Annotated in this window: 46 protein-coding genes (2 of these 46 only partly in view); 30 read left to right on the top strand and 16 right to left on the bottom strand. The window is 69.1% G+C overall.

Annotated elements, in window-relative coordinates; genetic code table 11:
- A protein-coding gene (locus ACG00X_RS09460) for a peptidylprolyl isomerase (protein WP_394487881.1) crosses the window boundary here: on the top strand, positions 1-528 show its 3' portion. Its footprint begins 396 nt before the window's first position; the window shows 528 of its 924 coding nt (coding positions 397-924); its start codon lies off the left edge, out of view; its stop codon occupies positions 526-528.
- A gap of 59 nt (positions 529-587) precedes the next feature.
- Here ACG00X_RS09460 and feoB read toward each other — a convergent pair whose 3' ends face one another.
- The 4 genes from feoB to ACG00X_RS09440 all read right to left on the bottom strand — a co-directional run bounded on the left by feoB (position 588) and on the right by ACG00X_RS09440 (position 7,616).
- Positions 588-2,462: a ferrous iron transporter B gene (gene feoB, locus ACG00X_RS09455; RefSeq protein WP_394487880.1), complete on the bottom strand. Its 1,875-nt coding sequence runs from the start codon at positions 2,460-2,462 to the stop codon at positions 588-590.
- Positions 2,459-2,713, bottom strand: a complete 255-nt coding sequence (locus tag ACG00X_RS09450) for a FeoA family protein (protein ID WP_394487879.1) — start codon at positions 2,711-2,713, stop codon at positions 2,459-2,461. The genes feoB and ACG00X_RS09450 overlap by 4 nt, the downstream gene beginning before the upstream one ends.
- An 80-nt stretch (positions 2,714-2,793) precedes the next feature.
- Positions 2,794-6,429 (bottom strand): hybrid sensor histidine kinase/response regulator, encoded by a 3,636-nt coding sequence (locus tag ACG00X_RS09445; protein WP_394487878.1) that lies wholly within the window; start codon positions 6,427-6,429, stop codon positions 2,794-2,796.
- Positions 6,363-7,616, bottom strand: coding sequence for a transporter substrate-binding protein (locus tag ACG00X_RS09440; RefSeq protein WP_394487877.1), 1,254 nt, complete (start codon positions 7,614-7,616; stop codon positions 6,363-6,365). The genes ACG00X_RS09445 and ACG00X_RS09440 overlap by 67 nt, the downstream gene beginning before the upstream one ends.
- 380 nt (positions 7,617-7,996) lie before the next feature.
- Between ACG00X_RS09440 and ACG00X_RS09435 the strand changes: the two genes are divergently transcribed.
- The 11 genes from ACG00X_RS09435 (at position 7,997) to ACG00X_RS09385 (ending at position 18,174) form a co-directional block, all read left to right on the top strand.
- Positions 7,997-10,018 (top strand): sensor histidine kinase, encoded by a 2,022-nt coding sequence (locus ACG00X_RS09435; RefSeq protein WP_394487876.1) that lies wholly within the window; start codon positions 7,997-7,999, stop codon positions 10,016-10,018.
- Positions 10,015-11,118, top strand: coding sequence for a response regulator (locus ACG00X_RS09430; RefSeq protein WP_394487875.1), 1,104 nt, complete (start codon positions 10,015-10,017; stop codon positions 11,116-11,118). Before ACG00X_RS09435 ends, ACG00X_RS09430 begins: the two co-directional genes overlap by 4 nt.
- Before the next feature lie 13 nt (positions 11,119-11,131).
- The gene (locus tag ACG00X_RS09425) at positions 11,132-11,872 is read left to right on the top strand and encodes a sulfurtransferase (protein ID WP_394487874.1); all 741 of its coding nucleotides are present in this window, start codon (positions 11,132-11,134) and stop codon (positions 11,870-11,872) included.
- Positions 11,869-12,867, top strand: coding sequence for an alpha/beta fold hydrolase (locus ACG00X_RS09420; protein WP_394487872.1), 999 nt, complete (start codon positions 11,869-11,871; stop codon positions 12,865-12,867). The genes ACG00X_RS09425 and ACG00X_RS09420 overlap by 4 nt, the downstream gene beginning before the upstream one ends.
- Positions 12,864-13,646 carry an ABC transporter substrate-binding protein gene (locus ACG00X_RS09415; protein WP_394487871.1) on the top strand — a complete coding sequence of 261 codons (783 nt, stop codon included), beginning with the start codon at positions 12,864-12,866 and terminating at the stop codon, positions 13,644-13,646. Before ACG00X_RS09420 ends, ACG00X_RS09415 begins: the two co-directional genes overlap by 4 nt.
- Complete coding sequence (locus ACG00X_RS09410; RefSeq protein WP_394487870.1) at positions 13,643-14,428, top strand: transporter substrate-binding domain-containing protein; 786 nt, start codon at positions 13,643-13,645, stop codon at positions 14,426-14,428. The genes ACG00X_RS09415 and ACG00X_RS09410 overlap by 4 nt, the downstream gene beginning before the upstream one ends.
- A gap of 2 nt (positions 14,429-14,430) precedes the next feature.
- Positions 14,431-15,123, top strand: a complete 693-nt coding sequence (locus tag ACG00X_RS09405) for an ABC transporter permease (protein ID WP_394487869.1) — start codon at positions 14,431-14,433, stop codon at positions 15,121-15,123.
- On the top strand, positions 15,120-15,806 hold the full coding sequence (locus ACG00X_RS09400; RefSeq protein WP_394487868.1) for an ABC transporter permease: 687 nt from the start codon (positions 15,120-15,122) through the stop codon (positions 15,804-15,806). Before ACG00X_RS09405 ends, ACG00X_RS09400 begins: the two co-directional genes overlap by 4 nt.
- Before the next feature lie 104 nt (positions 15,807-15,910).
- Positions 15,911-17,026, top strand: coding sequence for a succinylglutamate desuccinylase/aspartoacylase family protein (locus ACG00X_RS09395; protein WP_394487867.1), 1,116 nt, complete (start codon positions 15,911-15,913; stop codon positions 17,024-17,026).
- A 5-nt stretch (positions 17,027-17,031) separates the two neighbouring features.
- Entirely contained in the window at positions 17,032-17,802 is a 771-nt protein-coding gene (locus ACG00X_RS09390) for an ABC transporter ATP-binding protein (protein ID WP_394487866.1), read from the top strand.
- Positions 17,803-17,805: 3 nt separating this feature from the next.
- On the top strand, positions 17,806-18,174 hold the full coding sequence (locus tag ACG00X_RS09385; RefSeq protein WP_394487865.1) for a YbaN family protein: 369 nt from the start codon (positions 17,806-17,808) through the stop codon (positions 18,172-18,174).
- Here ACG00X_RS09385 and ACG00X_RS09380 read toward each other — a convergent pair.
- Positions 18,171-20,216, bottom strand: a complete 2,046-nt coding sequence (locus ACG00X_RS09380) for a M3 family metallopeptidase (RefSeq protein ID WP_394487863.1) — start codon at positions 20,214-20,216, stop codon at positions 18,171-18,173. The genes ACG00X_RS09385 and ACG00X_RS09380 overlap by 4 nt on opposite strands.
- 83 nt (positions 20,217-20,299) lie before the next feature.
- Positions 20,300-20,962, bottom strand: a complete 663-nt coding sequence (locus ACG00X_RS09375) for a hypothetical protein (RefSeq protein WP_394487862.1) — start codon at positions 20,960-20,962, stop codon at positions 20,300-20,302.
- Between the two features lie 108 nt (positions 20,963-21,070).
- On the opposite strand from ACG00X_RS09375, the gene ACG00X_RS09370 reads away from it, so the two are divergent.
- From ACG00X_RS09370 to ACG00X_RS09350, 5 genes are all read left to right on the top strand, one after another.
- Positions 21,071-21,631 carry a YaeQ family protein gene (locus ACG00X_RS09370; RefSeq protein WP_394487861.1) on the top strand — a complete coding sequence of 187 codons (561 nt, stop codon included), beginning with the start codon at positions 21,071-21,073 and terminating at the stop codon, positions 21,629-21,631.
- On the top strand, positions 21,628-21,894 hold the full coding sequence (locus tag ACG00X_RS09365; RefSeq protein WP_394487860.1) for a GNAT family N-acetyltransferase: 267 nt from the start codon (positions 21,628-21,630) through the stop codon (positions 21,892-21,894). Before ACG00X_RS09370 ends, ACG00X_RS09365 begins: the two co-directional genes overlap by 4 nt.
- Positions 21,895-21,912: 18 nt before the next feature.
- Positions 21,913-23,229, top strand: coding sequence for an argininosuccinate synthase (gene argG, locus ACG00X_RS09360; protein WP_394487859.1), 1,317 nt, complete (start codon positions 21,913-21,915; stop codon positions 23,227-23,229).
- Between the two features lie 90 nt (positions 23,230-23,319).
- Positions 23,320-23,790: a hypothetical protein gene (locus tag ACG00X_RS09355; RefSeq protein WP_394487858.1), complete on the top strand. Its 471-nt coding sequence runs from the start codon at positions 23,320-23,322 to the stop codon at positions 23,788-23,790.
- On the top strand, positions 23,787-25,421 hold the full coding sequence (locus ACG00X_RS09350) for a hypothetical protein (protein ID WP_394487857.1): 1,635 nt from the start codon (positions 23,787-23,789) through the stop codon (positions 25,419-25,421). Before ACG00X_RS09355 ends, ACG00X_RS09350 begins: the two co-directional genes overlap by 4 nt.
- Positions 25,422-25,433: 12 nt before the next feature.
- Here the strand turns inward: ACG00X_RS09350 and ACG00X_RS09345 are convergent, their stop codons facing one another.
- Both ACG00X_RS09345 and murB read right to left on the bottom strand, forming a co-directional pair.
- The gene (locus tag ACG00X_RS09345; protein WP_394487856.1) at positions 25,434-26,267 is read right to left on the bottom strand and encodes a DNA ligase; all 834 of its coding nucleotides are present in this window, start codon (positions 26,265-26,267) and stop codon (positions 25,434-25,436) included.
- Between the two features lie 75 nt (positions 26,268-26,342).
- On the bottom strand, positions 26,343-27,416 hold the full coding sequence (gene murB, locus ACG00X_RS09340) for a UDP-N-acetylmuramate dehydrogenase (protein WP_394487855.1): 1,074 nt from the start codon (positions 27,414-27,416) through the stop codon (positions 26,343-26,345).
- A 38-nt stretch (positions 27,417-27,454) separates the two neighbouring features.
- Here murB and ACG00X_RS09335 point away from each other — a divergent pair, with 38 nt between their 5' ends.
- The 12 genes from ACG00X_RS09335 to ACG00X_RS09280 all read left to right on the top strand — a co-directional run bounded on the left by ACG00X_RS09335 (position 27,455) and on the right by ACG00X_RS09280 (position 42,377).
- Positions 27,455-27,943 (top strand): YajQ family cyclic di-GMP-binding protein, encoded by a 489-nt coding sequence (locus ACG00X_RS09335; protein WP_394487854.1) that lies wholly within the window; start codon positions 27,455-27,457, stop codon positions 27,941-27,943.
- Between the two features lies 1 nt (position 27,944).
- On the top strand, positions 27,945-28,616 hold the full coding sequence (locus tag ACG00X_RS09330; protein ID WP_394487853.1) for a retropepsin-like aspartic protease family protein: 672 nt from the start codon (positions 27,945-27,947) through the stop codon (positions 28,614-28,616).
- Between the two features lie 65 nt (positions 28,617-28,681).
- Complete coding sequence (gene prsT / locus ACG00X_RS09325) at positions 28,682-31,486, top strand: XrtA/PEP-CTERM system TPR-repeat protein PrsT (protein WP_394487852.1); 2,805 nt, start codon at positions 28,682-28,684, stop codon at positions 31,484-31,486.
- 152 nt (positions 31,487-31,638) lie between these two features.
- A complete protein-coding gene (xdp1, locus tag ACG00X_RS09320; protein WP_394487851.1) occupies positions 31,639-32,463 on the top strand; it encodes an exosortase-dependent surface protein XDP1 in 825 nt (274 codons plus the stop codon).
- A 150-nt stretch (positions 32,464-32,613) separates the two neighbouring features.
- On the top strand, positions 32,614-33,813 hold the full coding sequence (locus ACG00X_RS09315; protein ID WP_394487850.1) for an acyl-CoA dehydrogenase family protein: 1,200 nt from the start codon (positions 32,614-32,616) through the stop codon (positions 33,811-33,813).
- 20 nt (positions 33,814-33,833) lie between these two features.
- Positions 33,834-34,961, top strand: a complete 1,128-nt coding sequence (locus ACG00X_RS09310; RefSeq protein WP_394487849.1) for an acyl-CoA dehydrogenase family protein — start codon at positions 33,834-33,836, stop codon at positions 34,959-34,961.
- Between the two features lie 91 nt (positions 34,962-35,052).
- Positions 35,053-35,589: a DUF3617 domain-containing protein gene (locus ACG00X_RS09305; protein WP_394487848.1), complete on the top strand. Its 537-nt coding sequence runs from the start codon at positions 35,053-35,055 to the stop codon at positions 35,587-35,589.
- Positions 35,586-36,323: a pseudouridine synthase gene (locus tag ACG00X_RS09300; protein WP_394487847.1), complete on the top strand. Its 738-nt coding sequence runs from the start codon at positions 35,586-35,588 to the stop codon at positions 36,321-36,323. The genes ACG00X_RS09305 and ACG00X_RS09300 overlap by 4 nt, the downstream gene beginning before the upstream one ends.
- Positions 36,324-36,345: 22 nt before the next feature.
- Entirely contained in the window at positions 36,346-37,371 is a 1,026-nt protein-coding gene (locus tag ACG00X_RS09295; RefSeq protein ID WP_394487846.1) for a bifunctional riboflavin kinase/FAD synthetase, read from the top strand.
- An 84-nt stretch (positions 37,372-37,455) separates the two neighbouring features.
- Entirely contained in the window at positions 37,456-40,287 is a 2,832-nt protein-coding gene (gene ileS, locus ACG00X_RS09290; protein WP_394487845.1) for an isoleucine--tRNA ligase, read from the top strand.
- A 13-nt stretch (positions 40,288-40,300) separates the two neighbouring features.
- Positions 40,301-40,792, top strand: coding sequence for a signal peptidase II (gene lspA, locus ACG00X_RS09285; RefSeq protein WP_394487844.1), 492 nt, complete (start codon positions 40,301-40,303; stop codon positions 40,790-40,792).
- Between the two features lie 76 nt (positions 40,793-40,868).
- Positions 40,869-42,377, top strand: a complete 1,509-nt coding sequence (locus tag ACG00X_RS09280; RefSeq protein WP_394487843.1) for a hybrid sensor histidine kinase/response regulator — start codon at positions 40,869-40,871, stop codon at positions 42,375-42,377.
- Here the strand turns inward: ACG00X_RS09280 and ACG00X_RS09275 are convergent.
- Genes ACG00X_RS09275 through ACG00X_RS09265 form a run of 3 tightly spaced genes read right to left on the bottom strand, consistent with a single transcriptional unit; the run spans position 42,323 to position 45,373 of the window.
- Positions 42,323-43,075, bottom strand: a complete 753-nt coding sequence (locus ACG00X_RS09275) for a phytanoyl-CoA dioxygenase family protein (RefSeq protein ID WP_394487842.1) — start codon at positions 43,073-43,075, stop codon at positions 42,323-42,325. The two genes, ACG00X_RS09280 and ACG00X_RS09275, sit on opposite strands and share 55 nt — an antisense overlap.
- Before the next feature lie 41 nt (positions 43,076-43,116).
- On the bottom strand, positions 43,117-43,317 hold the full coding sequence (locus ACG00X_RS09270; RefSeq protein ID WP_394487841.1) for a YbdD/YjiX family protein: 201 nt from the start codon (positions 43,315-43,317) through the stop codon (positions 43,117-43,119).
- Positions 43,310-45,373, bottom strand: coding sequence for a carbon starvation CstA family protein (locus ACG00X_RS09265; RefSeq protein ID WP_394487840.1), 2,064 nt, complete (start codon positions 45,371-45,373; stop codon positions 43,310-43,312). The genes ACG00X_RS09270 and ACG00X_RS09265 overlap by 8 nt, the downstream gene beginning before the upstream one ends.
- Positions 45,374-45,639: 266 nt before the next feature.
- Here ACG00X_RS09265 and ACG00X_RS09260 point away from each other — a divergent pair, with 266 nt between their 5' ends.
- Positions 45,640-46,008, top strand: coding sequence for a hypothetical protein (locus tag ACG00X_RS09260; protein ID WP_394487838.1), 369 nt, complete (start codon positions 45,640-45,642; stop codon positions 46,006-46,008).
- Between the two features lie 50 nt (positions 46,009-46,058).
- On the opposite strand, the gene ACG00X_RS09255 is transcribed toward ACG00X_RS09260, so the two are convergent.
- From ACG00X_RS09255 to ACG00X_RS09235, 5 genes are all read right to left on the bottom strand, one after another.
- Positions 46,059-48,485 carry a response regulator gene (locus ACG00X_RS09255; protein ID WP_394487837.1) on the bottom strand — a complete coding sequence of 809 codons (2,427 nt, stop codon included), beginning with the start codon at positions 48,483-48,485 and terminating at the stop codon, positions 46,059-46,061.
- 165 nt (positions 48,486-48,650) lie between these two features.
- Positions 48,651-55,127: a HAMP domain-containing protein gene (locus tag ACG00X_RS09250; RefSeq protein ID WP_394488060.1), complete on the bottom strand. Its 6,477-nt coding sequence runs from the start codon at positions 55,125-55,127 to the stop codon at positions 48,651-48,653.
- A 288-nt stretch (positions 55,128-55,415) separates the two neighbouring features.
- Entirely contained in the window at positions 55,416-56,051 is a 636-nt protein-coding gene (locus ACG00X_RS09245) for a response regulator transcription factor (protein ID WP_394487836.1), read from the bottom strand.
- The gene (locus tag ACG00X_RS09240; RefSeq protein WP_394487835.1) at positions 56,048-57,469 is read right to left on the bottom strand and encodes a cache domain-containing protein; all 1,422 of its coding nucleotides are present in this window, start codon (positions 57,467-57,469) and stop codon (positions 56,048-56,050) included. The genes ACG00X_RS09245 and ACG00X_RS09240 overlap by 4 nt, the downstream gene beginning before the upstream one ends.
- A protein-coding gene (locus ACG00X_RS09235) for a S41 family peptidase (protein ID WP_394487834.1) crosses the window boundary here: on the bottom strand, positions 57,415-57,671 show its 3' portion. It continues 3,124 nt past the right edge of the window; the window shows 257 of its 3,381 coding nt (coding positions 3,125-3,381); the start codon falls outside the window, past its right edge; it ends in the stop codon at positions 57,415-57,417. Before ACG00X_RS09235 ends, ACG00X_RS09240 begins: the two co-directional genes overlap by 55 nt.

Genomic DNA, 57,671 nt, shown 5'->3' with positions numbered 1-57,671 from the left:
AGCGCCGTCGGCAAGGCCGCCGGCTTCACCCGGCTGCCCGACGCGGACGGCTGGGCGCCGCGCACCGGCTTTGCCGAAGGCATGCCCGTGGCCGCCGACCCCAAGACCGGCCAGGCCTGGCTCACGCACTGCTACGGCATGGTCGGCGCGGGCCGCAGTGAGGCGGTGGACTCCAGCAACGGCGCCGAGCTCTATGTCGTCATCGGCCAGGCACCCCGCGGGCTGGACCTGAACATCACCGTCGTCGGCCGCGTGCTCAAGGGCATGGAGCTGCTGTCCGCGCTGCCGCGCGGCACCGCCGCGATGGGTTTCTACGACAAGCCGGAGCAGCGCACGGCCATCCAGCGCGTGAGCCTGCTGGCCGACCTGCCCGCCGCCGAGCGGCCGTCGCTGCAGGTGCTGAAAACCGAATCCGCCACATGGGCGCAGCTGCTGGACGCGCGCCGCTACCGCAGCGGCTGGTTCGTGCACAGCCCGGGCTATATCGACGTCTGCAGTGCGTCCGTGCCGACGCGCGCTGGCCCCTGAAGTCGCGCCCACTGGCTCGCCCTGCTGAACGCGGGCGAGCACCCCCCGCGAGGCGACGTTCAGCCCGCCCCGAGGTAAACGGCGACGCGGTAGGTGATGAACGACGCCAGGTAGGCCAGCGCGAAAAGGTAGCCGGCCGCGATCAGCGGCATCTTGTAGCCACCGGTCTCGCGCTTCATGGCCGCCAGGGTCGCGATGCACTGCGGCGCGAACACATACCAGGCCAGCAGCGACAGCGCCGTGGCCAGGCTCCAGCTCTGCTGGATCAGCGGCGCCAGGGCCTGGGCCGCCTCGTCGCCGGTGGCCGACAACGCATAGACCGTCCCCAGCGCGCTGATCGCGATCTCGCGCGCCGCCAGGCCAGGCACCAGCGCCAGGCTGATCTGCCAGTTGAAGCCGATGGGCTCGAAGATCTTGGCCAGGCCCGCGCCGAGGTAGCCGGCGATGCTGTACTGGATGGGCGCTCCCGTCGCGCCTTCCGGCGGGCCGGGGAAGCTGGACAGCAGCCACAGCGCCAAGGTCAGCAGCAGGATGATGCCGCCCACGCGCTTGACGAAGACCACGGCGCGTTGCCACAACCCGATGGCGATGGAGCGCGGATGCGGCCAGTGGTAGCTGGGCAACTCCATCATCAGCGGGCGCACGAGGCGCCCGGCGTTGGTGAAGCGCTTGAGCACCCAGGCCACCAGCATGGCGCCGACGATGCCCGCCACGTACAGCCCGAACAGCACCAGCCCCTGCAGCTCGAAGCCCGCGACTTCGCGGTTCGGCACGAAGGCGCCGATCAGCAGCGCATAGACCGGCAGCCGCGCCGAGCAGGTCATCAGCGGCGCGATCATGATCGTGACGATCCGGTCGCGCGGGTTGGCGATGGAGCGCGTGGCCATGATGCCGGGAATGGCGCAGGCGAAGCTGGACAGCAGCGGGATGAAGCTGCGCCCCGACAGCCCGACACTGCCCATCAACCGGTCCAGCAGCAAGGCGGCGCGCGGCAGATAACCTGACTCCTCCAGCACGAGGATGAAGAAGAACAGGATCAGGATCTGCGGCAGGAACACCAGCACGCCGCCCGCCCCGGCAATGACGCCGTCGACGATCAAGCTGTGGAACCAGCCGTCCGGAATGAAGTGGCCGACCTGCTCGCCCAGCCAGCCCATGCTGGCCTCGATCATCTGCATGGGCGCCTCCGCCCATGAGAACACCGCCTGGAACAGCAGGAACAGCAGCACAGCCAGGATGACCGAACCCGCCACCGGATGCAGCAGCACGCGGTCGACGCGGTCGCTGGGCAGCACGGGCAACTCGTGGTCGAGGTCCATGGCCTGCAGCCACGACTTGACAGTCACATGGTCATCGACCGGCGCGTCCGCGGCTGCCGCCGCATGAGCCGACTCCCACACCTCAGGCCGGTCGAGCAGGCCGCGCAGTTCGTCCAGCCCTTCCTTGTGGATGGCGACGGTGCGCACGACCGGCAGACCCAGCTGCGCGGACAGCGCCTGCGCATCCACCTTCAAGCCACGGCGCGCGGCGAGGTCGGCCATGTTGAGCGCCACGACGATGGGCAGCCCCATGCGACGCACGGCCAGCAACAGGCGCAGGTTGCGGCGCAGGTTGGTGGCGTCCAGCACGCAGACGACCAGGTCGGGCCGCTTCTCGCCCTTGGCGCGGCCGGCCAGCACATCGCAGGTCACCCGCTCGTCGGGCGAGCGCGGATGCAGGCTGTAGGTGCCGGGCAGGTCCAGCAGCCGCAGCGTCTTGCCGGCGCTGGTCGTCAGCCGGCCCTCCTTGCGCTCGACAGTAACGCCCGCGTAGTTGGCCACCTTCTGGTGGCTGCCGGTCAGGCCGTTGAACAGCGCGGTCTTGCCGCAATTCGGGTTGCCGACCAGCGCGACGAGCTTGCCGCCGCGGTGGACGTGGACGACGGCCTCGGTCATCGCGGCGTCACCGCGATGCACTCGGCCTCGGCATGTCGCAATGCAAACGTCGACTGACCCACGCGCACGACCAGGTTGCCGGTCTGCAGCGCGCCACGGCGCAGCACCCGCACCGCCTCACCCGGCAAGAAGCCCAGGTCGGACAGCCAGGACGCCCATTCCGGCGAATGCGCCGGCGCGCTGACTTGGCTGACGGTCAAGGCCTGCCCGGCGGGGGCGGCAGCGAGGCTGGAGGGCAGCGGCTCGGACATGGTGGCGGCTCGGCAGGCAAGCGTTGCGATGAGAATGATTCTCATTGTATGCGTCCCATCGCCCCCTGCAGAAAAAGGGCTCAGCGCGGGGAGAGGCTTGCCAGCGTGTCATCGAGCACGCGCTGCAGCCGCTCCACGTTCACGGCCAAGGCATCACCGCTGTCGCGCACCGCGAGCTCCTGTTCACCGGCGGCGGCGGCGAGCGCCACCGCGCCCACCGTGCCAGCCAGGCCGCGCAGCGTGTGCAGCGCGCGCGGCACGTCGGGCGCACCGGGCTGTTGCAAGGCCTCGCGCAAGGCCGCCAGCTGCGCGGGCCCGTCGTGCACGAAGGCGGCCATCAGCCGGTCGTACAGCGCCTGCCGCCCGCCCATGCGTTGCAACGCGCCGTCGCGGTCCAGCAGCATCGCCGGTGCTGGCGCGGCGGCGGCGTCCGGCGCCTGCGCAGCCAGCGCGGGCGGCAGGCCCGGCTGCGGCCCGACATGCCGCCGCAGGCAGGCCACGAGTTGATCCAGGTCCACCGGCTTGGCCACATGGTCCAGCATGCCTGCGGCCAGGCAGGCCTGCCGGTCGGTCACCATCGCATTGGCGGTCATCGCGATGATGCGGCTGCGGGGGCGCCGCTTCAAAATGCGCTGCGTGGCCTCGAAGCCGTCGATGTCCGGCATCTGCAAGTCCATCAGAATCGCATCGAACGGTGGCTGCGTGGTCGTGGCCAGATGGGCGCCCTCCATACCACCTCCCGCCAGCGTGACGACCGCGCCCTCCGCCTCCAGCAGCTCCTGCGCCACCTGCTGGTTGAAGCCGTTGTCCTCCACCACCAGCAGCCGCATGCCCGGCAGGCGCTCGCCGCCGCCTTCGACCCGCGGTGGGCGCGACACGGGGCTGATGACTTCACCCACCGCATCCACCAGGGCCGACGCCGTCACCGGCTTGACGAGGTAGCCGCCCAGGCTGGCGATGTCCTGCTCGCTGCGCTCGGCCAGCAGCTCGCGCCCATACGCCGTCACCATGATGATGAGCGGCGCGTCGGACTCATGGCTGGCCCGGATGCGGCGCGACGTTTCCCAACCGTCCAGCCCGGGCATGCGCCAATCCATCAGGATGAGCTCATAGCGCGGCTGCGCCGCCTGCGCCGCGCGATGCACGAAGTCCAGCGCCTGCTCGCCGTTGGCGGCGAGATCGCAGTCCCAACCGAGACTCTCGCCAATGCCTTGCAGCACCTCCCGCGCCATCGGGTTGTCATCCACGATCAGCACCTTGAGACCCGGCCGCGACGCACGCGCATCGCGAACCTCACGCGGCTCGACCGGCGCCTCGGGCAGCCACAGCTCGAAGTGGAAGCGACTGCCCTGGCCCAGCACGCTGTCCACCGCCAGCTCGCCGCCCATCAGCGTCACGAGCCTGCGGCTGATGGCCAGCCCCAGGCCCGTGCCGCCATAGCGACGCGACGTGCTCTGCTCGGCCTGGCTGAAGCCGGTGAAGATGTGCTCCAGCTTGTCCGCCGGGATGCCGATGCCGCTGTCCGTCACTTCAAAGCGGATGCGCAGGCGCCGCGCGCCCCCCGCCTCACCCGCCGCATCCTGCGCAGTCAACGTCACGGCCAGCACCACCTCGCCCTGCTCCGTGAACTTCAGCGCGTTACCCGCCAGGTTCAGCAGCACCTGCCGCAGCCGCGTCGCGTCTCCCACCAGCGCCGGTGGCAGGCGCGGGTCCACGCGGAACAGCACCTCGACCTCCTTGCTGCCCACGTTGGCAGACAGGATGACCGCAAGCTCACGCATGAACTCGCTGAGCTCGAAGCGCTGCGGGTCGAGCTCCAGCTTGCCGGCTTCCACCTTGGAAAAGTCCAGCACGTCGTTGATGACGGCCAACAGCGCCTGCGCCGCCGTGCGCGCCTTCGTCGCGTAGTCGTGCTGGCGCGGCGTCAGTTCGGTACGCAGCAACAGGTTCAGCATGCCTAAAGCGCCGCTCATGGGCGTGCGAATCTCGTGGCTCATGTTCGCCAGGAAGTCGCTCTTGGCCTGGCTGGCCGCCTCGGCGGCCACACGCGCGCGCACCAGCTCGATCTCCGCGCGGTGGCGCTCGGTGACGTCGATGAGCATCTGCACGATGTTGACGAGCCGGCCGCGCGGGTCGCGAATGGCACTAGCGCTGCCGTCCACGAACAGCTCGCCGCCGCCCGGCAGCGCGAAGCCGCGCTCGAATCGCACATGCGCCATGCGCCCGGCCGTCAGCCGCTCCAGCTCGCTGCCCGGGCGGCGACCGGGGCGAAAGTCCGGCAGATCAGAAAGCCGGGCGCCGCGCAGTTCGTCGCCGGTGCGGCACAGCATGGCCGTCAGCGCCTGGTTGACCTCGACGATGAGGCCTTGCGCGTCGCACAGCGCAATGCCCACCTGCGCGCGCTCGAAGACACCACGAAAACGCTGCTCGCTGTCGTTGAGCGCCCGCGTGCGCTGCTCCACCCGCGCCTCCAGCAACTGCCGCTCGGCCACCAGTTGCTCCGTCATGTGGTTGAAGTCGCGCGCCAGCTCGCGGAACTCGGCAAAGCCATGCACCGCCGCCCGCTCGTCCAGATTGCCGCCCGCGATACGCGCCACGGCGCGGTTGAGTGCCGCCACCGGCTGCAGCATGCGCCGCGCCAGCAGCAGCGCGAGCGCCAGCGACGCCAGCAGCGCCAGCGCCAACCCGGCCAGCAAGCGATTGCGCAACGCCCGCACCGCCGCAAAGGCTTCGTCGGCATCGACATTGACGGCAATGCCCCAGTCCAGCGCCGGCAGATGCCGCCACGACGCAATCACCTCGATGCCGGCGTAGTTGCGGGCCAGCCCGCTGCCGCTCTCCCCGCGCAGGCCGCGGACGGCCGGAGCCGCATCGACGGCGAGCGGGTCCAGCGCGCGCACGGCCATCTCCGGCGACATGCGCAAGCCGTTGCTGACGAAGTAAGCCTGCCCGCCGTGGCGCCGCACCAGCACGGTTTCGCCGCTCAACGACAGGCCGGCTCGGTCGCGGGCAACGCGCATCAGACGCGGCAGATCCAGTTCCAGCACGATGGTGCCCAGCACACGATCGGCGTCCACGACGGGGTGGACCAGGAACAAGGTGTCCTGCGGCTCCCCCGCCAGGCGCACCAGCGGCGTCAGCTGCACGTCGAGCTGGTTGAGCGCGCGTCGATGCGCAGCCATCAGCTCGCCGTCGGCCAACCCCGGCACATCCAGCCGATCGACGCCGGGCGCCGGGCCCGGCAACGGCTTCAGCGCAAAGCTGATGCGGCCATCCGGTTGCACCAGCAGCAGGTTGCCGTATTTGCCCAGGTCCTGCAGGCGCTCGAAGAACACGCGGCTGGCGGCCGGCACGCGCGTGCCGGACATGTCGCGCCGCTGCGCCAGCACCTCGCGCGCATCCGCCGCCTGGGCGACGACCTGCGCATCGGTCTGCACGTCGTCGAGGTAGGCGTTGATTTCGGCCACCTTCTTGCGCGCGATGCCCACCAGGTTTTCCGTCGCCGAGTTGCGCAGGCTGCGCTCGAAGTTGCCCAGCTGCCAGAGCCCCGTCACGCCGAGCGGCAGCGTGGACAGCAGCAGCAGCCCCAGCAGCAGCGCCGGGCCAACACGCCAGGCCGGCCGCGCGGCGCCGTCGGGCGACGCCACCATCACCGCGCCCCCCCGGAAGCCGCCGCCAGCGCCGCCCAGTGCTGGGTGGACCGGAACGTCGGCCACGGCGCCGGCCGGATGTAGCGCGACGCCTGCCAGACCTCCTCCAGCTGCCCACCCGGCTGCACGCGCGCCACCCGCAGTGGCCGCCACACATGGCGCGTCTGCGCGTCCACCGCCGTGAAGCCGTGGGGCGCGCTCACGCTCTGCTGCAACACGGCCTGATTGACCAACTCCGTTTGCGCGGTGCCCACCTCGCGCACCGCGGCCGCCCACAGCTTGACCGCCACATAGGCCGACACGGCCGGGTCGCTCGCCTGCACATCCGCACCGCCGTTCGCGCGCAGCCGGGCCAGGAACGCCGCGTTCTCCGCCCCCGGGAGTGACTGCAGATAACCCCAGGCCACGAAATGCCGGGCCAGCCGGCCGCCGCCGTAGGCGCGCATCTCCGGCTCTGCCGCCGTGAGCGACAGCAGTGGCTGCTGCGTCAGGTCGGCCGCCACCAACGCGTCAAAGAAGGCGCGGCTGACGTCCCCCCCCACCGTGCTCAGCACCAGGTCCGGCTTCAACGCACGCAGATCGGCCACGATGCCGGCGACGTCCACCGACGCCCGCGGCACATAGCGTTCGCCCAGCACCTGCCCGCCACTGAGCTGCACGAAGTCGCGCAGCATCGCGTTCACGCGGCGCGGGAACACGCCTTCGGTGCCCACCAGGTACACCCGGCGCCCGAACTGCGCCATCGCCCAGCCCGCCGCCGGCAGCGCCTGCTGGTTGGGCGTGGCCCCGGTGTAGATGATGTGGGCCGACTTCTCCATCCCCTCGTGCGCCATCGGGTAGAAGAACAGGTGCCGGCGCGGCTCCACCACCGAGCGCACGGCCTGCCGGCAGCCCGACGACCAGCAGCCGAACAATGCGGCGGCCTGCTGCTCGTCGATCAGGCGGGCGGCGGCCGACGGCGCCGTGTCGGCTGCCGCGGAGCGGGTGTCCTCGATGCGAAGCTCCACCCGGCGCCCCAGCAGCCCGCCCTCGTCGTTGATCTCCTTGACAGCCAGCTCCACCGCCGCCACCAGCGGACGCTCGCTGGTGGCCAGCGAACCCGTCAGCGCCTGCAACAGGCCGATGACGATGGGCGCGCCGGCCGGCGCTTCACCCGGCTTGGGGCCGGCCTTGCGCCAGAGCCAGCCGCCCAGCACCAGCGCCAGCGCCACCAGCAGCATCGACACCCCGAGCAGCATCCGCCTGACGCGCATCGCCATCTCCCGGTCAAGCCACCGCACGCCCGCCCGGGGGCGACATCAGAGGCCCCCTCCGGCCAGACGCTTGCGCATCGCCCCTGGCGCGGGACAACGTTCCGGCATCCACGCGCCGCAGGCGAAGCGCGTGGACGTGGCTCGGCGGTTCATCGACAACGCACAGGCGCAACATGGCGAGCCAGGATAACCGCGGCGCGCAGCGCCCGGCGGCTGCCACGCCCTAGGCTTTCCCCGGAGCGGCGAATGGCTGCCTGCGCCCATCCGCACGCGCAGCGGGCCACCATAATCAGGCGACAGGTCCACCCCATGCCTCACCACCCGACGATCACGCCCGGCCCGCGCCGGCCTGCATTGGCACGGCTGGTGCGGTGCCACTGATGGCCGCCAGCACGCTCGTCATCATCGGCCCGGCCGGCACGCGCTGGCTGTTCGGCCTCATCGTCGCCTCGGCGCTGGGCGCCTGGGCCAGCGAGTCGGCGCTCGGCGTCATCGACCCCAACGACCGCATCGCCTACCCCTGCCTGTCCATCGCGTTCACGCTGCTGGCCGGGCTGACCTGGTGGCGGCCGCAGCAGCTGCGGCTCTGGCACCGCTGGGGCGTCACGCTGCTGGCTGCCTATTTCAGCGTGGGCATGCTGGCCTTCACGCTGCGCCCCGACCCCGGCCCCAGCATCTACACGCTGGCCAGCCTCACGCCCTGGACGCTGGGCGGCTGCCTGCTGCTGTTCATCACATGGCGGGCGCGTCATGCGCTGCAGCTCTCGCTGGCGCTGCTCACGCTGATGATGGCGCCGCCGACGCTGCGGCGGTTTTCCGGCACGCCACCGGCCTGGCTCGAAACCGCCTGGCCGCTGCTGGCCAACCTCGCGCTGTGCCAGGTCATGTTCTGCATTGCGCTGTGGGCCCTGTCGCGGCAATTCGCGCGGCTGACGCTGCTGGTGCCGGCCAGCGACGGCCCGGCCACACCCGATGCGCTGGTCAAGGCCCGGCTGCAGGAACTGGAGCGCTCGCGCGCCGCGGCCGAGGCCGCCTCGCGCGCCAAGTCCGACTTCCTGGCCAACATCGGCCACGAGATCCGCACCCCGATGAACACGGTGCTGGGCCAGACGCACCTGCTGCTGGCCGGCCGGCTGCAGGCGAGCCAGCGCACCCAGCTGCAAGAGGTGGCGAACGCAGGCGAATCGCTGGTGCGACTCATCGACGGGCTGCTGGACTACGCCGACCTCGGCGCCGGGCGCCTGCAGCTTGCGACCGCGCCGCTGAGGCTGGAACTGCTGCTGGAGAACGCCTTCGACGCCGTCCGCTCCGGCGCGCAGGCCAAGCAGCTGGATCTGCTGTGCGACATCGCCTCGCCCGAACTGCTGGGCGCGGCCGGTGCGCGGCGCGGGGACGCCGCGCGGCTGACCCAGCTCATCACGGAGTTGCTGGTCAACGCGGTGAAGTTCACGCCGGCCGGACAGGTCAAGCTGACCGCGCATCTGGAGCCGGACGGGGCGTGGCGGCTGCGCGTGCGGGACAGCGGCGTCGGCATGTCGGCGGAGCAGCTGGCCCGCTGCTTCATGCCCTTCGCCCAGGCCGAGGCCGGTGCGGCGCGGCGCTTTGGCGGCACCGGCCTGGGCCTGGCCACCTGCCGCGCGCTGGCCGAACTCATGGGCGGCACGCTGACGGCACGCAGCACGCCCGGGCGCGGCAGCAGCTTCGAGCTGCGACTGCCCTTGCCGGCTTGCCCGGAACTGCCGGTGCTGGCGCCGGCGCGCACGACCAGCATCGTGCTCGTCAAGGCGCCCCACAGCCCGGGCCATGACGAGCTGGTCAGCCAGCTGCGTGCACTGGCCCCAACCGCGCAGCTCGAGCTGATGCCGCAGGGCCATGCCGCGCTGGCCTGGCTCACGGCGAACGCGGCCGTCGCGCCGGTCGACCTGCTGCTGCTCGACTGGGTGCTGCCCGACCTGGAGGGCGTCGAGCTGCTGCGGCGAATGACGGCCGCCGGCGTCGCCGGTGCACATCGCATCGTGCTGATGAGCCCCTTCGACACGCCCGTGCTGCGGGCCCGGGCGCTGCGCCACGGCGCCCATGCGCTCTACCCCAAGCCGCTGCTGCCGCACACGCTGCGGCGCCTGCTGGACCTGGATCAGCCCCTGCCGTCGGACGCCGAAGCCGCGGCCGCAGCGCCTGCGGACGAACCGCTGGCCGCTGCCACCGATGCCGCCTCGCTGATCAGCGAGCTCGACACCCTGCTGGGCGAGGCGGACAGCCAGGCGCTGACGGTGTGGGAGCAATATGGCTCCGACCTCATGGAGCTGCTACCGGCGCAGCAGGCTCAGGCCTTGTCCGGCGCCATGCAACGCTTCGACTTTGACGAGGCCCAGGCCGCACTGCGGGGAGACCGTCGCTCATGAGTTCTCAAGAGATCGCCGCCGGAACGCTGCCCACCGTGCTGGTGGTCGACGACACGCCGGCCAACCTGACGCTGCTGGCCCAGGTGCTCAAGCCCGACTACCGCGTGCAGCTCGCCGTCAGCGGCCTGAAGGCGCTGGAGATCTGCCGGCGGCAGCCACCCGACCTCGTCGTGCTGGACGTCATGATGCCGGGCATGGACGGCTACGAGGTGTGCCGCCAGCTCAAGGCCGATCCGGCCACGCGCCGGGTTCCCGTGATCTTCCTGACGGCGCTGACGCGGCCGGAAGACGAGGGCAACGGCTTCGCCGCCGGCGGGGCCGACTTCATCCACAAGCCCTTCAACCCGGCCACCGTGCGGGCGCGGGTGCGCACGCACATCCAGCTCAAGCAGGCGGAAGACCTGCTGCTCGACCACAACGCGCAGCTCAGCGGCGAGCTCGACGTCCGCCGGCGCGAGGTCGAGCGGCTGCGCGACACGACGCTGTTCGTCATGGTGAGCCTCGCCGAATTTCGCGATGCCGACACCGGCAACCACATCCAGCGCACGCAGGAGTACGTGCGCACGCTGGCTCGCTGGATCGCCGACCAGCCCGGCGGGCCCGCGGACCTGACCGACGTCGCCATCGATGAGCTGGCCAAGGCGGCGCCGCTGCACGACATCGGCAAGGTCGCCATCCCGGACGGCATCCTGCTCAAGCCCGGCAAGCTGTCGGCCGAGGAATGGCGCGTCATGAAGACCCACGCCGAACATGGCGCCGACCTGCTGCAGCGCGCCATCGACCGCCTGGGCGAGGATGCCGGGCTGATGCTGACCTTCGGCAAGCAGATCGCCCGCCACCACCACGAGAAGTGGGACGGCAGCGGCTACCCCGACGGGCTGGCCGGCGAGGCCATCCCGCTGGCGGCGCGGCTGATGGCGGTGGCCGACGTCTACGACGCCCTCATCAGCGAGCGCCCCTACAAGCACGCCATGACGCACGCGCAGGCGCTGGACTTCATCCGCGACGGCAGCGGCACGCACTTCGACCCCGGCGTCGTCGCTGCGCTGGAGGCCTGCGTGGAGCAGGTCCAGCAGATCGCCGCGCGCTGGGCGGACTGATAATCCTGGCCCCATGCAGTCCGGCCCCATCCTCAACATCTCCTGTTACCTCTTCGTCTCGCTGACCGACACGGCGGCGCTGCGTGACCGCCTGCACGCGCACGCCGAGTCGCTGGGCCTCAAAGGCACGGTGCTGATCGCCGAGGAAGGCATCAACCTGTTCCTCGCCGGCCCGGCCGATGCCGTGAACGCCTGGGTGGCCGATCTGCGCGCCGACCCGCGCTTCGCCGCGCTGACGCCCAAGGAGAGCTGGAGCGAGACCCAGCCCTTCCAGCGCCTGAAGGTCAAGGTCAAGCACGAGATCATCCGCATGAACCGCCCCACGGTGCGGCCCGACCGGGCGCCCCGCGCGGCCGCCCTGCCCGCCGTGACGCTGGCCCGCTGGCTGGACCAGGGCCACGACGACGACGGCCGCCCGGTCGTCATGCTGGACACGCGCAACGGCTTCGAGGTCGACCACGGCGCCTTCGACGGCGCCATCGACTGGCGGCTGCACAAGTTCAGCGACTTCCCCGACGCGCTGGCCGCCCACCGCGAGGAACTGCTCGGCAAGACGGTCGTCAGCTACTGCACCGGCGGCATCCGCTGCGAGAAGGCCGCCATGGTGCTGGAGGCCGAAGGCCTGACGGCCTGGCAGCTCGACGGCGGCATCCTGAAGTACTTCGAGGAGACCGGCGGCAAGCACTACCACGGCGGCTGCTTCGTCTTCGACGAGCGGGAGTCGCTGGCCCCCGACCTGCGCCCCGTCGCGTGAGCAGCCGGCTGGGCGATCTCGCGCTGAAGGCCGCCGGCATCCTGCTGATGCTGGCTGCGGCCGGCTTTGCGGTCAGCAAGGCGCCGGATCGTTCGCTGGAAAGCCTGGTGCCCCGCTGGGCGCCGCCGCCGTCGGATTTCATCGAGCTGGACGGCCAGCTCGTGCACTACCGCGACCAGGGCCCCGCCAGCGATCCGCTGCCGCTGGTGCTGCTGCACGGCACCGGCGCCAGCCTGCACACCTGGGAGGCCTGGGCCACGGCGCTGTCACAGACTCGCCGTGTGCTGAGCTTCGACCTGCCCGGCTTCGGCCTCACCGGCCCGGCCCCCGACGGCGACTACCGGGACGCGCGCTACGTCGCCTTCACCCGCCGCCTGCTCACGCAGCTGCGCATCGAGCGGGCGGTGCTGGTCGGCAATTCGCTGGGCGGCGAGATCGCCTGGCAGCTGGCACTGGCCGACCCGGCCCGCGTGGCCGGCCTCGTGCTCGTGGACGCGGCCGGCCATGCCGCCACGCCCGAGGCCACACCGCTGGGGTTCCGGCTCGCCCAGTTGCCGGTGCTGCGCCAGACCTTGCGCTGGGTGCTGCCGCGCCGCGTCGTCGAGGACAGCGTCATGAGCGTCTACGGCGACCCCGCCCGTGTGAGCGCCGCGCTGGTGGACCGCTACTACGAGCTGACGCTGCGCGAAGGCAACCGCCAGGCGCTGATGCAGCGCATGGATCAGCTCGCTGCCGCCCCGGTCGAGCGGCTGGCCGACCTGCGCGTGCCCACGCTCATCCTGTGGGGCGGCCGCGACCGGCTCATCCCGCCGCGCTGGGGTGAGGCCTTTCACCAAGCCATCCCGGGCAGCCGCCTGGTGTTGTTTTCCGACCTGGGCCATGTGCCGCAGGAGGAGGACCCGGCTGCTACCCTTGCGGCCCTGCGCGACTGGCTACCTGAAGTCGCCCACCAGGGATTTCCCGAACCCACGTCCCACCCAAAAGGTCAGACATGAAGAAAACCGTCTTGTTCGCGCTGGCTCTGGCCGCGTCCGTCGCCCAGGCCCAGGCTCCCGAGTGGAAGAAGCTGCGCATCGGCGTCGAAGGCGCCTACCCGCCCTTCTCCGAAATCGGCCCCGACGGCAAGCTCAAGGGCTTCGAGATCGAGCTGGTGCAGGCCTATTGCGCTCAGATGCAGGCCCAGTGCACGCTGGTGCAACAGGAGTTCGACGGCCTGATCCCGGCGCTGCAGTCGCGCAAGGTGGATGCGATCTTCGCGAGCGTGGCCATCACCGACGAGCGGCTCAAGGTCATCGCCTTCACCAAGCCCTACTACAACACGCCCGCGCGCCTGGTGGCCAAGGCCGGCGTGACGCTGGAGCCCACGGCGGCCGGGCTCAAGGGCAAGAAGATCGGCGTGCAGCGCGGCACGACGCACGAGGCCTACGCGGCCAAGACCTACACGCAGAGCGAGATCGTGCGCTACAGCAGCCAGGATCAGGTCTTCCTCGACCTCAAGAGCGGCCGCATCGACGCCACCGTGATGGACTCGCCCGCTGCCGATTTCGGCTTTCTGAAGAAGCCCGAAGGCAAGGGCTTCGCCTTCGTCGGCGGCCCGATCAACGACGACAAGATCTTCGGCGTCGGCTCCGGTGTCGGCATGCGCAAGGCCGACGAGGCCACGCTGGGCAAGAAGTTCAACGCCGCCATCGACGCGGTGCTGGCCAACGGCACCTTCAAGAAGCTGGCCGACAAGTATTTCGACTACGACATCGCGCCGCGCGCGAAGCAGTGAAACGCCGCCGCCTCGCCCTGGCCGCTCCGCTGGCCCTCGCCGGCACGGCGTGGGGCCAGGCGTCGCCGCTGCGCCTGAAGGTGGGCGTCGCCGTCGGCTACGCACCGTTCAGTGAGGTCGGCAGCGACGGGCAGTTGCGCGGCTTCGAGATTGACCTCGCGCAGGCGCTGTGCCGGCACATGGCGCTGCAATGTGTGCCGGTGATCCTCGAGTTCGACAGCCTGATCCCGGCGCTGGAATCGCGCCAGATCGACGTGCTGATGGCCTCCATGTCCATCACGCCGGAGCGCCTGCAGCGCATCGGCTTCTCATCGCCCTACTATTTCTCGCCGGTGCGCATGGTCGTGCGCCAGGGCAGCGGCGTGGAGGTGAGCACCGCGGGGCTGAAGGGCCGGCGCATCGGCGTGGAGCGCGGCACCATCCATGAACGCTTCCTGGCCGAGCAGTTCAAGGACAGCCGGGTGCTGCGCTACGCCACGCAGGACCAGGCCTTCCTGGACCTCAAGGCCGGCCGGCTCGACGCCACGCTGGTCGACGCCGTCATCGCGCAGTTCGGCTTCCTGAACCAGAGCGACGGCCGCGGCTTCACCTTCGCCGGCCCCGACTTCGGCCGCAACGAGCGCTATTACGGCAAGGGCATCGGCGTGGGGCTGCGCAAGGCCGACCTGCCGACGCTGGGCCGGCGCATCGATGGCGCGCTCGCCGCGCTGCGCGGCAGCGGCGCGCTCAAGACCCTGAACGACCGCTACTTCAGCTTCGACCTCGTGACGCCGAAGCCCTGACCATGTTGCTACACGGATTTCTCCCCAGCCTCATCGAAGGCGCCGCCGTCACGCTCGCCGTGGCCTTGTCGTCGCTGGCCGTGGCGGCCGCGCTCGGGCTGCTGGGCGCGCTGGCCAAGCTCTCGCGCTCACGCGTCGCGCGAGGCGTGGCCGGGCTCTACACGACGCTGATCCGCGGCGTGCCCGACCTGGTGCTGATGCTGCTCGTGTTCTACGGCGGGCAGCTCGGCATCAACACGCTGGCCCCCATGCTGGGCCATGAGGACTACATCGACATCGACCCCTTCGTGGCCGGCGTGCTGACCATCGGCTTCATCTTCGGCGCCTACCTGACCGAGTCCTTCCGCGGCGCCTTCCTGGCCGTGCCGCCGGGCCAGCGCGAAGCCGGCCTGGCCTACGGCATGAGCGCCCGCCAGGTGTTGTGGCGCATCACGCTGCCGCAGATGCTGCGCCACGCGCTGCCGGGCCTGTCCAACAACTGGCTGGTGCTCATCAAAAGCACGGCCATCGTGTCGGTCATCGGCCTGTCGGACCTGATGACGCGCGGCCAGCAGGCCGCCGGCACCACGCGCGAGCCGTTCAGCTTCTATCTCGCCGTGGCGTTGATCTACCTCGTCTTCACCAGCCTGTCGGAGCTGGCTTTCGGCTGGGCGAACCGGCACCTGGCCATCGGCGCCAAGGAGGCGAAGCTGTGAACTTCGACGCCGTCATCGAGAACCTGCCGAAATACGTGGACGGTCTGGGCATCACGGTCAAGCTGCTGCTGCTGTCGCTGGGCGCCGGCCTGCTGCTGGCCGTGCCGCTGGCCCTCGTGCGCACCGTCTCGGCGGGCGTGGCGTCGCGGCTGGTGTGGGCCTACACCTATGTCTTCCGCGGCACGCCCATGCTGGTGCAGCTGTTCCTGTGCTACTACGGCCTGGCGCAGTTCGACGCGGTGCGCGACAGCGCGCTGTGGCCCTGGCTGTCGTCGGCCACGTTCTGCGCCTGGCTGACCTTCACGCTGAACACGGCCGCCTACACGACCGAGATCATCGCCGGCAGCATCCGCGCGCTGCCGGCCGGCGAGATCGAGGCCGCCAAGGCGCTGGGCATGAGCCGCGGGCTGATGCTGCGCCGCATCGTGCTGCCCGCCGCGCTGCGCCGCGCGCTGCCCGCCTATGGCAACGAGGCCATCTTCATGCTGCACGGCACGTCGCTGGCCAGCGTCGTCACGCTGCTGGACCTCACCGGCGCGGCCCGCGAGGTCAATGCCAAGTACTACCTGCCCTTCGAGGCTTTCATCACCGCCGGCGCGTTCTACTTCGTGCTGACGCTCAGTCTGGTCGGCCTGTTCCGCTGGGCCGAGAACCGCTGGCTCAAACCCATGATGAGCCGATAGCCATGGCTCACCCCCTGCGCGCTTTGCGCACCCCCTCACGGGGGCGACACCAGCAGCCCGGCAAGGCCGTTTCTGCGGTGTCCGCTGGCTAAGACACTACCTCTATGCAAGTCGTTCGACATCCCTTGCTCTCCCCCGCGCCCGGCACGCAGCGCGAAATCGTCTCCCTGCACTACGGCAAGGCCGGCGGCCCCAAGGCCTACATCCAGGCCTCGCTGCACGGCGACGAGCTGCCCGGCATGCTGGTGGCCCACCACCTGCGGCTGCAGCTCGACGCGCTGCAGGCCGCCGGCCAGATCAGCGGCGAGATCGTGCTGGTGCCCATGGCCAACCCCATCGGCCTGAGCCAGTTCCTGCTGCATGCGCACCTGGGCCGCTTCGAGCTGATGTCGGGCGAGAACTTCAACCGCCACTACCCCGACCAGATCGCCGCCGTGGCCGCGGCGGTCGAGCCCCACCTGGGCCCCGACGCCCAGGCCAATGTGGCGCTGCTGCGCCGCGCGCTGAAGGCAGCCGTTGTGGCCTCGCCGGTGGACACCGAACTGCAGTCGCAGCGCCGCACGCTGATGAGCCTGTCCTGCGACGCCGACATCGTGCTGGACCTGCACTGCGACGCGCAGGCGGTCATGCACCTCTACACGGAGACGCCCTGCTGGCCCGAGTGCGACGCGCTGGCGCGCTTTCTCGGCGCCCGCCTCACGCTGCTGGCCCAGGACTCCGGCGACAACCCCTTCGACGAGGCCTGCTCGCAGGTCTGGTGGAAATGGAAGGCGCACTTCGGCGAGCGCTTCCCCATCCCGCAGGCCTGCCTGTCCGTCACCGTGGAGCTGCGCGGCGCGACCGACGTGACGCACGAGCTGGCCGCAGCCGACGCGAAGAACATCATCGACTTCCTGCGCTGGCGCGGCCTCATTGCGGGCGACAAGCCGGCGCTGCCCGAGCCGCAAGGCGACGCCCGGCCGCTCGCCGGCAGCATGCCGATCAAGTCGCCCGTGGCCGGCGTGCTGACCTTCCTGCAGCCCGTGGGTGCCGACGTGAAGGCCGGCGACGTGCTGGCCCATGTCATCGACCCCATCACGGCCCAGGTCACCGAGCTGACCAGCCCCGTCGACGGCCTGTTCTTCGCGCGCGACTTCCTGCGCTTCGCCAACGCCGGCATGCGTGTTGCCAAGGTTGCTGGCCACACGGCCCTGCGCACCGGCAAGCTGCTGGGAGCCTGACCCCCATGAGCGACATCCAGCTGCAAGCCACCAACATCCACAAGCGCTTCGGCGATCGCGAGGTGCTCAAGGGCATCTCGCTGGCCGCCAGGCGCGGCGACGTCGTCACGCTGATCGGCTCATCGGGCTCGGGCAAGAGCACCTTCCTGCGCTGCCTGAACCTGCTGGAGCAGCCGCACGAGGGCGAGCTGGCGCTCGGCGGCGAGACGCTGGCACTCGCGCGCGACCGCGACGGCAGCCTCAAGGCCACCGATGCCGCGCAGTTGCAGCGCTGGCGCGCGCGGCTGGCCATGGTGTTCCAGAACTTCAACCTCTGGGCCCACATGACGGTGCTGCAGAACGTCATCGAGGCGCCCATCCATGTGCTCGGCAAGCCCCGCGCCGAGGCCATCGAGCGCGCGCAGGCACTGCTGGCCCGCGTGGGCGTGGCACACCGCGCCAACGTCTACCCGGCCCAGCTGTCCGGCGGCGAGCAGCAGCGCGTGGCCATCGCCCGCGCGCTGGCCGTGGACCCCGAGGTCATGCTGTTCGACGAGCCCACGTCGGCGCTGGACCCGGAGCTGGTCGGCGAGGTGCTCAAGGTCATGCGCGACCTGGCCGCCGAAGGCCGCACGATGATCGTCGTCACGCACGAGATGGGCTTTGCGCGCGAGGTCTCCAACCACTGCCTGTTCCTGCACCAGGGGCGGGTCGAGGAAGAAGGCAACCCGAAGGAAATGCTGCTCAAGCCGCAATGCGAGCGGCTGCAGCAGTTCCTCAGCGGCGGGCTGAAGTAGCCGGTGCGCAAGATCCTCGCGCGTTGGCTGTGGCGCGCGCTGGCGCTGGCAAGCCTGGTGCTGGCCGTGCTGGGCGTTTTGCTGCCCATCCTGCCCACCGTGCCCTTCCTGCTGCTGGCCGCCTGGGCCGCCGGCAAGGGCTGGCCGGCACTGGAGGCCTGGCTGCTCAACCACGCGCACTTCGGCCCCGGCATCCGCCGCTGGCGCGAAAGCGGCGCCGTGCCGCGCCGGGCCAAGTGGCTGGCCACCGGCATGATGACGCTGAGCGCCACGCTGCTGGCGCTGTCGCCCGCGCCGCTGCCGGTCAAGATCGCCGTGCCCGCCGTGATGGCCGCGGTGGCGATCTGGCTCTGGCGCAGGCCTGAAGCCTAGACCAGCAACCCCCGGTCCTTGAGCATCGGCTCCACGACCGGATCACGCCCGCGGAACGCGCGGAACGCCGCGCCGGGCTCCACGCTGTTGCCGGCCGCCAAGATGCAGTCGCGCAGCCGCGCGGCCACCACCGGGTCGAACACATCGCCCGCCTCGACGAAGGCGTTGAACGCGTCGCAGTCCAGCACCTCGGCCCACAGATAGACGTAATAGCCCGCCGCATAGCCCGCACTGCTGAACAGGTGCTGGAAATGCGTGAGGCGGTGATTCATGCCGACCTCGGGCGGCAGCCCCCACGCCGCCAGCGTGTCGCGCTCGAAGGCGACGACATCGGCCGGTGCCTCGGGCAGCGCGTGGGCCGCCATGTCGACGATGGCGCTGGCCGTGTAGCGCAGCGTCTCGTAGCCCTGGCCGAACTGGCGTGCGGCCTGCAGCTTGGCCAGCAGCGCGTCGGGCAGCGGTTCGTCGGTCTGCCAGTGGCGGGCGAAGGTCTTGAGCACTGCCGGCTCGGCCATCCAGTGCTCGAAGAGCTGCGACGGCAGTTCGACGAAATCGCGCAGCACCTGCGTGCCGGCCAGGCGCTCGTACTCGACATCGCTGAGCAGCCCATGCAGGCCGTGGCCGAACTCGTGGAACAGCGTGCGCACGTCGTCGAAGCTCAGGAGCGTGGGCTCCCCAACAGCGCCGCGCGCGAAGTTGTTGTTGTTCAGGATGACCGGCGTGGCGCCGAGCGCCCGGCTCTGATTGCGCAGCGCATTCATCCACGCACCGCTGCGCTTGGTCGGGCGCGCAAAGTTGTCCTGCAGGAACAGGCCGCGCAGCGAGCCGTCGGCGTTCAACACCTCGTAGGCGCGCACGTCGGCGTGGTAGCCGGCGATGTCCGGCCGGGCCTTGAACTGCAGGCCGAACAGGCGGCTGGCGCAGTCAAACATCGCCTCGACCATGCGGTCCAGCGCGAAATAGGGTTTGACCTCGGCCTCGTCCAGCTCGAAACGCGCGCGCCGGGCCTGCTCGGCATAGAAGCGCCAGTCCCAGGGCTCCAGCGCGTGCGTGGCACCGGCGGCAGCCATCGCGCCGAGCACGGCGTCGCGCTCGCGCGCCTGCGCGGCCAGCGCCGGCTGCCACACGCGCTCCAGCAACTGCATGACGGCCGGCTGGCTTCGCGCCATCGTGTCTTCCAGCGCGAAGTCGGCATAGCTGGCATGGCCGTGCAGCCGGGCCTGCTCGACGCGCAGCGCGAGGATCTCGCGGCAGAGCTCGCGGTTGTCGGCATCGGCACCGCCTGCCGAACCGTCGCCGCGCCCCACCCAGGCGCGCCAAGCCTGCTCTCGCAGGTCGCGCCGGGCGCTGAAGCTCAGAAAGGGCACGATCAGCGAGCGCGACAGCGTGATGACGTGAACGCCCTCCGCCAGCCCGCGGTCGGCGGCGGCCTGGCGGGCCGCGGCACGCACAAAGCCCGGCAATCCGGCCAGCTCGGCCTCCGTCAGCAGGCGCAGCTGGTAGCCGCTCTCGGCGGCCAGCACGTTCTGCGCGAACCGCGTGGTGAGCTCGGCCAGCCGAGCCATGACGGCGGCGTAGCGGGCCTTGGCCTCGGGCGCCAGGCGGGCGCCGGCACGCAGGAAGTCCAGGTGCACGCGCTCCAGCAAACGCCGCTGTTCCGCAGTCAGACCCAGGCGCTCGCGGGCCTCGAAGAGCGCATCCACGCGCGCGAACAGCCCGGCATGCATGTAGACCGCGCTGCCATGTGCCGCCAGCGGGGCCGCCAGCGCACGCTGCTGCGCCTGCAGCTCGGGCGACGTGGCCGACGCCGTCAGCGTGTAGAACAGGTGCTCCAGCCTTGTCAGCAGCCGGCCGCTGGCGTCGAAGGCCGCCAGCGTGTTCGCGAAGCTGGGCGCCTCGGGCTGGCTGGCAATCGCGTCGATCTCGGCACGGTGGCGGCTCAAGGCTGCATCGAAGGCGGCCTGGAAATCAGCCGGCTGGATGTCGGCAAACGGCGGCAGGCCGTGCGGGCCGGCCCAGTCCTGCAGCAATGGATGGCTCATCGGGGTACTGCTCGATTCGGAAACAAAAAAAGGCCGCGTCCTTGCGGCGCGGCCCGTCGTCGGCTCTCAGGCGCAGGGCCGGGTCACTTGCCCGCAGCCGCGCGTTCCTTGCGGATGGCCTTTTCGTCGTTCTCGTCGTAGGCCTTGTTGCTGCACTCGGCCTTCCACTTGTCGTTGGCGTCGAAGTGCTTTTCGGTGCGCTCTTCCAGGGTCTTGAACTGGGCGTCCAGCGCGTCGACCTTGTCGCCGAAGGCCTTGCGCTTGGCGCTCTGCTCGGCGTCGGCGGCCTTGACGGCCTCGAACATCGTGTTGAAGTTGTTCACGCGGGCCTGGTAGGCCTCGTTGCGGGCCTTGAGCTCGGCCTTGTCGAGCTTGGAGGCTTCGGCCGTCAGCGCGGCGTGGGCGGCCACGATGCTTTCCTTCTCGGCCTTCATGTCGGCGATCTGCTTACCCAGCGCCGCCTCGCCGGCTTCGACCGTCGTCTTCTCGGCCTTGAGGCCTTCGGCATTGGACTTGTAGGACGCCTGCTCGACCTTGATGGCCTCGGCTTCCTTGCCGTTGACGTCCTGCTGGTCAATGCACGCCCTCAGCTCGTCGCGTGACATCAGCTTGGCCTTCGGCTTCTCGACGACCGGATTGCTGACCTTGTTGTTCTTCGGATCGACCTTGGCCTTGGGGTTGGCGGTGATCTGCGCCTGGGCGGAGACGGCCACAACCAGGGCCAGCGGGAGAAGGATGCGTTTCATGTCGAGGGCGCAACGCGGGTTGCGAAGGTTCTGAACGAAGGGCGGCATGATGCCACGACGCCTTCACCGCGATAATCGCCGGCTGCCCCTAGTCTCGATGCCCCCCGCATGGCGCTCAAAGCCACCATCTACAAAGCCCAGCTGCAAATCTCCGACATGGACCGCCATGTCTACGGGGATCACAACCTCACGCTCGCCTGCCACCCCAGCGAGACGGAGGAGCGCCTGATGATCCGCGTGCTGGCCTACGCACTGAACGTGACGGCGGACGACCTGCGCGGCCGGCTGGAGTTCACCAAGGGCCTGTCCGACGTGGACGAACCCGACCTCTGGCAGCTGGACCTGACCGGTGATGTCGTCCACTGGATCGATCTCGGCCAGCCCGACGACCGCCGCCTGATGAAGGCCCACGGCCGCAGCGAGCGGGTCAGCGTCTACGGCTATGCATCCAGCACCGAGGTCTGGTGGCGCAACATCGAGAACAAGCTGACCCGCACGCCCAAGCTGTCGGTCTGGCAGATCCCGGCCGAGCAGTCGCAGGCCCTCGCGGCGCTGGCGGCGCGCAGCATGCAGCTGCAGATCAGCATCCAGGACGGCAGCGTCTACGTGTCCACGGCTGACGCGTCCGTCGAGATCCATCCCGTGGCCCTGAAGACCGCCACCGAATGACACCGCAGCACGAACCCGACCGCCAGCGCTTCACGCTGCCGACCACGCCGGTCAGCGTGCTGGACTACGCACTGGCTGACGGCCTGGTGGTGTTCACGCACACCGGCGTTCCGGCCGCCTACCAGGGCCAGGGGCTGGCCGCGAGGCTCGTCGAGGCCGGCCTGCAGTGGGCCCGCGCCGAGGGCCTGAAGGTCCGCCCCGCCTGCAGCTACGTTCACGTCTACATCCAGCGCCACCCCGAGTGGCAACACCTCGTCGCCTAAGAGAAGAGACCGCCCACCATGTCCACGATCCTGCAATCCGTCCCCGTCGGCCAGAAGGTCGGCATCGCCTTCTCCGGCGGCCTCGACACCTCCGCCGCGCTGCACTGGATGAAGCTCAAGGGCGCCCTGCCCTACGCCTACACGGCCAACCTGGGCCAGCCCGACGAGCCCGACTACGACGAGATCCCGCGCAAGGCCATGCTGTACGGCGCCGAGAAGGCCGTGCTGGTGGACTGCCGCGCGCAGCTGGTTCATGAGGGCATCGCCGCGCTGCAGGCCGGCGCCTTCCACATCAGCACCGCCGGCATCACCTACTTCAACACCACGCCCATCGGCCGCGCCGTGACCGGCACCATGCTGGTGGCCGCGATGCAGGCCGACGGCGTCAACATCTGGGGCGACGGCTCGACCTTCAAGGGCAACGACATCGAGCGCTTCTACCGCTACGGTCTGCTGACCAACCCGTCGCTGAAGATCTACAAGCCCTGGCTGGACCAGACCTTCATCGACGAACTGGGCGGCCGCGCCGAGATGTCGGCCTTCATGACGGAGAAGGGCTTCGCCTACAAGATGAGCGCCGAGAAGGCCTACTCGACCGACTCCAACATGCTGGGCGCCACACACGAGGCCAAGGACCTGGAGCACCTCAACAGCGGCATCCGCATCGTCAACCCCATCATGGGCGTGGCGTTCTGGCGCGAAGACGTGGCGATCAAGGCCGAAGAGGTGTCGGTGCGCTTCGAGGAAGGCGTGCCCGTCGCGCTGAACGGCGTCGAGTACCGCGACCCGGTGGCGCTGCTGGCCGAGGCCAACAAGATCGGCGGCCGCCACGGCCTGGGCATGAGCGACCAGATCGAGAACCGCATCATCGAGGCCAAGAGCCGCGGCATCTACGAAGCTCCCGGCCTGGCGCTGCTGCACATCGCCTACGAGCGCCTGGTCACCGGCATCCACAACGAAGACACCATCGAGCAGTACCGCGACAACGGCCGCAAGCTGGGCCGCCTGCTCTACCAGGGCCGCTGGTTCGACCCGCAGGCCATCATGCTGCGCGAAGCCGCCCAGCGCTGGATCGCCCGCGCTGTCACCGGCGAAGTCGCCATCGAACTGCGCCGCGGCAACGACTACTCGCTGCTGGACACCAAGAGCCCCAACCTGACCTACGCGCCCGAGCGCCTGTCGATGGAAAAGGTGGAAGACGCGCCCTTCAGCCCCGCCGACCGCATCGGCCAGCTGACCATGCGCAACCTCGACATCACCGACACGCGCGGCAAGCTGGGCATCTACACCGGCACGGGCCTGCTGGCCGGCGGCGGCCTGCCCCGACTGGAATAGCACTCGCCACAATTGTGGATGCGGGGCGCGTACAGGCGCCCTAGCCTCTCTCCGAGCCGCATCTTGCGGCACACACTCGGGGAGACGCGCATGTCACTGCAACTTCGTTCGGTCAGCTTCGAGACCGATGCTTCAATCGCTCATGTGGCACAGACCGACAGCGGCAATGCTCTGTCGGTGCTGTTCGACAATCTCGTCGTCAGAAGCGGTGCCGCCGACAAGGATGCCCAGCCTCAGGCCTTGAGGCTGGACGGCGAAGTGCAATGCACAGGTCGTGGCTGGGTCACGATCCAGGTGCGGGGTCAAGGCCTGAGCACCGACCGCCACGGGTACGCACACCTGTCAGCCTGGGCAAATGGCCGTCGGCTGCATGCCGCAGCGGCGGGTCTGGACGAACCCTTTTCGGCCAGCGTGGCGGTGCCCGTCGACGCCGAACGCATTCAGCTTTCGCTGCTGCTACTCGCCCAGCGCGACCTGAACGCTGCCAACTCCGCCGCCGAATGCGCGGTGGACAGCATTGACCTGCTGGTCATTGCCCCGAGCGCGCGGAGGTCCGCATGAACGCACGTCGCTGCCAGCACTGTGCAAGCGTTTGCGCCGTGCTTCTCGCCTTGAATGGCTGCGCCACCAACCCCTACGTCTTCAGTCCGAAGTTGAACACGAAGCAGATCGTGTCGAAACCCGAAGACAGGCTCGTCGGCGAATTGGACCTTTCACTCCAGGCCTTGATGGACCAGCGCGACCTGCTCTGGAAGGCGGCGGGCGACACAGAGACGATGAAGAACATGACCGCGCTGGGCCTGATCGGGCTTGGCGCCACGGCGGTCTACAAAGGCCTGGACAAAGCCGCGCACGAGACATTCCTGAAAAAGGCCGGCCTCGGAACTGCGGCGATCTACGCTGGCGCGAGCTGGCTGGAACCGTCGGCCCGCCAGAAGGTGTACCTGGCCGGCGCCGAGTCCCTGACCTGTCTGGCGCTCCAGGTGGCGCCCTACGAGATGACCCGCGCCGACTTCGACAAGGAGCGCGCTGCCATCATCAAGGCCCGGCAGGCCCTGGAAAGGGTCTACGCGCAATTGGCCGTAATTAGCCAGGCCCCTCGCGGCAGCGCCGAGGCGCGCAGCATTGGTCGTGCCTGGGGCATCGTGCGCTGGGCTGGCAGGCAGTTGGACGATGCCGATCGTTTCCTGGGCGGGCTCGAACGGGTCGGTCCGCATCTGCGCGAGATGTCCGCACTGACGGCCAGCGACACGGCCAGACAGGTTGAACGCGTCAGCCACGACCTCAGCGAGGTGCCGGCCGCCGTCGCCCAATTGAAGTCCCAGGCCAACTTATTGCTGGCCCAGACCATCTTTGCTTCCCCGGCCAGCACGTCGGACGCTGCAGCAAGCGCCGACAACACGCCGACCGGTGACCCGGCAGCCGACAAGAACGCCGCAGCAGCAAGTTGCCCGGCCAGCACCGAAACCACCACGGAAGAGCCAACCAGCCCGGCCAAAGCAGCGGCAGAGACGGCAATCAGCGCAAAAAAGGACGCCGACCAGGCGGACAAGAACGCGACCGCAGCCACAGCAGCCGTGAGCGATGCCAAGGAGGAATCGACCAAGAAGGCAGCCACCGACAAGGCCACCGCGGCCACAGCCGCTGCCAAGGCGGCCAGGGAGAAGGCCAAGAATGCACAGGCAAAGGCCGAACAACTGAAGCAAGCGGAAGCGCAAAAGCAGGCTCGCGAGGCCGCCGAACTGGCGGCTGTGCAGGTTCAATTGCCCGAACTCAATAAGCGCCTCACAGTCCTGGCGCAGGCATTGGGTCAGCCGACGAGTCTGAACAAGCGTTTGACGGCAGCCCTGGAGCGCCCCGCCTTGCCCAAGGCCTGCGGCACACCCTCGGTCCGCGTCATCCCGGACAAGCGCGACCTGTTGCTCACGGCAGGTGAAAGTTTCCAGTTTGTCATCGAAGGCGACGACGGCCGGCCCAGCGTGCAATGGCTGGCCCAGGTCCCGTCGGACAACGTGATCGACGTGTCCCTGCCGGCGATGAGGGATACGGCAGCAGTTCGCTTCACGGCTTCGGCATCCGCACCCAAGACGACCACGATGCTGGCCCGCATCAGCGACAGCAAACGCACGGTGTCGGTGGACGTCACCATCAAGGTTTGTGCGGCCAAACCTCCCCATATCGCGGCCAAATGAAGCGCTGAGCCGTCAGAACTGGTCCGCCACGCGGACGAAACTCGCGAAGCGCGGCTTGCCTGCCGGCGTCACATCGCGATAGCGGTAGGTGACCGTGGCACCTATGGGCGGCGGGTCACGGCGCTGGGCATCGCTCAAGCCAGTGCCCAGCTTGAAGCGCACGCCTTCGGGCGTCTGCAACTCCAGCGCGCCGAGTTGGCCTTTGAATCGCCCCTTGCCGGCCTCGTGGCCGACGACGACGGCCTCGGCGTCTGCCAGCGGCTTCAGTTTCAGCAGGAGATCGCTGCGGCCTGATGCAAGCGGCGCGTCGGCGCGATGCAGCATCAGGCCTTCGCCACCAGCATCGACCACCTGCTTGAGCTTGGCCCGCAATGCGGCGTTCGATGTGAAGCGCTGCTGCTCCACCGGCACGACGATGTCGCTCGCCAGCGCCTTGAGCTTGTCGGCCCGCTGCGCGAACGTGCCCTCACCGGCCGGCAGCTCGAAGACACGGTAGTGGATGCGGCGCCATTCGGCGTCGACCGGCTCGGCTCGACGCACGGCGCCCGACAGTTCGTCGAAGCGGCGCCGGCCCATCCACAGCTCGCCGTCCAGCGGCGTCTGGGGCAGCGCCGCCAGGAACCAGGCCGGCGCCGCCACCGCACGGCCACTGCGAAAGCGCAGCGTCGCGCCGTCCCACAGCGCCCGCACGCCGTCGAGCTTTTCACTGACGAGATAAGGCGCCGGGTCGATGCCCGCCGGCGCGTTCTTCGCCAGCAGCGGGGCCTGGGCCTGGGCCAGCATCGGCGCGCCCCAGCTGCCCAACCAGGCCAACAGCACGCGCCGGTTCACTGTCGTCTCGCTCATCGCCGTCTCCCGAGTCGATCGGAGCCGGCATGATCGACCTGCCACGCAACCCGTGGGCGGCAGGATTCACGTCGATCAGACGACCACCGGCTCCGGCTCCAGGCGGATGCCGAAGCGCCCGTAGACGCTCTCCTGGATGGCCCGCGCCAGCGTGACGACCTCGGCGCCGCGGGCGTCGGCCTTGTTCACCAGCACCAGCGCCTGCTTCTCGTAGACCGCCGCGCCGCCCACCGTCTTCCCCTTCCAGCCGCAGGCGTCGATCATCCAGCCGGCCGCCAGCTTCACGCTGCCATCGGGCATGGGGTAATGCACGATGCCGGGATCGCGGCCGATGATGTCCCGGCACTGCTCGGCCGTGACCACCGGGTTCTTGAAGAAGCTGCCCGCATTGCCGATGACGGCCGGGTCCGGCAGCTTGGCGCGGCGCACGGCCACGACCCAGTCGTAGATCTGCCGCGCCGTCGGCGCCGCGATGCCGGTCTCGGCCATCTTGCGCTCGATCTCCAGGTAACCCAGCACCGGCTGCCAGGGCCTGGGCAGGCGAAACCTCACGCGGGTGATGACGCTCTTGCCTGCCAGGCCGCCGAAGTCGCTGTGCTTGAACACGCTGTCCCGGTAGCCGAAGCGGCAGACGTCCGCCGGCAACAGCGCCGGCCGGCCGGTGACGAGATCCATCACCTCCACCGCCTCCAGCCGGTCCTTCACCTCCAGGCCGTAGGCGCCGATGTTCTGCACCGGCGCGGCCCCCACGGTGCCGGGGATGAGCGCCATGTTCTCCAGGCCCGGGTAGCCCTGGTCCAGCGTCCAGCTGACCAGTTCGTGCCAGGGCACGCCGGCGCCGGCCTCCACGATCCAGGCGTCGTCGCGCGTCTCCAGCAGGCGGATGCCGGGGATCTCGATCTTCAGCACGACCGCCTCCACATCGCGCGTCAGCACCAGATTGCTGCCGCCACCCAGCACGAACTTGGGCGCACGCCCCAGTTCGGGATGGTCGACGACGCGACGCACGTCGGCCGCCTCGCGAATGCGCACCAATCGGCGCGCCACGGCCGGCAGGCCGAAGGTGTTGTAGGGCTTCAGGTTGACGTCGACCTCAACCGAAAGAGCGATCGGTACTCCGTTCGAGGGTGTCTGCAGGGGCGTGGGCATGGGAAAATTTTCGCAGACCCTTTCACTCCCCACAGCAAATGCCCAGTTTCGACACCGTTCTCGAGCCCGACCACGTCAAGATCCGTAACGGCGTGGACAACGCCATCAAGGAAATCGGCACCCGCTTCGACTTCAAGGGCACCGGCGCCAAGGTCGAGCTCAAGGAGAAGGAAATCCACTCGACGGGCGACAGCGAGTTCCAGCTGGAGCAGATCGAGGCCGTGCTCTACGCCAAGCTCACCAAGCAGGACGTCGTCATCAGCTTCCTCGACAAGCAGGAAAAGGTCGAGAAGCTCGGCGGCGACAAGGTGCGCCAGGTCTACAAGATCAAGGAAGGCATCGAAGCCGCGCTGGCCAAGAAGATCGTGAACTCGCTCAAGGAGAGCAAGCTCAAGGTCCAGGCCAGCATCCAGGGTGACGCCGTTCGCGTGACCGGCAAGAACCGCGACGACCTGCAGGCCGGCATCGCCCACCTGAAGAAGAGCTTCAGCGACACCCCGCTGACCTACAACAACTTCCGCGACTGACATGCAGCCCAGCACCCAGGGAGTCCGGCTGCCACGGCTCGCACTCATCAGCTTGCTCCTGGCCTTGGCTGCCCCCGTGCAGGCCCAGGCTCCCCAGGTGCAGCTCAATGGCATGTTGGGCGCGCGCGCCGCGTTGCTCATCATCGACGGCGAGCCCCGCACGCTGGCCGTGGGCAGCGAAGCCCGCGGCGTGAAGCTCGTGTCCCTGCACGACGGCCAGGCGGTCATCGAAATGGCGGGCCAGCGCCAGACGCTGGTGATGGGCGCCGCACCCGCCCGGGTGCTGGGCGCAACGGATTCCACACCCCGGCAGATCGTCATCCCCGCCAGCGCCAGCGGCCACTACACCGTCGGCGGCGCCATCAATGGCCAGCCGGCCAGCTTTCTCGTCGACACCGGCGCCACCAACGTCGCGCTCAGCCAGGTGGAGGCCGACAAGCTCGGCCTGCGTTACCAGCAGGGCAAGCGCGTCAGCATCCAGACCGCCAACGGCGTGGCGCCCGGCTATCAGATCGACGTGGCCAGCATCCGCATCGGCGAGGTCGAGGTGCGCAACGTGACCACCATCGTCACGCCCGCGCAGATCGGCCATGTCCTGCTGGGCAACAGCTTCCTCAAGCGTTTTCAGATGCACCGCGAGAACGATGTCATGACCTTGGATCTGCGCAACTGACCCGGCCGGCGGCGCTCGGCCTGCTTCTGCAAAAATCCGGCGCCCTCAGCTGCCGGTCTGCCCTGATGACCCGTCCCTACGCCCCGCTCTGCGGTCTGCTGGCCGCATTGCTGCTTGCCGCGTCTTCAGGCTCGCACGCCCAGGATGCCGCCAAGGCGGCCAAGTTCTACGAGAACGCCCTCAAGCGCTACGAAGCCCGCGACATCGCCGGCACCATCATCCAGCTCAAGAACGCGCTGCAGGCTGACAAGAACCAGTTGGCCGTGCAGGTGCTGCTGGGCAAGGCCCTGCTGGCCGACAGCCAGCCCGGCGCGGCCGAGGTGGCCTTCAACGAAGCCCTGCGCCTGGGCGTCGACCGGGCGGAAGTCTGCGTGCCGCTGGCACAGGCGCTCAGCGCCCAGGGCAAGCAGCAACAGGTGCTGTCGGACGCCCGGCTCTCCATGGATGGCCTCGGCGCCACGACACGCCGCGATCTGTTGCTGGAACGTGCTTCGGCCTACTCCGACCTGGGCGACGCACGCAACGCGCTGTCCGCCGTCCAGGAAGCACGCAAGATCGATCCGGCCGCCGTCCAGTCCTGGCTGGCCGAAGTGCCCCTGCGCATCCGGGCCCGCCAATGGGCGCAAGCCCAGGCGGCGGCCGACCAGGCCATCAAACTCCAGCCCGGCAGTGCCGAGGCGCTCTACCAGCGGGCCTCCGTCGCCCATGCCTCGGGCGACCTGCGCGAAGCGCTGGCCACCTACGACCGCATCGTCGCCCTGGACGACAAGCATTTCGAGGCCCGCATCGCCCGCGCCGGCCTGCTGGCCGATCTGACCCGGGACAACGACGCGCTGGCCGACCTGACGGCCGCCGAGAAACTCCATCCCAAAGACCCGCGCGCGGCCTACCTGCGCGCGCTGATCAATGACCGGCGCGGTGACGCGCCCGGCACCAAGGCCGCGCTCAAGCAGGTCACCGACTTGCTGGACCCGGTGCCCATCGAGTTCATCCGCTTTCGCACGCAGTTCCTGATGCTCAACGGCCTGGCCCACTTTGGCCTCGCCGAGTTCGAGAAGGCCAAGCCCTACCTTGAGCTGGCCGCACGCCAGCAGCCCGGCAGCCCGCTGCTGAAGCTGCTGGCCCAGATCGCGCTGGCCGAACCGAATCCGACGCGAGCCCAGGAACTGCTCGAGGAGTACACGCGCGCCCGCCCGACCGACAGCCAGGCGCTGCTGATGCTGGCCAGCGTGTACATCAATCAAGGGCGCGGCGCGCGCGCGGCCACTTTGATGCAGGAAGCGCTCAAGCAACAGGACTCGCCCGACATGCGGGCAGCCCTGGGCATCGGCCTGCTGCAGATCGGGCAGGACCGGATGGCCCTGGAGCAGCTGGAAGCGGTCTACAAGGCCAACCCGAAGCAGCTCTATGCAACGCTGGCCCTCGTCAAGGCGTATGCGCGCAGCGGCCGCACGGCGGATGCGCTGCGGATTTCGGGCGAAGCCATCAAGCGACTGCCCAACGAAGCCTCGCTGGCCCTGCTGGACGCCACCTTGCGCCAGGGTAGCGGCGATCTCGCCGGTGCCCGCCAGGGCTATGACCGCGCGCTGCGCCTGGACCCCAAGCTCATCGACGCGCATCTGGGCATGGCGCGCGTCGACGCCCTGACGAAGTCCTTCGACGCCGCCGACAAGCGGCTGCGCGAGCTGCTGAAGTCCAACGAGCGGCGCGCCGATGTGCAATTCGAGGTCGCGCTGCTGAACGAACTGCGCGGCAAGGACGATGAGGCCGAAAAGTGGCTGCGCAGCGCCGCCGAATCAAGCGGCCCACGCGAACTGCGCGCGGACTTCGCACTGACCGAGTGGTATTTGCGCAAGGGCAAGCCGGCACTCGCGCTGCAGGCCGCCAAGACGCTGTCCGGCAAGCAACCCGACGACATCGAGGCGCTGCGTGCGCTGGCGGGCGCGCAACTCGCCAATGGCGACGTGGCCGCCGCCCGGCTCACGCTCACGAACGCGACGCGCAAGGCCTCGTTCAACACGCAGCAACTGGTCAGCCTTGCCGGGCTGCAGCTGCAGGCCCAGGACACGCAGGGGGCCGCGTACAGCCTCGACAAGGCCCTCAGCAGCTCGCCCGACAACCCGGCCGCCTTGACCCTGATGGCCCAGGTCGACCTGCGGCGCAACGAACCCGCCGGCGCCGAAGCCAAGGCCCGCCAGCTCCTCAAGCTCGATGCCAAATCAGAAGCGGCCTACCTGCTGTTGGCCGAGGTGGCGAGCGTCAGGCGCGAACCCGCGAAGGAAATCGAAGCGCTGCGCCGGCTTCAGGAACTGTCTCCCCGCAGCCCAAACGCGGCCCGCCTCATCACGGCCCTGTCCCGGCTCGGCCGGGCGAAGGAAGCACGTGATGCCGCCGACCAGTGGCTGGCCCGCAACCCGCGAGACACCGGCGTCATGAAGGCCATCGGCGACGCCGAGGCCCGTGATGGCAGCTTCACCGCGGCACGGCAGCGCTACGAGACCGTCGTCAAGCTGAACCCGCAGGACTTCGAGGCACTCAACAACCTGGCCAACGTGCTCATTCGCCTGAAAGACGCCGCCGCCGTCCAGGTTGCCGAGCAGGCCCTCGCGCTGCGCCCGAAGGATGCCCTGGTGCTGGACACCGCCGGCTGGGCCAACCTGAAGGCGGGGAAGCTGGACCGGGCCCTCCAGTTGCTGCGTGACGCCCGCCTGCGCTCGCCCGCGCAAGCCGAGATTCGCTACCACCTGGGCATCGCCCTGGCGAAAGCCTCCCGAACGCCGGAGGCCAAAGAGGAATTGCAGGCCGCCATCAAGGCGGGCAATTTCGACGAGCTCGACGAGGCAAAACGCACACTGGCCACCCTTAACTGAGGGGCGTTTGGGGGCGCTGGAGCCCGCCTGCGCTCTTTACACTTCGGGCCTGCTTGGTTTGGCGCGTGCGCCAACCCCTTGTTTCCCAAGGGATTTTTTCAGTGGCACGCCGATCGGACGACACCCGGCCAAGTCACGCGCTCGAGAGTCATATGAATAAGAAACAGATTTCCAGGGGCATGCTGGCACTGCTGCTGGCCAGCATCGGCGTCGCCGCGCAGGCCGCCTCCACCTGGGCCTTCACCGGCGTGACAAGCGCCGAGGGCGCCAACGCCGTCACCTCGTACACGGGCTCGGAAGGCACGCTCAAGATCAGCGGCGCCTACGTGGCCTCGAACTCCACCAGCTTCACGACCTCCGGCTCCGGCACGACGCTGCTGCACTACAGCGGCGGCCTGGGCATGGCCTCGGACGGCACGAGCACCCCGAACCATGCCATCGACAACGTCGGCAACACGGAAATGGTGTTGTTGAGCTTCTCGCAGAGCGTGGTGCTGACCAGCGTCGGCATTGGCTACAAGTACGGCGATGCCGACGTGGGCATCTTCCGCCTGAACTCCACCACCGCGCCGTCGCTCTCCAGCACCACGGCCACCTACGCCGGCCTGACGGCCGCGGGCTGGACGCTCGTCGGCAATTACGGCGATCTGGGCACGGACACCTCGGCGCCCTACACGCTGGTCAACGGCGCCACCACCAGCGCAGCGCCGACGGCATCCAGCGTCGGTTCCAGCTGGTGGTTGATCGTCTCCTACAACAGCGCGCTGTCGGGCACCACGGCCAAGAGCGGCACGCTGAACAACGGCAACGACTACTTCAAGCTCTTCGGCGTGACGACGAGCGTGTGCTCGGGCAGCGCCGCGACCGACTGCGGCAAGAAGACCAATGTGCCGGAGCCGGCGTCGCTGGCTCTCGTCGGCGTCGGCCTGCTGGGCGCCCTCGGCGTTCGCCGCCGCAAGTCGGCGGCCGCTGCCTGAACCGCGGCAGTCACACACCCACGAAGGCGCTCCTCGGAGCGCCTTTTTCTTTGCCGAGGTGCACGGCCCCGGCTGTCCCTGGCCGGACAGCGGCGCACCAGGGGTCGTGCTACAAGCGGCCGACTTCCGATCACAACAACACCGCGAGACATGGACCTGAACTTCACGGACGCGGAGCTGGCCTTCCGCGCCGAGGTGCGCGAATGGGTGCGCACCCATCTGCCGGCCGACATCGCCCACAAGGTGCGCCACGCGCTGCGGCTGCACAAGGACGACCTGCAACGCTGGGCACGCCTGCTGGGTGCCAAGGGCTGGCACGGCTGGGCCTGGCCGAAGCAGTTCGGCGGCCCGGGCTGGAACGCCGTGCAGCGCCACCTGTTCGAAGAGGAATGCGCGCTGGCGTGCGCACCACGCATCGTGCCGTTCGGGCCCGTCATGGTGGCCCCGGTCATCATGGCCTTCGGCACGCCCGAGCAGCAGCAGCGCTTCCTGCCGGGCATCATGAGCGGCGAGGTCTGGTGGAGCCAGGGCTACAGCGAACCGGGCTCCGGTTCCGACCTGGCCTCGCTGACCTGCCGCGCGGAACGGCGCGGCGACCGCTATGTCGTCAACGGCCAGAAGACCTGGACGACGCTGGGCCAGTACGGCGACTGGATCTTCTGTCTCGTGCGCACGTCCAACCAGGGCAAGCCGCAGACCGGCATCAGCTTCCTGCTGATCGACATGAAGTCGCCCGGCGTGACCGTCAAACCCATCATCATGCTGGACGGCGAGCACGAGGTGAACGAGGTCTGGTTCGACAACGTCGAGGTGCCCGTCGAGAACCTCGTCGGCGAGGAGAACCGGGGCTGGACCTACGCCAAGCATCTGCTGTCGCATGAACGCACCAACATCGCCGACGTGAACCGCGCCAAGCGCGAACTGGAGCGGCTCAAGCGCATCGCCCGCGCCGAGGGTCTGATGGACGACCCGCGCTTTCGCGACCAGATCGCGCTGTGCGAGGTGGACGTCGTCGCGCTGGAGATGATGGTGCTGCGCGTGCTGTCGGGCGAGCGTGCGGCCAAGCAGCCGCTGGACGTCGCAGGGCTGCTCAAGATTCGCGGCAGCGAACTGCAGCAGCGCTACACCGAGCTGATGATGCTGGCCGGCGGCCCGCTGGCCCTGCCCTACCTCCACGAAGCCATGGAGGCCGGCTGGCAAGGCGACCAGTGGCTGGGCGGCGCCTGGATCGGCAGCGCCCCGCATGCGATCCCGCTGACGGGCAACTACCTCAATGTCCGCAAGACGACGATCTACGGCGGATCCAACGAAGTGCAACGCAACATCGTCGCGCAGACGCTGTTCGGCTGACGCCCCGGGAGACGGACGCAATGGATTTCGATTTCACCGATGACCAGCAGGCGCTGCGCGACGCGGTTCGGCGCTTCGTCGAGAAGGACTACGGCTTCGCCCGACGCCAGCAGATCGCCCGCGCCGGCGGCTTTGACCGCGCGGCCTGGGAGGGCCTGGCCGGGCTGGGCCTGACCGCGCTGACCGTGCCCGAGGCCCACGGCGGGCTGGGGCTCGGCGCCGTGGACGCCATGGTGGTGATGGAGGAGCTGGGCCGCGGCCTGGTGCTCGAACCCATCGCCCAGGGCGCGCTGATTGCGCCGGCCGTGCTGCAGCAGGCGCCGGCCACGCTGCAGCAAGACTGGCTGCCGCGCATCGCTGGCGGCGAGGCGCTGGTCGTGCTGGCGCACCAGGAGGCCCGCTCGCGCTACCGCCTCCACCGCGTGTCCACGCGCGCCGTCGACGCGCGGCTCACGGGCGTGAAAAGCCTCGTGCCTGCGGGCGACCTCGCCGACGCCTTCATCGTGCCGGCGCGCGTGTCGGGTGCCGACGACGAGCCGGGCGGCATCGCGCTGTACCTCGTCGAGCGGAGTGCGACGGGCGTTCAGACCCGGCCGTATTCGCTGCACGACGGCTCGCGCGCAGCCGAGCTTCACCTGCAGAGCACGCCGGGCCAGCTGATCGCCGGGCCCGATGCCGGCCTGGCCCTGCTGGAGCTGGCCGCCGACATCGGCATCGCCGCGCAGGCCGCCGAGGCCGTGGGCGTCATGGAGCGCTATCTGGCGCTGACCGTTGACTACCTCAACACGCGCAAGCAGTTCGGCGTCGCCATCGCGAGCTTCCAGGCGCTGCGTCACCGCGCCGCCGACGTGAAGATGCAGCTGGAGCTGGCTCGCTCGATGAGCTACTTCGCCACGCTGCGCCTGGGCGACCAGCCGGCCGTGCGGCGACGCGCGCTGTCGCAAGCCAAGGTGCAGCTCGGCAATGCGATGCGCTTCGTCGGCCAGCAATGCACGCAGATGCACGGCGGCATCGGCGTCACCGACGAATACATCGGCAGCCACTACTTCAAGCGGCTGACCGTCATGGAGATGCAGTGGGGCGACACGCTGCACCACCTGGGCGAGGTCAGCGCGCGCATGCAGGACACGGCCGGGGTCTTCGCCTGAAGACGCCGTGGGGCCCGCGCTGTGCGGTGAGGGCGATAAAGTGCGGGGCTCCCCCCCACCCTCGCCACGCCGCCCTCGTGGACTTCCCCCAATGAAATACCTTGTCCTGCTGCTGGCCGGTGCTGCCGGTCTGGCTCACGCCCAGACACTGAAACCCGGCCTGTGGGAATTCAAGCAGACGCCTCAGCTGGATGCAGCGCGCCAGGCTCAGATGGCCCAGGCTCAAAAAGCCATGGAGGGCATGCCGCCAGAGCGGCGCGCGATGATGGAACAGATGATGGCGCAGCGCGGCATCAGCTTGAACATGGCCGGCGGCGTCATCACCCTGAAGACCTGCATCACGAAGGAGCAGGCCGAGCGCAACGTGGCACCGGTCACGAACGGCGGCCATTGCACGCAGGACGTCAAGCGCAGTGGCAGCGTCATCAACACGCACTTCGTCTGCACCGATCCCGACTCCGAGGGTGACGCCACCGTCACGCTGCGTGGCAGCGACGCCTTCACGAACGACGTCACCGTGCGTGCCACCCGTCAAGGCAAGACCGAAACCACCAAGGTCAGCGGTGAAGGCCGCTGGCTGAGCGCCGATTGCGGCGACGTGCAACCGTTCAAGTCCCAGGCCAAGTGAAACAGCGACTCTCCCAGATTCTTTTCAGCCAGGGCTTTGGCACGCGGCGCCTGTGCGCCGGCCTGGTGTGGAACGGTGAAGTGACGGTGGGCGGCGAGGTCGTCGACGACCCGGACGCCGAGTACGAGACGCAAGGGCTGCGCTTCACCGTGAGCGGCCAGGAATGGCCCTGCCACGACAAGGCGCTGATCCTGCTGAACAAGCCCACCGGCTACGAGTGCTCGCAAAAGCCCAAGCACCATCCCAGCGTCATGAGCCTGCTGCCCGAGCCCTTGCGCGAGCGTGGCGTGCAACCCATCGGCCGCCTGGACGAAGACACCACCGGCCTGCTGCTGCTGACCGACGACGGCACGCTGATCCACAAGCTCACATCGCCCAAGCACCATGTGCCCAAGGTCTACGAAGCACGCTGCAAGCACCCGCTGACGACAGAAATGACGCGACAGCTGCTGGCCGGCGTCGAGCTGAAGGAGCCCGAAAGCAAGACGCCGGGCAAGTTCCAGCGCCCGCCCGAGATCAGCAAGGCGGAAGGTGCGGAGATCGTCGACGAGACGCTGCTGCGCCTGACGCTGCTGGAGGGCAAGTACCACCAGGTCAAGCGCATGGTGGCGGCCGTGGGCAACCGCGTGGAGGCGCTGCACCGGCCGCAGTTCGGCGCGCTCGTGCTGCCGCCGGAGCTCAAACCCGGCGAGTGGCGCTGGGTGTCGAGCCCGGCGGAAGTCTGGGGCCAATGACGCTGCGCTGACAATCGGCCCGATGCGAGTTTTCCGAGGCTTCCACCATCCCGGCATCGCGCCCGCCTGCGCGCTGACCATCGGCAATTTCGACGGCGTGCACCGGGGCCACCAGGCCATGCTGGCGCTGCTGCAGTCGGAAGCACGCCACCGCGGCCTGCCAAGCTGCGTGCTGACCTTCGAGCCGCACCCGCGCGACTTCTTCGCAGCCAAGCTGGGCAAGCCCGAACTGGCACCAACCCGCATCGCGACGCTGCGCGACAAGCTGGTGGAGCTGGAACGCTGCGGCGTCGACCAGGTCGTCATCCTGCCCTTCGACGAGGCGCTGGCCTCGCTGCCCGCTCAGGATTTCATCCGCCAGGTGCTGCACGAAGGCCTGGGCGCCCGCTACGTGCTGGTGGGCGACGATTTCCGCTTCGGCGCCAAGCGCCAGGGCGACTACGCCACGCTGGACGCCGCCGGCCAGGCCCAGGGCTTCGACGTGGCCCGCATGATGAGCTACGAGGTGCATGGCTTGCGCGTCAGCAGCTCGGCCGTGCGCGACGCGCTGGCCGCGGGCGACATGGCGCGCGCCGCCGCGCTGCTTGGGCGGCCCTATGCGGTGTCGGGGCATGTGACGCACGGCCGCAAACTGGGGCGCCAACTGGGCGAATCCACCCCCGGCGCCGCCGACGGTTTTCGCACGCTGAACCTGCGCTTCCCGCACGACCGCCCCGCCGCGCACGGCATTTTCGCCGTGCAGGTCAGCGGCCTGACGCCCGAGCCGCTGCCCGGCGTCGCCAGCCTCGGCAACCGCCCGACCGTGGAAGATGCCGGCCGGGTGCTGCTGGAAGTGCACTGCCTGAGCTGGCCTGGCGCCGAGCTGGGCCCGGAGGGGGGCTACGGTAAACTCGCCCGCGTGGAACTGCTGCACAAACTTCGCGACGAAGCCCGTTATGACGGGCTGGAAGCGCTCACGGCGGCCATCGCGGCCGACACGGCGGCGGCACGCGCCTTCCTGGCCACCCATGCGGCCCAGCGTCGGCAGACCACGCGCGACCGAATTTGAAGCGGCGCCCAGCCGCTCTTCGTCGCCGCCCCTCCCCGCCTCCCGAACGCCAGACCCGCCAGACTTGCCGTCTGGCCGCACGCCATGACCACCCCGGACGCCCCCGACTACCGCTCCACGCTGAACCTGCCCGACACCCCCTTCCCGATGCGCGGCGACCTGCCCAAGCGCGAGCCGGGCTGGGTCAAGGCCTGGGACGAGCAAGGCCTATACAAGCGCCTGCGCGATGCCAGCTGCGGCCGCCCGAAGTTCGTGCTGCACGACGGCCCGCCCTACGCCAACGGTCAGATCCACATGGGTCACGCCGTCAACAAGATCCTGAAGGACATGATCGTCAAGGCGCGCCAGCTGGCGGGCTTCGACGCGGCCTACATCCCTGGCTGGGACTGCCACGGCCTGCCCATCGAGAACCAGATCGAGAAGACCTTCGGCCGCGGCCTGCCGCGCGACGAGGTGCAGGCCAAGAGCCGCGCCTACGCCACCGAGCAGATCGACCAGCAGCGCCTGGACTTCAAGCGCCTGGGCGTGCTGGGCGAGTGGGACCACCCGTACAAGACCATGGACTTCGCCAATGAGGCCGGCGAGATCCGCGTCTTGAAGCGGCTGTTCGAGCGCGGCTTCGTCTACCGTGGCCTGAAGCCCGTGTACTGGTGCTTCGACTGCGGTTCGTCGCTGGCTGAGTTCGAGATCGAATACGCCGACAAGCAAAGCCCGGCCGTCGACGTAGCCTTCCTGAGCGCCGAGCCCGAGAAGCTCGCCGCCGCCTTCGGCGTGGCGCCGCTGGCCAAGGAGGCCTTCACCGTCATCTGGACGACCACGCCCTGGACCATTCCCGCCAACCAGGCGCTCAACCTCAACCCCGAGCTGCCCTACGCGCTGGTCGACACGCCCAGGGGCTTCTTCGTCGTTGCCGAGGCGCTGGTGGAGAAGTGCCTGGCGCGCTGGCAGCTGGAAGGCACGGTCGTCGCCACGACACCGGGCCGGTCGCTGGAACTGCTGAAGTTCAAGCACCCGCTGGCCCACGTGCACCCGGGCTATGACCGCGAAAGCCCCGTCTACCTGGCCGATTACGCCACCGCCGACGACGGCACCGGCGTCGTCCACTCCGCGCCCGCCTACGGCCTGGACGACTTCCAGAGCTGCGTGGCCCATGGCATGGCCTTCGACGACATCCTGAACCCCGTGCAGGGCAACGGCACCTACGCCGCCGACCTGCCGCTGTTCGGCGGCCAGCACATCTGGAAGGCCAATGCCGTCGTCGCACAGACGCTGCTCGACAACGGCCGGCTGATGGCTCAGTCCAAGATCACGCACAGCTACCCGCACTGCTGGCGCCACAAGTCGCCGGTCATCTACCGCGCCGCGGCGCAGTGGTTCGTCCGCATGGACGAGGGCGACGGCGTGTTCACGACCGACAAGGCGCCCGACACGCTGCGCAAGACGGCGCTAGCCGCCATCGAGGCCACGAACTTCTACCCCGAGAACGGCCGGGCCCGCCTGCACGACATGATCTCGGGTCGGCCCGACTGGTGCATCTCGCGCCAGCGCAGCTGGGGCGTGCCGCTGCCGGTTTTCCTGCACAAGGACACCGGCGAGGCGCATCCGAACACGCTGGAGTTCATCGAACGCGCAGCGCAGCTGGTGGAGGCCAACGGCATCGAAGCCTGGTCCAAGCTGGACGCCGCCGAGTGGCTGGGCGACGAGGCCGCGCAATACACCAAGGGCAACGACATCCTGGACGTCTGGTTCGACTCCGGCTCGACCTTCCAGCACGTGCTCAAGGGCAGCCATGCCGGTGCGGCGCATGAGAGCGGCCCCGAGGCCGACCTCTACCTGGAAGGCCACGACCAGCATCGCGGCTGGTTCCACAGCTCGCTGCTCTTGAGCTGCGCGCTGCAGGGCCGCGCGCCCTACCGCGGCCTGCTGACCCACGGTTTCACCGTGGACAGCCAGGGCCGCAAGATGAGCAAGTCGCTCAACAACGGCATCCAGCCGCAGGAAGTCAGCGAGAAGCTCGGCGCCGAGATCATCCGGCTGTGGGTGGCCGCGTCCGACTACTCGGGCGACATCGCCGGCGACAAGAAGATCCTGGACCGCGTCGTCGACGGCTACCGCCGCATCCGCAACACGCTGCGCTTCCTGCTCGCCAACGTCAGTGACTTCGATCCGGCCGTCGATGCGGTGAAGCCCGAAGACCTGCTGGAGGTGGACCGCTACGCGCTGGCCCGCGCCGCCGAGCTGCAGACGGACATCCTCGGCCACTTCGATCGCTACGAGTTCCACCCGGTCGTCGCCAAGCTGCAGGTCTACTGCTCCGAAGACCTCGGCGCGTTCTACCTGGACGTGCTGAAGGACCGCCTCTACACGACGGCGCCGAAGTCGCTGGCCCGCCGCTCCGCGCAGACGGCGCTGTGGCAGATCACGCACGCGATGCTGCGCTGGATGGCGCCCTTCCTCAGCTTCACGGCCGAGGAGGCGTGGCAAATCTTCGCCAAGGGCGAGACCATCTTCACCGAGACCTTCTGGGACTTCGGCGCCTCAGACGCCAACCTGCTGGCCAAGTGGAGCCGCATCCACGAAATCCGCGACGAGGTCAACAAGGCCATCGAGGCGGTGCGCACCACCGGCGCGGTCGGCGCCTCGCTGCAGGCCGAACTGGTGCTGCAGGTCAACGAGCAGGATCAAGCCCTGCTCGCCAGCCTCGGCGACGACCTGCGCTTCGTCTTCATCACGTCGGCTGTCAGCCTGGTTTCGGCGCCGCAGTTCGGCGTCACCGTGACGCCCAGCAGCCACGCCAAGTGCGAGCGTTGCTGGCACTACCGCGCCGACGTCGGCAGCAACCCGGCCCACCCCACGTTGTGCGGCCGCTGCGACAGCAACCTGCATGGTTCGGGTGAAACCCGCACCGTCGCCTGAATCAAGCAAAGCCATGCCTTCGCCCTCCTCCGCCTCGCCCCGCCTCATGCGCTGGCTGCTGATCGCCGCCGTCATCGTGGCGATCGACCAGTTCACCAAATTCCTCATCGTGGGCGCGTTCCAGCTCGGCGATGTGCGGCACATCACCGACTTCTTCGACATCGTCCGCGCGCACAACTACGGCGCGGCGTTCAGCTTCCTGCACGGCGCATCGGGCTGGCAGCGCTGGTTCTTCCTGGGGCTGGGCATCGCGGCGGCGATCTTCATCATCTGGATGCTGCGCCGCCAGGGCCATCAGAAGGCCTTCGCCTGGGCACTAACCCTGATCCTGGGCGGCGCCATCGGCAACGTCATCGACCGCGCGATGTACGGCTACGTCGTGGACTTCATCCAGGTCCACGCCGCCGGCTGGTACTTCCCGGCATTCAACGTCGCGGACAGCGCCATCACGCTCGGCGCGGTGCTGCTGGTCGTCGACGAACTCCGCCGCGCCCGGCGATCTTGAAGAGGCAACAGCGCGTGTAATTTTTCACGCGCCAAAGTGTGTCGAACGGTGACAATCGCGCGCCTTGCGACACGCCATGCTTCTCGACTTCGCCAGCCTGAGCCATTACGACTGGCTCGACGTTCCTCTGTGGGTCTTCGACCCCGAGCATCGACGCAACCTGTGGGCCAACGCCGCAGCGTTGCGCTTCTGGCATGCCGACAGCGCGGAGGAGTTCCTCTCGCGCGACTTCTCCGAGCACGGCCACGCCGTGCAGGAGCGACTGGCCGTGACGGCGGCCGACCACGCCCAGGGCAAGATCGTCCGCGAGCTGTGGACGCTCTACCCCAAGGGTGAACCCACCACCGTGATGCTGGTGTCGCGCGGCATGCGCACACCCGACCGGCGCCAGGTCATGCTGTTCGCGGCAGACTCCCTCGGCGGCGGCGCCGACCTGTCCATGCTGCGCGGCGTCGAGGTGCTGCAGTACACGTCCGCGCGCATCGCCGTGTTCACGCTGGAACGGGGCGAACTGCTCATGCGTAACCCGGCCTCCGCGCTGACCTTTGGCGACACCCTGCCGCCGCCCGGCGGCACCGAGTTCAGCCGGCTGTTCACGCACTGGCACGATGCCGCCAGCGTGCTGGCCCGCGTGCAACGCGGCGAGGCCTGCCGGCAGGACGTGGAGTTGCAGACCGTGACCGGCCCCTGCTGGCATGCGCTGGATGTGCGCCCCATGCGGGACCCGGTGACCGGCGACACCGTGCTGCTGTTGAACGCTCGCGACATCGCGGACCTGAAGGCCAGCCAGGCCGAACTGGTCGCCGCGCGCGAAGCGGCGGAGGCGGCGAGCCAGGCCAAGAGCTCGTTCCTGGCCAACATGAGCCACGAGATCCGCACGCCGATGAACGGCGTGCTGGGCCTGACGGAGCTGGTGCTGCAGACGGAGCTGACCGAGCGCCAGCGCCGCTTCATCAGCATGGCGCATCAGTCCGCCAAGGGCTTGATGACCATCATCAACGACCTGCTGGACGTGGCCAAGATCGAGGCCGGCCGTATCGTCATGGACGAGCAGCCCTTCCCGCTGCACGACTGCCTGCGCGAGTCGTTGCAACCCCTGCTGCAACAGGCGCACGACAAAGGCATCCAGCTGCACGCCCTCGTGCAGCCTGGCGTGCCGGCCGAGCTGGTGGGCGACGCTCTGCGGTTGCGCCAGGTGCTGATCAACCTGATCGGCAACGCGCTGAAGTTCACCGAACGCGGCGAGGTGCGCCTGGAGATCGCTCGTGCCGATCCGCACCTGGACGACACCGCGGACACGCAACGCCTGCGCATCGCCGTCACCGACACGGGCATCGGCATGACGAACGAGCAGATCGAGCAGATCTTCGACCCGTTCACGCAGGCCGACGGCAGCATCACGCGCCGCTATGGCGGCACCGGCCTGGGGCTGACCATCGTGCAACGCCTCGTCGGCCTGATGGGCGGCACTGTCAGCGTGGAAAGCCAGCCAGGCGTCGGCTCCAGCTTCAGCTTCGAGATCGCGATGCGTCAGGTCACCCGCGCCGCTGCGCGGGTGGAGCTGCCAGCGCAGGCCGCCGCCTGAAACGCTGCCCGCCGGCCAACGGCTGACGGCGACCAACGCAGCCCCCAAGGCAGCTCCCGCGGCCCGAACAGCAGGTGCAACACGCGCCGCCGCCCCTGTGCCGACGCCTTGGAGGATGCGTGCAGCGTCAGCGGACGCATCAACAAGCCGTCTCCGGCGACCGCCTCCACCGGCACCTCACCCACCCGGTCCCGCCACTGCCGCGCCGCGGTGTCGTCCAGCACACCACCCGTCTGAGATCCGGGCACGAAGCGCAGGCCGCCGTCGACCTGCCGTGCATCGTCAAGATGCAATCGCAAGGCGACCATTTGGGAAAGTATTGACGCTGGCGCCAGCACGAACGGCCGACCAGCCTTGACCGACCAGCCCGTCAGCTGCGGGTGGTCCACGCGGGCGGCGACCGGCAGGGCCAGATCTTGATGCAGCGCCACCAGCCAGTTGCGGTCGGGCGACTTTTCAAACAGCGTGCACTGCACCGCCACAGCATCGGCAGGCAGCACATCCCGCAGCAGCGGCATTGCGAGCAGAACGCCCGCCAGTCGCCGGCACCACCCCTGCTCCAGCAGGTCACGCTGCCCGGCAGTGCCCGGCGGCAGCGAGGCCAGTTCGGCCAACAGCGCCTCACGCCGCCGTGGTGACAGCAACCGAGGATGCAGGCGAAAACCTTGCGGGAGGGTGGTGTCGTGGAGGTCCGGCATGGGCCGGACTTGTATCACCACCGCCGGGCCGCCCTACCCAGTCAGCAGCACTTGCCGGTGCGCGAGGCGTAGCGCGCCGCCTGGCGCTCGCGGAAGAACTCCTCGTAGCTCATGGCCGGGCGCTCCGGGTGCGTGGCCTGGTGGTGGGCCAGGTAGCTGCCGTAGTCGGGCACCCCCACCATCAGGCGCAGGCTCTGCGTCAGATACCGCCCGGCGCGGACGATGTCGGCGCGGTCAAGCATGCTGGGCCGCAGGCAGCGGCACGAAGGCCGTCTCCTGCGCCGTGACCCGGCCGCTGCGCCGCGCGGCCAGGATGGCCTTGACGCTGTAGACCAGCACGCTCAGCACCACGCCCATGAACAGCGCACACAACGCGGCGTCCAGCCGGTCGTTGAAGACGACCCGCGACATCGCATCCAGCGTCTTGGCCGGGGCCAGAACCTTGCCTTCGGCAATCGCCGCCGCGTACTTGTCGGCGTGGGCCAGGAAGCCCAGCTTGGGGTCGGCCGAGAAGATCTTCAGCCAGCCAGCCGTCATCGTGCAGCACAGCAGCCAGGCCGCCGGCACGGCCGTGACCCAGGCATAGCGGTCCTTCTTCATCTTGAAGATGACGACCGTGCCCAGCAGCAGCGCCACGGCAGCCAGCATCTGGTTGGCGATGCCGAACAGCGGCCACAGCGTGTTGATGCCGCCCAGCGGGTCGACGACGCCTTGGTAGAGGAAATAACCCCAGGCCGCGACGCACAGGCCCGTGGCCAGCAGGTTCGCCACCCACGACTCCGTGCGCTTGAGCGACGGCACGAAGCTGCCCAGCAGGTCCTGCAGCATGAAGCGGCCGGCGCGCGTGCCGGCGTCCACGGCCGTCAGGATGAACAACGCCTCGAACAGGATGGCGAAGTGATACCAGAAGGCCATCATCGCCTTGCCGCCGATGACCTGGTGCAGGATCTCGGCCATGCCCACGGCCAGCGTCGGTGCACCACCGGCGCGGGCCAGGATGGTCTTCTCGCCGACGTCGGCGGCCGCCTGCGTCAGCATGTCGGGCGTGATGACGAAGCCCCAGGTCGACAGCGTCTGCGCGACCGTGGCGGCATCCTTGCCGACGACGGCGGCCGGGCTGTTCATCGCGAAGTAGACGCCCGGCTCGATGCACGACGCCGCCACCAGCGCCATGACGGCGACAAAGCTCTCGGCCAGCATGCCGCCGTAGCCGATGTAGCGGGCATGCCGCTCGTTCTCCAGCAGCTTGGGCGTGGTGCCCGACGAGATCAGCGCGTGAAAGCCCGACACCGCACCGCAGGCGATCGTGATGAACAGGAAGGGGAACAGATTGCCCGCCCAGACCGGGCCGCCGCCGGCCGCGAACTGCGTGAGTGCGGGCATCTTCAGCGGCGGCGCCACGATGACGATGCCGATCGCCAGCGCGACGATGGTGCCGATCTTCAGAAAGGTGCTGAGGTAGTCGCGCGGTGCCAGCAACAGCCACACGGGGATGCAGGCCGCGACGAAACCGTAGCCGATCAGCGCCCACACCAGCTGCACCGGCGTGAACGTGAAGGCGTGCGAGAGCGTCGGGTGCTCGCTGACCCACTGGCCACCGAAGATGGCCGCCATCAGCAGCGCGAAGCCGATGATGGACACCTCGCCGATGCGACCGGGCCGCAGGAAGCGCAGGTACACACCCATGAACAGCGCCACCGGAATCGTCGCCGCCACTGTGAACAGGCCCCACGGCGAATCGGCCAGCGCCTTCACGACGATGAGGGCCAGCACCGCCAGGATGATGATCATGATCATGAACGCGCCGAACAGCGCGATCAGACCGGGGACCGTGCCCATCTCCTGCTTGACGAGGTCGCCCAGCGAGCGGCCGTCACGGCGCGTGGAGATGAACAGCACGATGAAGTCCTGCACCGCACCGGCAAACACGACGCCGGCCAGGATCCACAGCAGCCCGGGCAGATAGCCCATCTGCGCCGCGAGCACCGGGCCCACCAGCGGGCCGGCGCCGGCGATGGCCGCGAAATGGTGGCCATACAGCACGTGCTTGTTGGTGGGCACGTAGTCCAGGCCGTCGTTGTACTTCCAGGCCGGCGTCTGGCGCTTGGCGTCCAGGCCCAGCACCTTGTCGGCGATGAACAGGCTGTAGTAGCGGTAGGCGATGAGGTAGGTGCAGATGGCGGCGGCCACGACCCACAGCGCGCTGATCGTCTCGCCACGGCTCAGGGCCACGGTGGCGAGGGATGCAGCGCCCAGGATCGCAACGCCCGCCCACGCGAGGTGGCGGCGCAGATTCATGATGAGCTTGTCTCCGTTGCGGCGCGCACGTCGACGATTCGGGCGGCGCTACCGTGCAGCCAGTTTCGGCAACCGACACCGCCTCGGCATCGGTCAAGACGCGCGACCCAGGCCCGCAGCACCACTTAAGGGCAAACCCGGCACCGCCGCCCATCGATCGCTTCACACCCGCTTACGTCTGCGGCGCGGCGGTAGTCAACGAATCCGCCCGGCTGGCGTTCTTGATGCACGGCCCGCATCGGGCACGCTTCTGAAGGAGATCCACCATGATCCGTTCCGTCCTTGCTGGTCTGACTGCCGGCGTCGCCCTGCTCGCCGCCACGGCAGCGCATGCGGAGACGCGCTGGTCCATCGGCATCAACCTGCCGCCGGCTGGCGTGGTGGTTTCCAACGGCCCCGGCTATTACGTCGAACCGGCGCCGGTGTATTACGCGCCGCCCCCGCCGCCGCCCGTCTACGTGCCCGCGCCGCGTTATGTCGTGCGCGACGTGTACTACGCACCGCCCCCGCCGCCCGTCATCTACGAAACGCGACGCTGGGACCATCACCACAGCCACCACGGTCACCGTGACTACCGCTATCGCGACGACGGCTGGCGCGACGGCCGCGACGGCGGCCCCTACCGCGGCCGCTGAGCGGTTGACCGGCGGCTGGCTCCGGCCGCCAGCCGCCGACGCCAGCCGCCTCAGCCGGGTCGGCGCGCGGCGCGCACGTCCTCGACCAGCCGCTCGAGCGTGCTCAGCTCGAACGGCTTGAGCAAGGCCCTGACATTGCAGCCAAAGCCAGCCAGATCGCCCATCACGTAGCCGGACGAGAACACCAGCCATTCGTCGGGCGCCTGCGCCAGGATGGCCCGGGCCAGCTCCACGCCGGACATCGCCGGCAGGCTCACATCGGTGATGACCAGGTCGAAGCGCCCCGGCGCATAGGCGGCCAGCGCGGCCTCCGCCGTCTCGCAGGTCGTCAGCGTCAGCCCCTGCTCCTCCAGCAGCCAGGCGATCTGCTCGCGCAGGTCCATGTTGTCCTCGACGAACAAGGCCCGCAGCGGCGACTGCGGCTCGGGCTGCACCGACGGCCGCGGCGGCGCCAGTTCCGCCACGGTGCGCGCCAGCAGGCGCGGCGAGGCGCCCTTGTGCAGGCAGCGCTGGAAGCCGGCCTTCAGCGCCGCTTCGCGGTCGGCTTCGCGCACATAGGCCGTCACCGCAGCGGCGCCCATCTCGTCGGCGCCGATCTGCAGCCCGCTGCGCACCTGCTGGATCAGCTCGTAGCCGCCCATGCCCGGCATGCCCAGGTCACTGAGCATCACGTCGAAGCGCTGCTCGCGCAGCACCGCCAATGCGGCCTCGCCCGACTCGGCGGACACGACCTCGGCGCCGCGCTCGGTCAGCAAGCGGGCATGCACCTCCAGCAGGTCCCGGTGGTCATCGACCAGCAGCACGCGCAAGCCCGCAATGCCCGGCTCGCCGCCCGTCGCCTGTGCGGCCGCATCGTCCAGGCTCGCCGCCAGCGGCGACTGCGCCGCACGCGGCAACCGCACGGTGAACGTGGCGCCGCGGTTCAAGCCGTCGCTGTGGGCGCTGACGCGGCCACCATGCAGCTCCACCAGGTTCTTCACGATGGACAGCCCCAGTCCCAGCCCGCCATGCACGCTGGTGGCGGCACCGTCGGCCTGGCTGAAACGGTCGAATAGCCGGGGCAGGAACTCGGCGGCGATGCCCTGGCCCGTGTCGCTGATGCGCAGCTCCACCCCCTGGGGCTCGACCACCGTCTCGACGATGACGCGCCCGCCTGCTGGCGTGAACTTCATCGCATTGGTCAGCAGGTTCATGGCGACCTGCGTGAGCCGCCCTTCGTCCGCGTAGACCTCGACCGGCTGCGGCGCGAGCTGCACCACGATGCCCAGCTGGCGCGACTCCGCGATGGGGCGCGCGTTGTCGGCAGCGCCGGCCACGATGCCGTTGAGGTCCAGTCGGCTGACATTCATCAGCTGCTTGCCCGCCACGATGCGGCTCATCTCCAGCAAGTCGTCCACCAGCACCGACTGCGCCTGCGCGTTGCGCGCAATGGCCTGCATGCCTCGCTGCAGCATGGACGGCGCCACACCCGGGTGCGACAGCACGTTCACCCAGCCGACGATGGCCGCCAACGGCGTGCGCAGCTCGTGACTGATGGCGGCGAGCAACTCCTCCTTCGCCCGCGCCGCGTGGTCGGCTGCGCCGCGCGCGGCCTGCTCGGCAGCCAGCAGCTGCTCGCGGTGCAGTTGCAGCTCGCGCCGGTCCGTGATGTCGTGAAAGTACACCGACAAGCCGTCCTGCGACGGATGGCAGTGGCACTGCAGCCAGCGCTCGCCGCCCGCCGCGCGGGCCTCGAAGGACACGGCCTGGCCGCCCGACCACGCCCGCCCGAACCCGGCCGCGAACTCGCTGCCACCGAACACCTCCGCGCTGCGCAGCCCCGTCAGCTCATCGGCGCGCCGCCCCAGCAGCCGCGCGCCCTGTTCGTTGACGTAGCCGATGCGGCCGTCCCGCTCCACGAGCAGCAGGCCGTCCGTGATGCTGCTCATCATGGCCTGCAGCCGGCGGTCGGCTTTCACGAGCGCCTCGGTGCGTTCCACCACCCGGCGTTCCAGCGTCTCGTTGAGCTCGCGCAGCCGCTCCTCCGCACGGCTGCGTTCCTCCACCTCGGCACGCAGCGCAAGGTTGGCGCGCTGCAAGGCCCGCGTCTTGCGGTCCAGCTCGGCGAACACCGCCACCTTGGAGCGCAGCACATCGGCATTGACCGGCTTGTGCAGATAGTCCACCGCGCCGGTGCCATAGCCCTGCAGGCGGTGCTGGTCTTCGTCGAAATAAGCCGTCAGGAAGATGATGGGCAGATGCGCCGTCTTCTTGCGCTGCTTGATCATCTGCGCGAGCTCGATGCCGTTCATGTCCGGCAGCTGGATGTCCAGCACGAGCACGGCGAACTCCTGCGCCATCAGAGCGAGCAGCGCCTGGTCGGCCGACTGCGCCCGCACCAGGCGGTAGCCCGGATCGTTCAGCACGGTCTCGAGCACCAGCAGGTTGGCGGGTTCGTCGTCGACGATGAGGATGTTGGTCAGCTCGGCAGGGCTCATCGACGACATATCAGCAGGTTTCCATGGCGGGCCGAGCGCCGGGCCGCTCCCAAGCCGGCCCGGGCCGACGATGTGCTTGCGGCTCGACGCCGCAAGCATCGTCGTCCCCTCGGGGGACCGACCGGATTCGCTCGCGTACAGCGACGCGAAGCTGGGCGAGGGGTCTCATCGGTACAACCACACACGCATCAGCGACAGCAATTGCGCCGTGTTGACCGGCTTGGAGATGTAGTCGCTGGCACCGGCCTCCAGGCACTTCTCGCGGTCACCCTTCATCGCCTTGGCCGTCAGCGCCAGGATGGGCAGGTTGCGGAACTCGGCGTGTGAGCGGATCTCCCGCATGGTCTCGTAGCCGTCCATGTCGGGCATCATGATGTCCATCAGCACGAGATCCAGGTCCGGTGTGTCCTTGATGATGTCGATGGCCGCGCGGCCGCTGGTGGCGGTCAGCACGTCCATGTCCTCGTTCTCGAGCAGGGTCGTCAACGCGAAGATGTTGCGCGCGTCGTCGTCCACCACCAGCACGCGGCGCCCGCGCAGCATCTCGGAGGCGCCGTGCAGCCGGCGCAGCATGTCCTGCTTGTCCGGCGGCAGCTCGCTGACGACCCGGTGCAGGAACAGCGCCGTCTCGTCGAGCAACCGCTCGGGGCTCTGCACATCTTTGAGCACCACGCTCTTGGCCAGCGTACGCAGCTGCCGCTGTTCGTTGTAGGACAAGTCCTTCCCGGTGAACACCACCACGGGCACGTCGGCCAGCGCCGGCTCGGCGTGCAGCCGCTCCAGCAGCTCGAAGCCGCTCATGTCCGGCAGGCGCAGGTCCAGCACGATGCAGTCGAAGGCCTGGCCGCGCAGCGCCTGCAGGGCCTCGGCACCGCTGCCCACGGCGCACAGTTCGATGTCGCCGTGCCCGAGCAGCTCGACGATGGCCTGGCGCTCGATGTCGTCGTCCTCGATGACGAGCAGCCGGCGCGTGCGCGGCACCGTGAAGTCACGGATGCGGTCCAGCGCCGCCTCCATGCCCTCGCTGGTCGACGACTTCAGCTCGTACGAGAACGCGCCGTGCGCGAGCCCGTGGTTGCGGTCCTCCTCGGCGACGCTGAAGATCTGCACGGGGATGTGGCGCGTCTCGGGGTCCAGCTTCAGCTGGTTCAGCACCGTCCAGCCCAGCATGTCGGGCAGGAAGATGTCCAGCGACACGGCGGTGGGCTTGAAGCGCCGCGCCAGTTCCAGCCCGTGGCCGCCCTTCAGCGCGACCAGGCCCTTGAAACCGCGGTCGCGCGCCAGGCCCAGCACGATGCGCGCGTAGTGCGGGTCGTCCTCGATGATCAGCAGCACCGACTCGCCATCGACGATGTTGTCGCGGTCGTCGGCCACCTGCGTCTCGCGCACCAGCGGCAGGCTGCTGCGCAGCGGCGCCACCGGCGGCAGCGGCAAGCGGCCCGCCTCTGGCAATGGCGGCCGGGCGCCATCGGCACCGCTGAAATGCAGCGGCAGGTAGAGCGTGAACGTGCTGCCCTGCCCCGGCTGGCTGGCCAGGCGGATTTCGCCGCCCAGCAGCGCGGCCAGCTCGCGGCTGATGGCCAGGCCCAGGCCCGTGCCGCCGTACTTGCGCGAGGTGCCGGCATCGGCCTGCTGGAAGGCCTCGAAGATCAGCCGCTGCTTCTCGGGCGCGACGCCGATGCCGGTGTCCTCCACGGCGAACGCCAGCACCAGCGGGGCCTTGGAAAGCACCGGGTGCTCGGGGCTCCAGCCATCGCGGGCGAGGCTCACGCGCAGCTCCACATGCCCCTGTGACGTGAACTTCACCGCGTTGGACAGCAGGTTCTTCAGGATCTGCTGCAGCCGTTTGGCATCGCTCTCCATGCTGCGCGGCAGGTCGTCGGCGAACAGCAGCCGCATCGGCAGGCTCTTGGCCTCGGCCACGTGGCGGAAGTTGCGGTCGATGCTGTCACGCAGCGAGGCGAACGAGATCTCCTCAATCTCCACCGTGACCGTGCCGGACTCGATCTTGGACAGGTCCAGGATGTCGTTGATGAGGTGCAGCAGGTCGGAGCCCGACGAATTGATGTTGCGCGAGAACTCGACCTGCTTGGGCGACAGGTTGCCGTCGCTGTTGCCGGCCAGCTGCTGGCTCAGGATCAGGATGGAGTTCAGCGGCGTGCGCAGCTCATGGCTCATGTTGGCGAGGAACTCGCTCTTGTACTTGGACGTCAGCGCCAGTTCGGCGGCCTGGTCTTCCAGCGCGTGGCGCGCCTGCTCCACCTCGGCGTTCTTGCGCTCCACTTCGGCGTTCTGCTCGGCGAGCAAGCGCGCCTTGGTGCCGAGCTGCTCGTTGGTCTCCTGCAGCTCGCTCTGGCGCGACTGCAGTTCCACGGTCAGTTGCTGCGACTGCGCCAGCAGCGCCTCGGTGCGCATGGTCGCCTCGATGGTGTTGAACACCGCGCCGATGCTCTGCGTCAGCAGTTCCAGGAAGGCCAGCGAGCCGCTGCTGAAAGGCTGCAGCGTGGCCAGTTCGATGACGGCCTTGGTCTGCCCCTCGAACAGCACGGGCAGCACGATGACGCTGACGCGGTGCGTGCGGCCCAGGCTGGACGAGATGGCCACGAAGTCAGACGCGATGTCCGCCAGCAGCGTGCTGCGCTTGTCCAGCGCGCACTGGCCCACCAGCCCCTCGCCCAGCGCGATGCTGGACGTGAGCTTCACGCTGTCGGACTGTGCGTAGCTGGCCAGCAGGCGCAGGCGCGGCGTGTCGTCGCCTTGCGCGCCGGCCAGGTGGTAGATCGTGCCCTGGTGGATCTGCACCAGCGGCGCCAGCTCGGCCAGCAGCATGCGGCTGACCGTGGCCAGGTCGCGCTGGCCTTGCAGCATGGCGCTGAAGCGGGCGACGTTGGTCTTGAGCCAGTCCTGCTCGCGGTTGCGCGCGGTGGTCTCGCGCAGGTTGGAGATCATCGTGTTGATGTTGTCCTTGAGCTCGGACACCTCGCCCTTGGCCTCCACCTGGATGGCGCGCGTCAGGTCGCCCTTGGTCACGGCGGTCGCCACCTCGGCGATGGCGCGCACCTGCGTCGTCAGGTTGGCGGCGAGCAGGTTCACGTTGCCCGTCAGGTCTTTCCACGTGCCGGCCGCGCCCGGCACCTGGGCCTGCCCGCCCAGCCGGCCATCCACGCCCACCTCGCGCGCGACGTTGGTGACCTGCTCGGCGAACGTCGCCAGCGTGCCGGTCATGTTGTTGATGGTGTCGGCCAGTGCCGCCACCTCGCCCTTGGCCTGCACCGTCAGGCGCTGCGTCAGGTTGCCGTTGGCCACGGCCGTCACCACCTTCACGATGCCGCGCACCTGCTCCGTCAGGTTGGAGGCCATGAAGTTGACGTTGTCGGTCAAGTCCTTCCACGTGCCGCCCACGCCGGCCACCTGGGCCTGGCCGCCCAGCTTGCCCTCCGTGCCCACCTCGCGGGCCACCCGCGTGACCTCGCCGGCAAAGGCGTTGAGCTGGTCGACCATGGTGTTGATGGTGTTCTTCAGCTCCAGGATCTCGCCCTTCACGTCCACCGTGATCTTGCGGTTCAGGTCGCCGCGGGCCACGGCGGTCGTCACCTCGGCGATGTTGCGCACCTGCGCCGTCAGGTTGGCACCCATGGTGTTGACCGAGTCGGTCAGGTCCTTCCACGTGCCGCCCACGCCGGGCACCACGGCCTGCACGCCCAGGCGCCCTTCGGTGCCCACCTCGCGCGCCACGCGCGTCACTTCGGAGGCGAACGAGCGCAGCTGCTCCACCATGGTGTTGATGGTTTCCTTGAGCTGCAGGATCTCGCCGCGCACGTCCACCGTGATCTTCTTGGACAGGTCACCGTTGGCCACGGCGATGGTCACCTCGGCGATGTTGCGCACCTGGCCGGTCAGGTTGCTGGCCATGGAGTTGACGTTGTCGGTCAGGTCCTTCCATGTACCGGCCACGCCCAGCACGCGCGCCTGGCCGCCGAGCTTGCCCTCGGTGCCCACCTCGCGCGCCACGCGGCTCACCTCCGACGCGAACGCACCCAGCTGCTCGACCATGGTGTTCATGGTTTCCTTGAGCTGCAGGATCTCGCCCTGCACGTCCACCGTGATCTTGCGGCTGAGGTCGCCGCGCGCAATGGCCGTGGCCACGTCGGCGATGTTGCGCACCTGGCCGGTCAGGTTGCTGGCCATGGAGTTCACGTTATCGGTCAGGTCTTTCCATGTGCCGGCCACGCCGGGAACCACGGCCTGGCCACCCAGCTTGCCGTCGGTGCCCACCTCGCGCGCCACGCGTGTGACCTCCGACGCGAAGCCGTTGAGCTGGTCCACCATGGTGTTGATGGTGTTCTTCAGCTCCAGGATCTCGCCACGCACGTCCACCGTGATTTTCTTGGACAGGTCGCCGTTGGCCACCGCCGTCGTCACCTCCGCGATGTTGCGCACCTGGCCCGTCAGGTTGGAGGCCATGAAGTTCACGTTGTCGGTCAGGTCCTTCCACGTGCCGGCCACGCCTGGCACCTGGGCCTGGCCGCCGAGCTTGCCGTCCGTGCCCACCTCGCGCGCCACGCGGCTCACCTCGGAGGCAAAGCCGTTGAGCTGGTCCACCATGGTGTTGAGCGTGTTCTTCAGCTCGAGGATCTCGCCCTTCACGTCGACCGTGATCTTTTTGGACAGGTCGCCGTTGGCCACGGCGGTCGCCACGTCGGCGATGTTGCGCACCTGGCCCGTCAGGTTGCTGGCCATGGAGTTGACGTTGTCGGTCAGGTCCTTCCACGTGCCGGCAACGCCCGGCACCTCCGCCTGGCCGCCGAGCTTGCCGTCGGTGCCCACCTCGCGCGCCACGCGGCTGACCTCGCCGGCAAAGCCGTTGAGCTGGTCCACCATCGTGTTCATGGTGTTCTTCAGCGCCAGGATCTCGCCCTTGACCTCAACCGTGATCTTCTTGGACAGGTCGCCGCTGGCCACGGCGGTGGCCACCTCGGCGATGTTGCGCACCTGACCGGTCAGGTTGCTGGCCATGGAGTTCACGTTGTCGGTCAGGTCCTTCCACGTTCCGGCCACGCCGCGGCCCTGCGCCTGACCGCCCAGCTTGCCCTCGGTGCCCACCTCACGGGCCACACGCGTGACCTCCGACGCGAAGCCGTTGAGCTGGTCCAGCATCGTGTTGATGGTGTTCTTCAGCTCCAGCATCTCGCCGCGCACGTCCACGGTGATCTTCTTGGACAGGTCGCCGTTGGCCACCGCCGTCGTCACCTCCGCGATGTTGCGCACCTGGCCCGTCAGGTTGGAGGCCATGAAGTTCACGTTGTCGGTCAGGTCCTTCCACGTGCCCGCCACGCCCGGCACCTGGGCCTGGCCGCCGAGCTTGCCGTCGGTGCCGACCTCGCGCGCCACACGGCTGACCTCGCCGGCAAAGCCGTTGAGCTGGTCCACCATCGTGTTCATGGTGTTCTTCAGCGCCAGGATCTCGCCCTTGACCTCCACGGTGATCTTCTTGGACAGGTCGCCGCTGGCCACGGCGGTGGCCACCTCGGCGATGTTGCGCACCTGGCCCGTCAGGTTGCTGGCCATGGAGTTGACGTTGTCGGTCAGGTCCTTCCACGTGCCCGCCACGCCCGGCACCTGGGCCTGGCCGCCCAGCTTGCCCTCGGTGCCCACCTCGCGCGCCACGCGCGTCACCTCGGACGAGAAGCTGTTGAGCTGGTCCACCATGGTGTTGATGGTTTCCTTCAGCTCCAGGATTTCGCCCTTCACATCCACCGTGATCTTGCGGCTCAGGTCACCGCGCGCGACGGCCGTCGTCACGGTTGCGATGTTGCGCACCTGGGCCGTCAGGTTGGTGGCCATCGCATTGACGGAGTCGGTCAGGTCTTTCCACGTGCCGGCCACGCCCGGCACCACGGCCTGGCCGCCCAGCCGGCCGTCGGTGCCCACCTCGCGCGCCACGCGCGTCACTTCCGACGCGAACGATCGCAGTTGATCCACCATCGTGTTGGTGGCTTCCTTCAGCTGCAGAATCTCGCCGCGCACGTCCACCGTGATCTTCTTGGATAGGTCACCATTGGCCACGGCGATGGTCACGTCGGCGATGTTGCGCACCTGGGCCGTCAGGTTGCCGGCCATCTGGTTGACCGACTCGGTCAGCTCGCGCCACACGCCCGACACGCCCTTCACCTGGGCCTGGCCACCCAGCTTGCCCTCGGTGCCCACCTCGCGCGCCACGCGCGTCACCTCGGACGTGAACACCGACAGCTGCTCGATCATCGTGTTGACCAGCCGCGCCGAGCGCAGGAACTCGCCCTTGAGCTCGCGGCCGTCCACCTCCAGCTCCATGGCCTGGCCCAGGTCCCCCTTGGCCACCGCGCCGATGGTGCGCGCGATCTCGGCCGTCGGGCGGACGAGGTCGTCCAGCAGCGTGTTGATCGACTCTACCTTGAGCGCCCAGCTCCCTTGCGAACCCGGCAGCGACATGCGGTGCTTCAGCCGCCCCTCCCTGCCGACCGTCGCCGACAGCCGCGCGACCTCATCGGCAATGCGGGCCTCCTGCGCCGTGATCTGGTTGAAGGCGGCGGCGATCTGCCCCTCCACGCCCTCCCAGTCGCTGGGCAGGCGCACGGCGAAATCACCGTCGCGAAACGCGAGCATGGCCGCCAGCACCTGGCGCGCACGCACATCAGTGAGATCCGCCGACGGCGCGCCGCCGTCGCTCGAGGGGCTGGAAGAAACCTGGGTGCCGGAGCGCTTGCCTCGGGTGGGCCGCGCGGGAGTGACGCTCATCCAACGTCCAATCTAGTGAGGAGTGACGGGCCCGGCACACCGTCGCAGCGTGCGCGAGCCTCAAAAAGCCCTGGCTTCTAGCATGCCACCATGGGGCGGGCAAGTACCGCAGCACCGAGTGAAATGACTCGCGACACGCGGAGAGACAGCTTCGACTCAGCGCGGATTCGCCTCGCGCGCATGCTCCACGGCATAACGGATCAGTTCCGCCTGCCCCTCCAGTTCGAGCTTGCGCTTGATGCTCTGGCGATGGGCTTCGACGGTGCGCACCGACAGGCCCAGCTCGCGGGCGATCTGCTTGCTGGAAGCGCCCTGCCCGAGCTTGCTCAGAATCTCGCTCTCGCGTGGTGTCAGCACCGGCTTGGGCGCCTGGCCGCGGAACAAGCGCCCCGAGACGGCGGCACTGAGAAAAGTCCCGCCGGCCGCCACCGCGTCGATGGCCGACACGATCTCGGTCGCCGGCGCGTCCTTCAGCACATAGCCACGCGCGCCCGCCTGCAGCGCCCGCTGCACGTACTCGGGGTTGTCGTACATGCTGAACATCAGCAGCTTGATGGCCGGCTGCGCGGCCAGCATGTCGGCGCCGAGCACGATGCCGTTGGCATCTTTCAGCCCGACGTCCATCAACACCACGTCGGGCGCACGCTGCGCGAGCAAATCCATCGCGCTGACACGGTCACCCGCCTCGCCCACCACCTCGAAACGCGGCACGGCCGCCAGCCGCGCAACCAGCCCCTCGCGCACCATCGGGTGGTCGTCGACGATCAGGATACGAACGGGCGTGGTCGTCATGCGGCGGCGCGGGCGAGGGTTGCGGCCGACAGTTTGACCGTGAGCCGCGCGCCGATGCCCGGTGAGGTCATCAGGCTCAGCCGCGCGCCCAGCGCATCGGCACGTTCACGCATGCTGCGCAGGCCCAGGCCTCGGTCGGCGACGGCCTGGGCGGCATCGGCATCAAAGCCGCGGCCGTCGTCCACCACCTCCAGGCTGAGCCCGCCGTCGGCCAGAAAGCGCAGCGTGACGGTGACCGTCGTCGCCTGCGCATGGCGAGCAGCGTTGTTGAGCGCCTCCTGCGCGATGCGGAACAGCGCCGTGTTGACCGCCTCGGGCAGGCCCACCTCCTCGCCGTCGATGGTGGCGGCGAAGTGCGTGCCGCCAGCGGCATCGAACTCGCCGGTCAGGTGCTGCAGCGCGGCGGGCAGGCCCAGCGTGTCCAGCAGCGCGGGCCGCAGCGCGTGCGACAGATGCCGCACCTCGGCCAAGGTGCTGTTCAGGCGTTGCAGCGCCAGCTCCTGCAGTCGTGCCGCACCCGCGGGCTCCTGCTGGGCCGACTCGATGAGCAGCTTGGTGGCCACCAGCGACTGGCTGACGCCGTCGTGCAGCTCACGCGCCAGCCGCGCACGCTCGTCCTCCTGGCTCTGCACCACCTGGCGCGCCAGCGCCCGCAGCTTGGCCTCCGCGCTGCGGTGCTCGCTGAGGTTGAGCACCAGCGCGCCGGCGCTGATGAGTGCGACGCCGAACACCGCCACCGCACCCACCCACAGCATGGTGGTGGTGATGTTCTGCCGCGCGCCATGCTCCAGCTCGTCCATCGTCGCCTCGATGCCGTCCAGGTACAGCCCCGTGCCCAGCATCCACTCCCACTCGGGCACCATGACGACATAGCCCAGCTTGGGCGCCAGCAGGCTGCTGGAGGGCTTGCGCCACAGGTACTCGACGTAACCGCCGCCCGATCGGGCCTGCTGGATGAGCTGCTGGATGGTGGGCCGCCCCTGCGGGTCGCGCAGCTCCCACAGGTTCTGCCCGATCAGCTCGGGCTGACGCGAATGCATCTGCACCCGGCCGGTCAGCGAGTAGACGAAGAAATAGCCGTCGCGGCCGTAATCCAGCGACGACAGGATGGCCAGCGCCCGCTCCTGCCCGTGCGGCTGGCCCAGCAGCGGCCGGATGGTGCTGACGGCCAGGTCCACGTAGTGCTTGAGCTCGGTGCGGCGCGCCTCCATGTAGCTGGCGCGCACCAGCGCATGCTCGCGCTCGGCCAGCGCACTTTCCTGCTGGCGCACGGCCAGCGCGATGAGCGCCAGCGAGGCCAGCAGGGGCAGCAGTGCCAGCAGGACGAAACGCCCCCGCAATGACAAAGCTGCCCAGCCCTGCATCAGCGGCCCAGCGTCGCCGGTGCCGGCGGCGTCTTGCGCTGCACCGGCGTCCACGTGGACAGCCGCTTCTGCACGTCGGCGATCGCCGCGTCGAGCTGCGTGTCCTCGCCGCGGTTGACGGCGGCCGGGTCGAGCTCGACATTGATGTCCGGCGACACGCCTTCGTTCTCGATGCGCCATTCACCGTCGGGCGTGTAGAAGCGGAAGTACGGCACCGTCAGGAACGCGCCGTCGATGAGCGGCGGGTTCGCCGAGA

This window comes from Pelomonas nitida (assembly GCF_043555975.1).
Classification (GTDB): Bacteria; Pseudomonadota; Gammaproteobacteria; order Burkholderiales; family Burkholderiaceae_C; genus Pelomonas; species Pelomonas nitida.
Note: the sequence above shows the minus strand (reverse complement) of the source record. Positions and strands in the feature narration are given on the sequence as shown.

Bases quoted from the DNA above. Each gene is read 5' to 3' on its own strand.
- ACG00X_RS09370 (WP_394487861.1), top strand. From the start codon at position 21,071: ATGGCGCTCAAAGCCACCATCTACAAAGCCCAGCTGCAAATCTCCGAC.
- ACG00X_RS09255 (WP_394487837.1), bottom strand. From the start codon at position 48,485: ATGAGCCCTGCCGAGCTGACCAACATCCTCATCGTCGACGACGAACCC.
- ACG00X_RS09430 (WP_394487875.1), top strand. From the start codon at position 10,015: ATGAGTTCTCAAGAGATCGCCGCCGGAACGCTGCCCACCGTGCTGGTG.
- ACG00X_RS09450 (WP_394487879.1), bottom strand. From the start codon at position 2,713: ATGTCCGAGCCGCTGCCCTCCAGCCTCGCTGCCGCCCCCGCCGGGCAG.
- ACG00X_RS09265 (WP_394487840.1), bottom strand. From the start codon at position 45,373: ATGAATCTGCGCCGCCACCTCGCGTGGGCGGGCGTTGCGATCCTGGGC.
- ACG00X_RS09345 (WP_394487856.1), bottom strand. From the start codon at position 26,267: ATGAGCGAGACGACAGTGAACCGGCGCGTGCTGTTGGCCTGGTTGGGC.
- ACG00X_RS09405 (WP_394487869.1), top strand. From the start codon at position 14,431: ATGTTGCTACACGGATTTCTCCCCAGCCTCATCGAAGGCGCCGCCGTC.
- ACG00X_RS09395 (WP_394487867.1), top strand. From the start codon at position 15,911: ATGCAAGTCGTTCGACATCCCTTGCTCTCCCCCGCGCCCGGCACGCAG.
- ACG00X_RS09275 (WP_394487842.1), bottom strand. From the start codon at position 43,075: ATGCCGGACCTCCACGACACCACCCTCCCGCAAGGTTTTCGCCTGCAT.
- ACG00X_RS09380 (WP_394487863.1), bottom strand. From the start codon at position 20,216: ATGAGCCATCCATTGCTGCAGGACTGGGCCGGCCCGCACGGCCTGCCG.
- ACG00X_RS09260 (WP_394487838.1), top strand. From the start codon at position 45,640: ATGATCCGTTCCGTCCTTGCTGGTCTGACTGCCGGCGTCGCCCTGCTC.
- ACG00X_RS09375 (WP_394487862.1), bottom strand. From the start codon at position 20,962: ATGAAACGCATCCTTCTCCCGCTGGCCCTGGTTGTGGCCGTCTCCGCC.
- ACG00X_RS09440 (WP_394487877.1), bottom strand. From the start codon at position 7,616: ATGCGCGTCAGGCGGATGCTGCTCGGGGTGTCGATGCTGCTGGTGGCG.
- argG (WP_394487859.1), top strand. From the start codon at position 21,913: ATGTCCACGATCCTGCAATCCGTCCCCGTCGGCCAGAAGGTCGGCATC.
- ACG00X_RS09425 (WP_394487874.1), top strand. From the start codon at position 11,132: ATGCAGTCCGGCCCCATCCTCAACATCTCCTGTTACCTCTTCGTCTCG.
- ileS (WP_394487845.1), top strand. From the start codon at position 37,456: ATGACCACCCCGGACGCCCCCGACTACCGCTCCACGCTGAACCTGCCC.
- ACG00X_RS09365 (WP_394487860.1), top strand. From the start codon at position 21,628: ATGACACCGCAGCACGAACCCGACCGCCAGCGCTTCACGCTGCCGACC.
- ACG00X_RS09250 (WP_394488060.1), bottom strand. From the start codon at position 55,127: ATGCTCGCGTTTCGCGACGGTGATTTCGCCGTGCGCCTGCCCAGCGAC.
- ACG00X_RS09280 (WP_394487843.1), top strand. From the start codon at position 40,869: ATGCTTCTCGACTTCGCCAGCCTGAGCCATTACGACTGGCTCGACGTT.
- ACG00X_RS09245 (WP_394487836.1), bottom strand. From the start codon at position 56,051: ATGACGACCACGCCCGTTCGTATCCTGATCGTCGACGACCACCCGATG.
- ACG00X_RS09270 (WP_394487841.1), bottom strand. From the start codon at position 43,317: ATGCTTGACCGCGCCGACATCGTCCGCGCCGGGCGGTATCTGACGCAG.
- ACG00X_RS09305 (WP_394487848.1), top strand. From the start codon at position 35,053: ATGAAATACCTTGTCCTGCTGCTGGCCGGTGCTGCCGGTCTGGCTCAC.
- murB (WP_394487855.1), bottom strand. From the start codon at position 27,416: ATGCCCACGCCCCTGCAGACACCCTCGAACGGAGTACCGATCGCTCTT.
- xdp1 (WP_394487851.1), top strand. From the start codon at position 31,639: ATGAATAAGAAACAGATTTCCAGGGGCATGCTGGCACTGCTGCTGGCC.
- ACG00X_RS09350 (WP_394487857.1), top strand. From the start codon at position 23,787: ATGAACGCACGTCGCTGCCAGCACTGTGCAAGCGTTTGCGCCGTGCTT.
- prsT (WP_394487852.1), top strand. From the start codon at position 28,682: ATGACCCGTCCCTACGCCCCGCTCTGCGGTCTGCTGGCCGCATTGCTG.
- ACG00X_RS09330 (WP_394487853.1), top strand. From the start codon at position 27,945: ATGCAGCCCAGCACCCAGGGAGTCCGGCTGCCACGGCTCGCACTCATC.
- ACG00X_RS09390 (WP_394487866.1), top strand. From the start codon at position 17,032: ATGAGCGACATCCAGCTGCAAGCCACCAACATCCACAAGCGCTTCGGC.
- ACG00X_RS09315 (WP_394487850.1), top strand. From the start codon at position 32,614: ATGGACCTGAACTTCACGGACGCGGAGCTGGCCTTCCGCGCCGAGGTG.
- lspA (WP_394487844.1), top strand. From the start codon at position 40,301: ATGCCTTCGCCCTCCTCCGCCTCGCCCCGCCTCATGCGCTGGCTGCTG.
- ACG00X_RS09335 (WP_394487854.1), top strand. From the start codon at position 27,455: ATGCCCAGTTTCGACACCGTTCTCGAGCCCGACCACGTCAAGATCCGT.
- ACG00X_RS09295 (WP_394487846.1), top strand. From the start codon at position 36,346: ATGCGAGTTTTCCGAGGCTTCCACCATCCCGGCATCGCGCCCGCCTGC.
- ACG00X_RS09310 (WP_394487849.1), top strand. From the start codon at position 33,834: ATGGATTTCGATTTCACCGATGACCAGCAGGCGCTGCGCGACGCGGTT.
- feoB (WP_394487880.1), bottom strand. From the start codon at position 2,462: ATGACCGAGGCCGTCGTCCACGTCCACCGCGGCGGCAAGCTCGTCGCG.
- ACG00X_RS09435 (WP_394487876.1), top strand. From the start codon at position 7,997: ATGGCCGCCAGCACGCTCGTCATCATCGGCCCGGCCGGCACGCGCTGG.
- ACG00X_RS09415 (WP_394487871.1), top strand. From the start codon at position 12,864: ATGAAGAAAACCGTCTTGTTCGCGCTGGCTCTGGCCGCGTCCGTCGCC.
- ACG00X_RS09355 (WP_394487858.1), top strand. From the start codon at position 23,320: ATGTCACTGCAACTTCGTTCGGTCAGCTTCGAGACCGATGCTTCAATC.